Source organism: Photobacterium sp., assembly GCF_057456235.1.
Genome location: NZ_JBVCPH010000020.1, coordinates 1 through 57,671, shown reverse-complemented (window position 1 = coordinate 57,671; position 57,671 = coordinate 1). Strand labels below are relative to the sequence as shown.

At 48.1% G+C, this 57,671-nt stretch carries 55 protein-coding genes and 1 riboswitch (1 of these 56 running past the window's edge); of the genes, 20 read left to right on the top strand and 35 right to left on the bottom strand.

Annotated elements, in window-relative coordinates; genetic code table 11:
• Together AC2204_RS18425 and AC2204_RS18420 are read left to right on the top strand one after the other, a co-directional pair.
• Nucleotides 1-25 carry the end of a serine/threonine protein kinase gene (locus AC2204_RS18425; protein WP_318927237.1) on the top strand. Its footprint begins 962 nt before the window's first position, so the window shows 25 of its 987 coding nt (coding positions 963-987); its start codon lies beyond the left edge, outside the window; the stop codon is at nucleotides 23-25.
• An 85-nt stretch (nucleotides 26-110) separates the two neighbouring features.
• The gene (locus AC2204_RS18420) at nucleotides 111-713 is read left to right on the top strand and encodes a thiol:disulfide interchange protein DsbA/DsbL (protein ID WP_318927235.1); all 603 of its coding nucleotides are present in this window, start codon (nucleotides 111-113) and stop codon (nucleotides 711-713) included.
• A 46-nt stretch (nucleotides 714-759) separates the two neighbouring features.
• On the opposite strand, the gene AC2204_RS18415 is transcribed toward AC2204_RS18420, so the two are convergent.
• Entirely contained in the window at nucleotides 760-2,292 is a 1,533-nt protein-coding gene (locus AC2204_RS18415; RefSeq protein ID WP_318927233.1) for a YifB family Mg chelatase-like AAA ATPase, read from the bottom strand.
• A 414-nt stretch (nucleotides 2,293-2,706) separates the two neighbouring features.
• On the opposite strand from AC2204_RS18415, the gene ilvG reads away from it, so the two are divergent.
• From ilvG to ilvA, 5 genes are read left to right on the top strand one after another with little or no spacing between them, the layout of a single operon-like run.
• Nucleotides 2,707-4,353, top strand: a complete 1,647-nt coding sequence (gene ilvG, locus AC2204_RS18410) for an acetolactate synthase 2 catalytic subunit (protein WP_318927231.1) — start codon at nucleotides 2,707-2,709, stop codon at nucleotides 4,351-4,353.
• Nucleotides 4,353-4,601 (top strand): acetolactate synthase 2 small subunit, encoded by a 249-nt coding sequence (ilvM, locus tag AC2204_RS18405; protein WP_318927229.1) that lies wholly within the window; start codon nucleotides 4,353-4,355, stop codon nucleotides 4,599-4,601. The genes ilvG and ilvM overlap by 1 nt, the downstream gene beginning before the upstream one ends.
• Nucleotides 4,602-4,622: 21 nt before the next feature.
• A complete protein-coding gene (locus tag AC2204_RS18400) occupies nucleotides 4,623-5,570 on the top strand; it encodes a branched-chain amino acid transaminase (protein WP_318927228.1) in 948 nt (315 codons plus the stop codon).
• An 11-nt stretch (nucleotides 5,571-5,581) separates the two neighbouring features.
• Nucleotides 5,582-7,423 carry a dihydroxy-acid dehydratase gene (gene ilvD / locus AC2204_RS18395; protein WP_318927227.1) on the top strand — a complete coding sequence of 614 codons (1,842 nt, stop codon included), beginning with the start codon at nucleotides 5,582-5,584 and terminating at the stop codon, nucleotides 7,421-7,423.
• Between the two features lie 5 nt (nucleotides 7,424-7,428).
• Nucleotides 7,429-8,982 (top strand): threonine ammonia-lyase, biosynthetic, encoded by a 1,554-nt coding sequence (ilvA, locus tag AC2204_RS18390; RefSeq protein ID WP_318927225.1) that lies wholly within the window; start codon nucleotides 7,429-7,431, stop codon nucleotides 8,980-8,982.
• A gap of 49 nt (nucleotides 8,983-9,031) precedes the next feature.
• Here ilvA and AC2204_RS18385 read toward each other — a convergent pair whose 3' ends face one another.
• The 27 genes from AC2204_RS18385 to AC2204_RS18255 form a co-directional block, all read right to left on the bottom strand.
• On the bottom strand, nucleotides 9,032-9,397 hold the full coding sequence (locus AC2204_RS18385) for a helix-turn-helix transcriptional regulator (protein WP_318927223.1): 366 nt from the start codon (nucleotides 9,395-9,397) through the stop codon (nucleotides 9,032-9,034).
• A gap of 249 nt (nucleotides 9,398-9,646) precedes the next feature.
• Nucleotides 9,647-10,024, bottom strand: coding sequence for a helix-turn-helix transcriptional regulator (locus tag AC2204_RS18380; protein WP_318927221.1), 378 nt, complete (start codon nucleotides 10,022-10,024; stop codon nucleotides 9,647-9,649).
• 289 nt (nucleotides 10,025-10,313) lie between these two features.
• Nucleotides 10,314-12,149 carry a glutamine--fructose-6-phosphate transaminase (isomerizing) gene (gene glmS, locus AC2204_RS18375; protein WP_318927220.1) on the bottom strand — a complete coding sequence of 612 codons (1,836 nt, stop codon included), beginning with the start codon at nucleotides 12,147-12,149 and terminating at the stop codon, nucleotides 10,314-10,316.
• Between the two features lie 18 nt (nucleotides 12,150-12,167).
• Nucleotides 12,168-12,938 (bottom strand): DeoR/GlpR family DNA-binding transcription regulator, encoded by a 771-nt coding sequence (locus AC2204_RS18370; protein WP_318927218.1) that lies wholly within the window; start codon nucleotides 12,936-12,938, stop codon nucleotides 12,168-12,170.
• Between the two features lie 210 nt (nucleotides 12,939-13,148).
• A complete protein-coding gene (gene glmU / locus AC2204_RS18365) occupies nucleotides 13,149-14,510 on the bottom strand; it encodes a bifunctional UDP-N-acetylglucosamine diphosphorylase/glucosamine-1-phosphate N-acetyltransferase GlmU (protein ID WP_318927216.1) in 1,362 nt (453 codons plus the stop codon).
• A gap of 192 nt (nucleotides 14,511-14,702) precedes the next feature.
• Nucleotides 14,703-15,125 carry a F0F1 ATP synthase subunit epsilon gene (locus tag AC2204_RS18360; protein WP_318927214.1) on the bottom strand — a complete coding sequence of 141 codons (423 nt, stop codon included), beginning with the start codon at nucleotides 15,123-15,125 and terminating at the stop codon, nucleotides 14,703-14,705.
• A 17-nt stretch (nucleotides 15,126-15,142) separates the two neighbouring features.
• Nucleotides 15,143-16,549, bottom strand: coding sequence for a F0F1 ATP synthase subunit beta (gene atpD, locus AC2204_RS18355; protein ID WP_318927211.1), 1,407 nt, complete (start codon nucleotides 16,547-16,549; stop codon nucleotides 15,143-15,145).
• Nucleotides 16,550-16,581: 32 nt separating this feature from the next.
• The gene (gene atpG, locus AC2204_RS18350) at nucleotides 16,582-17,448 is read right to left on the bottom strand and encodes a F0F1 ATP synthase subunit gamma (RefSeq protein WP_318927209.1); all 867 of its coding nucleotides are present in this window, start codon (nucleotides 17,446-17,448) and stop codon (nucleotides 16,582-16,584) included.
• 44 nt (nucleotides 17,449-17,492) lie between these two features.
• Complete coding sequence (gene atpA / locus AC2204_RS18345) at nucleotides 17,493-19,034, bottom strand: F0F1 ATP synthase subunit alpha (protein ID WP_318927206.1); 1,542 nt, start codon at nucleotides 19,032-19,034, stop codon at nucleotides 17,493-17,495.
• Between the two features lie 16 nt (nucleotides 19,035-19,050).
• Nucleotides 19,051-19,584 (bottom strand): F0F1 ATP synthase subunit delta, encoded by a 534-nt coding sequence (atpH, locus tag AC2204_RS18340; protein ID WP_318927204.1) that lies wholly within the window; start codon nucleotides 19,582-19,584, stop codon nucleotides 19,051-19,053.
• Between the two features lie 16 nt (nucleotides 19,585-19,600).
• The gene (gene atpF / locus AC2204_RS18335; protein ID WP_318927202.1) at nucleotides 19,601-20,071 is read right to left on the bottom strand and encodes a F0F1 ATP synthase subunit B; all 471 of its coding nucleotides are present in this window, start codon (nucleotides 20,069-20,071) and stop codon (nucleotides 19,601-19,603) included.
• Nucleotides 20,072-20,139: 68 nt separating this feature from the next.
• Complete coding sequence (gene atpE / locus AC2204_RS18330) at nucleotides 20,140-20,397, bottom strand: F0F1 ATP synthase subunit C (protein WP_107285083.1); 258 nt, start codon at nucleotides 20,395-20,397, stop codon at nucleotides 20,140-20,142.
• 70 nt (nucleotides 20,398-20,467) lie between these two features.
• A complete protein-coding gene (gene atpB, locus AC2204_RS18325) occupies nucleotides 20,468-21,256 on the bottom strand; it encodes a F0F1 ATP synthase subunit A (RefSeq protein WP_318927198.1) in 789 nt (262 codons plus the stop codon).
• An 8-nt stretch (nucleotides 21,257-21,264) separates the two neighbouring features.
• Nucleotides 21,265-21,654: a F0F1 ATP synthase subunit I gene (locus AC2204_RS18320; RefSeq protein WP_318927197.1), complete on the bottom strand. Its 390-nt coding sequence runs from the start codon at nucleotides 21,652-21,654 to the stop codon at nucleotides 21,265-21,267.
• 178 nt (nucleotides 21,655-21,832) lie between these two features.
• Complete coding sequence (locus AC2204_RS18315; RefSeq protein WP_318927269.1) at nucleotides 21,833-22,720, bottom strand: ParB/RepB/Spo0J family partition protein; 888 nt, start codon at nucleotides 22,718-22,720, stop codon at nucleotides 21,833-21,835.
• A 15-nt stretch (nucleotides 22,721-22,735) separates the two neighbouring features.
• A complete protein-coding gene (locus AC2204_RS18310; protein ID WP_318927196.1) occupies nucleotides 22,736-23,530 on the bottom strand; it encodes a ParA family protein in 795 nt (264 codons plus the stop codon).
• Between the two features lie 16 nt (nucleotides 23,531-23,546).
• A complete protein-coding gene (rsmG, locus tag AC2204_RS18305) occupies nucleotides 23,547-24,167 on the bottom strand; it encodes a 16S rRNA (guanine(527)-N(7))-methyltransferase RsmG (protein ID WP_318927195.1) in 621 nt (206 codons plus the stop codon).
• Nucleotides 24,168-24,176: 9 nt separating this feature from the next.
• Nucleotides 24,177-26,066: a tRNA uridine-5-carboxymethylaminomethyl(34) synthesis enzyme MnmG gene (mnmG, locus tag AC2204_RS18300; RefSeq protein ID WP_318927194.1), complete on the bottom strand. Its 1,890-nt coding sequence runs from the start codon at nucleotides 26,064-26,066 to the stop codon at nucleotides 24,177-24,179.
• A gap of 427 nt (nucleotides 26,067-26,493) precedes the next feature.
• Nucleotides 26,494-26,940, bottom strand: a complete 447-nt coding sequence (mioC, locus tag AC2204_RS18295) for an FMN-binding protein MioC (RefSeq protein WP_318927193.1) — start codon at nucleotides 26,938-26,940, stop codon at nucleotides 26,494-26,496.
• Nucleotides 26,941-27,095: 155 nt separating this feature from the next.
• Nucleotides 27,096-28,463: a tRNA uridine-5-carboxymethylaminomethyl(34) synthesis GTPase MnmE gene (gene mnmE, locus AC2204_RS18290; RefSeq protein WP_318927191.1), complete on the bottom strand. Its 1,368-nt coding sequence runs from the start codon at nucleotides 28,461-28,463 to the stop codon at nucleotides 27,096-27,098.
• 233 nt (nucleotides 28,464-28,696) lie between these two features.
• Nucleotides 28,697-30,313: a membrane protein insertase YidC gene (gene yidC, locus AC2204_RS18285; protein WP_318927189.1), complete on the bottom strand. Its 1,617-nt coding sequence runs from the start codon at nucleotides 30,311-30,313 to the stop codon at nucleotides 28,697-28,699.
• A 2-nt stretch (nucleotides 30,314-30,315) separates the two neighbouring features.
• Nucleotides 30,316-30,573, bottom strand: a complete 258-nt coding sequence (gene yidD / locus AC2204_RS18280; protein ID WP_318927187.1) for a membrane protein insertion efficiency factor YidD — start codon at nucleotides 30,571-30,573, stop codon at nucleotides 30,316-30,318.
• Complete coding sequence (rnpA, locus tag AC2204_RS18275; RefSeq protein ID WP_318927186.1) at nucleotides 30,540-30,896, bottom strand: ribonuclease P protein component; 357 nt, start codon at nucleotides 30,894-30,896, stop codon at nucleotides 30,540-30,542. The genes yidD and rnpA overlap by 34 nt, the downstream gene beginning before the upstream one ends.
• Nucleotides 30,897-30,908: 12 nt before the next feature.
• The gene (rpmH, locus tag AC2204_RS18270) at nucleotides 30,909-31,043 is read right to left on the bottom strand and encodes a 50S ribosomal protein L34 (RefSeq protein ID WP_045037224.1); all 135 of its coding nucleotides are present in this window, start codon (nucleotides 31,041-31,043) and stop codon (nucleotides 30,909-30,911) included.
• A gap of 150 nt (nucleotides 31,044-31,193) precedes the next feature.
• Nucleotides 31,194-31,964, bottom strand: a complete 771-nt coding sequence (locus AC2204_RS18265) for an amino acid ABC transporter ATP-binding protein (RefSeq protein WP_318927184.1) — start codon at nucleotides 31,962-31,964, stop codon at nucleotides 31,194-31,196.
• Nucleotides 31,961-32,632, bottom strand: coding sequence for an amino acid ABC transporter permease (locus AC2204_RS18260; RefSeq protein WP_318927182.1), 672 nt, complete (start codon nucleotides 32,630-32,632; stop codon nucleotides 31,961-31,963). The genes AC2204_RS18265 and AC2204_RS18260 overlap by 4 nt, the downstream gene beginning before the upstream one ends.
• 119 nt (nucleotides 32,633-32,751) lie before the next feature.
• Complete coding sequence (locus tag AC2204_RS18255; RefSeq protein ID WP_318927181.1) at nucleotides 32,752-33,507, bottom strand: amino acid ABC transporter substrate-binding protein; 756 nt, start codon at nucleotides 33,505-33,507, stop codon at nucleotides 32,752-32,754.
• 460 nt (nucleotides 33,508-33,967) lie between these two features.
• Between AC2204_RS18255 and dnaA the strand changes: the two genes are divergently transcribed.
• The 5 genes from dnaA (at nucleotide 33,968) to ibpA (ending at nucleotide 40,679) form a co-directional block, all read left to right on the top strand.
• On the top strand, nucleotides 33,968-35,368 hold the full coding sequence (dnaA, locus tag AC2204_RS18250; RefSeq protein WP_318927180.1) for a chromosomal replication initiator protein DnaA: 1,401 nt from the start codon (nucleotides 33,968-33,970) through the stop codon (nucleotides 35,366-35,368).
• A 1-nt stretch (nucleotide 35,369) separates the two neighbouring features.
• Complete coding sequence (gene dnaN / locus AC2204_RS18245; protein WP_318927179.1) at nucleotides 35,370-36,470, top strand: DNA polymerase III subunit beta; 1,101 nt, start codon at nucleotides 35,370-35,372, stop codon at nucleotides 36,468-36,470.
• 3 nt (nucleotides 36,471-36,473) lie between these two features.
• Nucleotides 36,474-37,553, top strand: coding sequence for a DNA replication/repair protein RecF (gene recF, locus AC2204_RS18240; RefSeq protein WP_318927177.1), 1,080 nt, complete (start codon nucleotides 36,474-36,476; stop codon nucleotides 37,551-37,553).
• Between the two features lie 19 nt (nucleotides 37,554-37,572).
• Nucleotides 37,573-39,990, top strand: coding sequence for a DNA topoisomerase (ATP-hydrolyzing) subunit B (gene gyrB / locus AC2204_RS18235; RefSeq protein ID WP_318927175.1), 2,418 nt, complete (start codon nucleotides 37,573-37,575; stop codon nucleotides 39,988-39,990).
• 248 nt (nucleotides 39,991-40,238) lie between these two features.
• Nucleotides 40,239-40,679 carry a small heat shock chaperone IbpA gene (gene ibpA / locus AC2204_RS18230; protein WP_318927173.1) on the top strand — a complete coding sequence of 147 codons (441 nt, stop codon included), beginning with the start codon at nucleotides 40,239-40,241 and terminating at the stop codon, nucleotides 40,677-40,679.
• 258 nt (nucleotides 40,680-40,937) lie between these two features.
• Here ibpA and AC2204_RS18225 read toward each other — a convergent pair whose 3' ends face one another.
• The 3 genes from AC2204_RS18225 to glyQ all read right to left on the bottom strand — a co-directional run bounded on the left by AC2204_RS18225 (nucleotide 40,938) and on the right by glyQ (nucleotide 45,516).
• Nucleotides 40,938-42,188: a valine--pyruvate transaminase gene (locus AC2204_RS18225; protein ID WP_318927172.1), complete on the bottom strand. Its 1,251-nt coding sequence runs from the start codon at nucleotides 42,186-42,188 to the stop codon at nucleotides 40,938-40,940.
• 334 nt (nucleotides 42,189-42,522) lie between these two features.
• Nucleotides 42,523-44,595, bottom strand: coding sequence for a glycine--tRNA ligase subunit beta (glyS, locus tag AC2204_RS18220; protein WP_318927170.1), 2,073 nt, complete (start codon nucleotides 44,593-44,595; stop codon nucleotides 42,523-42,525).
• A 9-nt stretch (nucleotides 44,596-44,604) separates the two neighbouring features.
• The gene (gene glyQ, locus AC2204_RS18215; protein ID WP_107285061.1) at nucleotides 44,605-45,516 is read right to left on the bottom strand and encodes a glycine--tRNA ligase subunit alpha; all 912 of its coding nucleotides are present in this window, start codon (nucleotides 45,514-45,516) and stop codon (nucleotides 44,605-44,607) included.
• A gap of 297 nt (nucleotides 45,517-45,813) precedes the next feature.
• Here glyQ and AC2204_RS18210 point away from each other — a divergent pair, with 297 nt between their 5' ends.
• The 3 genes from AC2204_RS18210 to AC2204_RS18200 all read left to right on the top strand — a co-directional run bounded on the left by AC2204_RS18210 (nucleotide 45,814) and on the right by AC2204_RS18200 (nucleotide 47,795).
• On the top strand, nucleotides 45,814-46,506 hold the full coding sequence (locus tag AC2204_RS18210) for a YiaD family glycine zipper/OmpA-like lipoprotein (protein ID WP_318927168.1): 693 nt from the start codon (nucleotides 45,814-45,816) through the stop codon (nucleotides 46,504-46,506).
• Nucleotides 46,507-46,605: 99 nt separating this feature from the next.
• Nucleotides 46,606-46,714, top strand: a riboswitch (yybP-ykoY riboswitch).
• A gap of 92 nt (nucleotides 46,715-46,806) precedes the next feature.
• Nucleotides 46,807-47,364: a TMEM165/GDT1 family protein gene (locus tag AC2204_RS18205; protein ID WP_318927166.1), complete on the top strand. Its 558-nt coding sequence runs from the start codon at nucleotides 46,807-46,809 to the stop codon at nucleotides 47,362-47,364.
• 179 nt (nucleotides 47,365-47,543) lie between these two features.
• Nucleotides 47,544-47,795, top strand: a complete 252-nt coding sequence (locus tag AC2204_RS18200) for a hypothetical protein (RefSeq protein ID WP_318927165.1) — start codon at nucleotides 47,544-47,546, stop codon at nucleotides 47,793-47,795.
• A gap of 71 nt (nucleotides 47,796-47,866) precedes the next feature.
• Here AC2204_RS18200 and tusA read toward each other — a convergent pair whose 3' ends face one another.
• The gene (tusA, locus tag AC2204_RS18195; protein ID WP_318927163.1) at nucleotides 47,867-48,118 is read right to left on the bottom strand and encodes a sulfurtransferase TusA; all 252 of its coding nucleotides are present in this window, start codon (nucleotides 48,116-48,118) and stop codon (nucleotides 47,867-47,869) included.
• Nucleotides 48,119-48,258: 140 nt separating this feature from the next.
• Between tusA and AC2204_RS18190 the strand changes: the two genes are divergently transcribed.
• Together AC2204_RS18190 and AC2204_RS18185 are read left to right on the top strand one after the other, a co-directional pair.
• Nucleotides 48,259-48,441 carry a hypothetical protein gene (locus AC2204_RS18190; protein WP_318927161.1) on the top strand — a complete coding sequence of 61 codons (183 nt, stop codon included), beginning with the start codon at nucleotides 48,259-48,261 and terminating at the stop codon, nucleotides 48,439-48,441.
• A 149-nt stretch (nucleotides 48,442-48,590) separates the two neighbouring features.
• Complete coding sequence (locus AC2204_RS18185) at nucleotides 48,591-49,532, top strand: LysR family transcriptional regulator (protein WP_318927267.1); 942 nt, start codon at nucleotides 48,591-48,593, stop codon at nucleotides 49,530-49,532.
• 101 nt (nucleotides 49,533-49,633) lie between these two features.
• On the opposite strand, the gene acuI is transcribed toward AC2204_RS18185, so the two are convergent.
• From acuI to fadB, 3 genes are all read right to left on the bottom strand, one after another.
• Nucleotides 49,634-50,614, bottom strand: a complete 981-nt coding sequence (gene acuI, locus AC2204_RS18180) for an acrylyl-CoA reductase (NADPH) (protein WP_318927159.1) — start codon at nucleotides 50,612-50,614, stop codon at nucleotides 49,634-49,636.
• Nucleotides 50,615-50,793: 179 nt separating this feature from the next.
• Complete coding sequence (gene fadA, locus AC2204_RS18175; RefSeq protein WP_318927157.1) at nucleotides 50,794-51,960, bottom strand: acetyl-CoA C-acyltransferase FadA; 1,167 nt, start codon at nucleotides 51,958-51,960, stop codon at nucleotides 50,794-50,796.
• A 16-nt stretch (nucleotides 51,961-51,976) separates the two neighbouring features.
• Nucleotides 51,977-54,151 (bottom strand): fatty acid oxidation complex subunit alpha FadB, encoded by a 2,175-nt coding sequence (fadB, locus tag AC2204_RS18170; protein WP_318927155.1) that lies wholly within the window; start codon nucleotides 54,149-54,151, stop codon nucleotides 51,977-51,979.
• A 529-nt stretch (nucleotides 54,152-54,680) separates the two neighbouring features.
• On the opposite strand from fadB, the gene AC2204_RS18165 reads away from it, so the two are divergent.
• The 3 genes from AC2204_RS18165 to hemG are packed head-to-tail and all read left to right on the top strand — an operon-like array spanning nucleotide 54,681 to nucleotide 57,339.
• Nucleotides 54,681-55,304, top strand: coding sequence for a YigZ family protein (locus tag AC2204_RS18165; RefSeq protein ID WP_318927266.1), 624 nt, complete (start codon nucleotides 54,681-54,683; stop codon nucleotides 55,302-55,304).
• 43 nt (nucleotides 55,305-55,347) lie between these two features.
• Nucleotides 55,348-56,805: a TrkH family potassium uptake protein gene (locus tag AC2204_RS18160; protein WP_318927153.1), complete on the top strand. Its 1,458-nt coding sequence runs from the start codon at nucleotides 55,348-55,350 to the stop codon at nucleotides 56,803-56,805.
• Nucleotides 56,806-56,814: 9 nt separating this feature from the next.
• Nucleotides 56,815-57,339 carry a menaquinone-dependent protoporphyrinogen IX dehydrogenase gene (gene hemG / locus AC2204_RS18155; RefSeq protein WP_318927151.1) on the top strand — a complete coding sequence of 175 codons (525 nt, stop codon included), beginning with the start codon at nucleotides 56,815-56,817 and terminating at the stop codon, nucleotides 57,337-57,339.
• The last annotated feature ends 332 nt before the right edge of the window (nucleotides 57,340-57,671 follow it).

Sequence of the window (57,671 nt, the reverse complement as noted above, 5' to 3'; positions counted from 1 at the left end):
ACTACAGCTGATGCCGCAGTGGTAAGATCCTCACAATAAACAGTTCCACCCATAACAAAAGAAATAGCCCGGTGCTATTTCTGTTAATACCTCAGGGAGTACACCTAAACATGATGAAGAAACTACTCGCTCTAGCCAGCGTAGCCTTATTGTCTTTTTCCGTTCACGCGGCCAAGTTTACGGAAGGCGATCATTACAAAGTGCTTGAACTGCCCCAATCAAGCAGCCCGATAGTGACAGAGTTCTTCTCTTTCTACTGCCCGCACTGTCATAGCTTTGAACCCATGATTCAGGCACTGAAAAAAACGTTGCCAGACAACGCTAAACTACAAAAAAACCATGTGTCGTTCATGGGCGGTCCAATGGGTAATTCCATGAGTAAAGCCTATTCGACGGCCGTGGTTATGGGGGTGGAGGACAAAATGACCCCAGTACTGTTTAACCGTATTCACACCATGAAAAAGCCCCCTCGCAACGATCAGGAACTTCGTCAAATCTTTATCGATGAAGGCATGAGTGCCGAGGATTTTGATGGTGCCTACAACAGCTTTGCCGTTAACTCTATGGTAAACCGCTCCAATAAAGCCTTCACGGACAGCGGCTTAACTGGTGTCCCTGCGGTGATTGTTAACAACAAGTACCTGGTACAAGCCGGTAAGATTAAATCGACTGAAGAGTATTTTGAACTGGTTAACTTCCTGTTGAAAAAGTAAGTTTCCGTCTTTGTTCAGAAAGGGCCAGAGGCCCTTTTTTTATCGGCTATATCACCTGTGCCGTCAGCCTTTTTAATAACCGATCCATCGAGCGGTAACCAAGCGCTTCCGCTAAATGCCCCCGCTCAATGTGTTCTTTACCCCCCAGATCGGCAATAGTCCTGGCCACCTTGATGATCCGGTGATAGGCACGAACCGACAACCCCAGCTGGTGCAACGCCGCTTCCAAAAATTGGGCATCCGCTTTCGCTAATTCGCAATGCTTATCCAGCTCTCGGATCGATAACAGGGCATTGACTTTCCCACCACGCGCCAACATCACTTGCCGGGCCTGAAGAACCCGCCGCTTTATCACCTCGCTGGGCTCACCACGATCACCGCCTTCGGCCAATGTGCCACGGGGCAGGGCGGGAATTTCAATCGACATATCAAACCTGTCAAGAAGCGGACCGGAAAGGCGGCCTAGATACCGCAATATGGCCTGCGGATTGGTCCGGGTTTGATTACCTTCGTAATAACCTGTCGGACTGGGATTAAGGGCGCCTATTAGTTGAAAGCGGGCCGGAAAACACGTTTTGCTGGTGGCACGCGAAATCACGATCTCCCCCGATTCTAAGGGTTCTCTCAACGAATCAAGGGCTTTTCGATCAAATTCCGGCATCTCATCAAGAAACAAAATACCGTTATGGGCCAGCGAGATCTCACCCGGTTTCGGGACAGATCCGCCACCCACGAGTGCAGCCATTGAACTAGAGTGATGCGGGGTACGAAAAGGGCGTTTTAACCAATTCCCTTCGTGCAGGGCTTGTTGCGTTAGCGAAGCAACCGCCGCGGTTTCCAGCGCCTCCTCGTGATCCATGTCAGGCAACAAATCACACAGCCGTGATGCCAGCATGGTTTTCCCCGTGCCGGGCGGCCCCAGAAACAGCAAATTATGGCTACCGGCAGCAGCAATTTCCAATGCCCGCTTACCTTGTTGCTGACCAATAATATCTTGCATATCACGGGTGAAATCCGGCCTTTCCAGTTCAATTTCAGCTTCACTCCGATAGTGCAACCGCAACTGTTGCTGACCACACAAATGGGCGCAAACCGTTAATAAACCTGCAGCCGACTTATGCTGTTCTTTACCCACCAGGGCAACCTGATCACCATTATCATCAGGCACGACCAAACAGCGCCGGGCTTTCATCGCCGCTAAAGCGGCAGGCAGCGCACCTTTAACCATTCGCAATTCACCAGACAACGCCAATTCACCTAAAAACTCATGATCTTTCAGCTTATTTGCTGGAATTTGACCTGATGCGGCAAGGATACCCAAGGCAATAGGCAGATCAAACCGTCCCCCTTCTTTGGGTAAATCTGCGGGTGCCAAATTCACGGTGATCCGCCGGGACGGGAATTCAAAATTGGTATTAACAATCGCACTTCTGACTCTATCACGGGCTTCTTTGACCGTTGTCTCTGGCAAGCCGACTAAATTAAAAGCTGGCATTCCGTTACTCAGATGCACTTCAACCGTGACGGCTGGCGCATCAACACCAACACAAGCTCTGCTATGAACAATGGCAAGCGGCATTTTTAATCATCCTGATGATATGGCAGACAAATAAGTTAATAAACGTCATCAACTCCGTTTCACAAATAGCCTATTTATGCAGATCATTTGCAAAGAAATCTTAAGTTTTTCCTTGTCATGCGAGCCATGTCTGTGTTACCAATTAAGAAGAGCAACAAATAAACAATAAAAACTGGACAGACAGTAGATGCCATTTAACGCCAAAGCCATTGCACTCATTATTAACGTCATCGTGGTGATTATTTTACCGCGAGAGGGGCTGGCAGGCGTAAGGTAACACCAAACACAACAAACGCAGAAAGCCCCCGCACCAAACCGGTTCGGGGGCTTTTTTTTAAACACTGGACGTAAATAGGCTGAAAGAACTAGCGATACGTCTTTCAGCAACTCGCAAGCAGGGAAAGGGGAGCAGCGATGACAGGGGCAGAGTTAGTTGTTACAGCGCTGCAACAACAGGGGATAGCCACGATATTTGGTTATCCAGGCGGCGCGATCATGCCAATCTATGACGCGCTATATGATGGTGGTGTCGAACACATTCTTTGCCGCCATGAACAAGGGGCAGCAATGGCTGCAATTGGTATGGCTCGAGCCACTCAGGATGTCGCGGTCTGCATGGCAACATCAGGCCCCGGGGCGACCAATCTCGTCACCGGTTTAGCCGATGCGTTTCTTGATTCGGTTCCGCTGGTCGCGATAACCGGACAGGTAGCCAGTTCGCATATCGGTACCGATGCCTTCCAGGAAATGGATGTGATAGGCATGTCATTATCCTGTACCAAACACAGCTATCTCGTCACGGATATCAACGACCTTGCCCCAACGTTAGCGGAGGCATTCATCGTTGCCAAAGCTGGCCGACCGGGTCCGGTTATTGTTGATATCGCCAAAGATGTGCAGCTTGCCCAAGCCCCCGTCGAAGTACTGCCACTTATTGAGCCTCCCGCCATGCCCGTGGCAACAACAGAGTCGATCGCTGCAGCACAGCGTCTTTTGTCTGAAAGTCAGCGCCCGGTGCTTTATGTCGGCGGAGGGGTGCAACTGGCCAAAGCAACCGAGACTGTCCGTTCGTTTCTACGCCTTAACCCAATGCCTTCCGTGAGTACGCTTAAAGGGTTGGGTACCGTGGAACGCCATGACCCGCACTACTTGGGGATGCTCGGTATGCACGGTACCAAGGCTGCTAACTTAGTGGTGCAAGAATCGGACTTATTGATTGTTGTCGGTGCCCGTTTTGATGATCGGGTGACGGGTAAACTGGATACCTTTGCCCCGCATGCCAAAGTGATTCACTTAGATATTGATGCCGCAGAGTTCAGCAAGCTGCGTCATGCCCATGCCCCCCTGCGTGGCGATGTTAATGTGATTTTGCCACAGTTAGAGCTATCACAAGACATCACGCCCTGGGTCCGGCACAGTGAAAGGGTACGGTCTGATTTCAAATGGCGCTATAACCACCCGGGCGATCTTATTTATGCGCCACTGTTGCTGAAGCAACTCTCAGACATGATGCCTGACAGCGCGATGATCTCAACCGACGTCGGCCAGCACCAAATGTGGGCAGCGCAACATACCCAGCCGCGCCAGCCGCAAAACTACATTACTTCTGCCGGCTTGGGTACGATGGGCTTTGGTTTGCCCGCGGCGATGGGGGCCAAAGTCGCCAGGCCAGATGATGAATCGATCCTGATCTCGGGAGATGGCTCATTCATGATGAATGTGCAAGAGCTGGGTACGCTAAAGCGTAAGCAAATTCCAGTGAAGATGGTGCTGATCAATAACCAGCGCCTGGGCATGGTAAGACAGTGGCAATCGCTGTTCTTTGATGGCCGCCACAGCGAAACGATCTTAGATGACAACCCTGATTTTGTCGTACTGGCGAGTGCTTTTGGTATTCCGGGAAAAACCATCACCAAGAAAGAAGACGTTGAACCGGCTTTAAAAGAGATGCTAGCCAGTAAAACGGCATACTTACTTCACGTACTGATCTCTGAAGAAGAAAATGTGTGGCCGTTAGTTCCGCCCGGCGCTGCCAACCAAGATATGCTGGAGAATACCTAATGGAAAGATATTTACTCGACATCAAAGCGGATGATAAACCAGTATTACTAGAACGCGTATTACGCGTTATCCGTCACCGCGGCTTTATTATAAAAAAAGTGGTGGCGACCCAAAATCATGAAAGCAAAATTGCGAGTGTCGAAATTATCGTCGACAGCGATCGCCCCATCAGTACGCTTATCAATCAGATAGAAAAGCTTTGGGATATTCGCACCGTCGATACAACAATATTGGAAAACCGAGATTAGTGTATAAGGAAGGAACACAACATGGCAAAAACAGCAGATTATATTTGGTTTAATGGTGAAATGGTTCCCTGGGCAGAGGCGAACGTTCACGTCCTAACCCATGCTATGCACTACGGCACGTCGGTTTTTGAAGGCATTCGATGCTACAACACGCCAAAAGGCCCGATTGTTTTCCGCCATAAGGAACACATGGATCGCCTCAAAAACTCGGCAAAAATTTACCGCTTTCCGATCCCATACTCCTCTGAAGAGCTAATGGAAATATGCCGCGAGACGATTCGCGCCAACAAACTAGAATCGGCTTACATTCGTCCACTGGGCTATGTCGGCAATGTTGGGCTAGGGGTCTGCCCGCCGGTTGATACCGAAATGGATCTGATTGTTGCAGCTTTCCCATGGGGGTCGTACCTTGGCGAAGAGGCTCTTGAAAATGGTGTCGATGCGATGATTTCCAGCTGGAACCGCGCCGCGCCAAATACCATTCCTACCGCTGCCAAAGCGGGGGGGAACTATCTGTCATCGCTGCTGGTTGGCAGTGAAGCGCGCCGCCACGGTTATGCCGAAGGGATCGCCCTCAGCGTTGACGGTTACCTTTCTGAAGGTGCCGGTGAAAATATTTTTGTGGTACGTAATGGGGTCCTCTCTACCCCCCCGGCCACCAGCGCTATCCTACCGGGCATCACCCGAGACTCAATCATGGTGCTGGCGAAAGAAATGGGCTACACGGTACGGGAAGAAAATATTGCCCGCGAAGCGCTATACCTTGCCGATGAAGTTTTCATGACCGGCACGGCAGCTGAGATCGTTCCAGTTCGCAGTGTAGACCAAATCACCGTGGGTGAAGGCCAGCGCGGTCCAATCACCAAAGACATCCAAGCGGCTTACTTCGGTCTGTTTAACGGCACCACAGAAGATAAGTGGGGCTGGTTAGATTACGTATATTCCGACCATGCACCATCTGCTAAATAAAGGACTTAACAATGCCTCAATATCGAAGTGCAACGACAACTCATGGACGAAATATGGCAGGTGCGCGCGCTTTATGGCGAGCAACCGGGGTTAAAGATGAAGATTTCGGTAAACCCATTATCGCCGTAGTGAACTCATTTACCCAGTTTGTACCCGGCCACGTCCACCTCAAAGACATGGGACAGTTGGTCGCAAGGGAAATCGAGAAAGCCGGCGGTATCGCCAAGGAATTTAATACCATTGCCGTTGATGACGGTATCGCCATGGGTCACGGCGGCATGTTGTATTCACTGCCATCACGCGAACTGATCGCCGATTCTGTCGAGTATATGGTCAATGCCCACTGCGCCGATGCCATGGTGTGCATCTCGAACTGTGACAAGATCACCCCGGGGATGCTGATGGCAGCACTGCGGATCAACATCCCGGTGATTTTTGTCTCGGGTGGCCCGATGGAAGCAGGGAAAACCAAATTATCCGATCAGATCCTCAAGCTGGATCTGGTTGATGCGATGATCCAAGGTGCCGATCCAAACGTCTCTGATGAGCAGAGCGAGCAAATAGAACGGTCTGCTTGCCCGACCTGCGGATCGTGTTCCGGTATGTTCACCGCCAACTCGATGAACTGCCTGACCGAAGCGCTCGGTTTAAGCCAGCCGGGTAACGGTTCAATGCTGGCTACCCATGCCGATCGTGAACAGCTGTTTCTTAATGCCGGCAAACGCATTGTTCAACTGACTAAGCGCTACTACGAGCAGGATGATGAAACCGCACTGCCACGCCATATCGCCAGCAAAAAAGCCTTTGAAAATGCCATGGCGCTGGATATTGCGATGGGCGGCTCAACCAATACCGTATTGCACCTGCTGGCCTCGGCACAAGAAGGCGAGATTGATTTCACCATGGAAGATATCGATCGGATGTCTCGCCGTGTTCCCCACCTGTGTAAAGTCGCACCGTCTACTCAGCAATATCATATGGAAGATGTCCACCGTGCGGGTGGCGTATACGGTATTTTAGGCGAACTCAACCGCGCCGGTTTATTCCATAGCGATTGTCATAACGTGCTGGGACAAACTTTTGCGGAATCTTTAGCGCAGTTTGATATTGCCGTAACGGACTCCCAGGAAGTCAAAGATTTCTTCCGCGCGGGCCCTGCGGGTATTCGTACCACCAAAGCCTTCTCGCAGGATTGTCGCTGGGACAGTGTCGACGATGACCGTGAAAATGGCTGTATTCGCAATAAAGCCCACGCCTTTAGCCAGGATGGCGGCCTTGCGGTGCTATCGGGCAACATGGCCCCGGATGGCTGTATTGTGAAAACCGCCGGGGTTGATGAAAGCTGCTTAACCTTCAGCGGCCCGGCCGTCGTATTTGAAAGCCAGGATTCTGCCGTGGAAGGCATTCTAGGCGGCAAAGTGAAAGCCGGTGATGTGGTTGTTATTCGCTATGAAGGCCCGAAAGGCGGCCCGGGCATGCAGGAAATGCTCTATCCGACCACTTATCTTAAGTCGATGGGTCTGGGCAAAGAGTGCGCCCTGATCACCGATGGCCGCTTCTCTGGCGGTACCAGCGGCCTCTCTATTGGGCATGTTTCACCGGAAGCTGCCAGCGGTGGCACTATTGGTTTGATCCGCAATGGTGATATCGTCGATATTGATATTCCCAATCGCAGTATTGAACTACGCGTCGATGAGGCGGAATTGGCACAACGCCGCGAAGCAACCAATCAAATCGGCTGGAAGCCCGCCGATCGCCAGCGTGACGTGTCGTATGCGCTGCGTGCGTACGCGCTTCTTGCCACCAGCGCCGACAAAGGCGCTATCCGCGATAAATCTAAACTCGAAGGGTAATGATGATGAGCGAAGTAAAACAGGCCGGAAGTACAGAGCTATTAAGCGGAGCCGATTACCTTCGCGATATTCTTCGGGCACCGGTCTACGAGGTGGCGCAAGTCACCCCGCTGCAAAGCATGAGTCGACTATCAGCCAGAATCGGTAATGACGTGCAACTGAAACGAGAAGACCGCCAGCCGGTCCACTCGTTCAAGCTACGTGGTGCCTATAACATGATGTCACAGCTAACTCAGGGTCAGCGACAAGCAGGCGTCATTGCCGCTTCTGCCGGTAACCATGCCCAGGGGTTGGCACTGTCAGGCCATAAGCTAAATGTACAGGCAACCATTGTCATGCCGCTTACTACACCGGATATCAAGGTCGAAGCGGTCAAAAGCTTTGGCGGCAAAGTAATACTGCATGGCAATAACTTTGACGAAGCAAAAAGCCACGCAGAAAACCTGGCTCGACAGCATGGGTATACCTTCATCCCGCCATTCGATCACCCATCGATCATTGCGGGTCAGGGCACCATCGGTATGGAGCTGGTTCAGCAAAATGGTCATCTCGACTATGTTTTTGTTCCGGTTGGCGGCGGTGGCCTTGCCGCAGGGGTATCGGTACTGCTCAAACAGCTGATGCCAGAGATCAAAGTCATTGGCGTCGAAGCAGAAGATTCGGCCTGTTTAAAGGCGGCACTGGATGCCGGAGAGCCTGTCACGCTAGATCAGGTGGGCATGTTTGCCGACGGTGTTGCGGTTAAGCGTATCGGCGAGGAAACGTTCCGTTTATGCCAACAGTACCTTGATGATGTCATTACCGTCAGCAGCGATGAAATATGCTCGGCAGTGAAAGATATCTTTGAAGATACCCGTGCTATCGCAGAGCCGTCAGGGGCGCTGTCTCTGGCAGGTTTAAAAAAATATACCGAAGTCCATGGTGTACAGAATAAGCAGCTGGCTGCCATTTTGTCTGGTGCCAATCTTAATTTCCATGGCTTACGTTATGTTTCGGAACGTTGCGAGTTAGGTGAGAAACGAGAAGGCTTGCTGGCCGTCACCATCCCTGAGCGCCAGGGCGCCTTTCTCGACTTCTGCCATATCTTAGGCGGCCGGGCGGTAACGGAGTTTAACTATCGTTATAACGATGACACGCTGGCGAATGTCTTTGTCGGGATCCGTTTAATGCGGGGGCAAGAAGAGCTTGATGGCATCATTCAGGATCTGCGTAAAGGCGGCTATCCCGTGGTCGACCTATCTGACGATGAAATGGCCAAGGTGCATGTTCGCTATATGATTGGCGGCCGCCCGTCAAAGCCATTACAGGAAAGGCTGTACAGTTTTGAATTCCCTGAATATCCCGGTGCGCTACTGAAATTTCTGACGACCTTGGGATCGCACTGGAATATCAGTCTGTTCAATTATCGTAATCACGGTGCCGATTACGGTCGGGTGCTGTGTGGCTTTGAGCTGGGAGAGCAAGATTTACTGTCTTTTACCAGCCATTTACGTGAGCTTGGCTACCAGTGGAAAGATGAAACCGGGAATCCGGCTTACCAGTTTTTCCTCGCCCAATAAACAATAATAGCCACGTCTTAACAACAAAAGCAGCCATCCGGCTGCTTTTTCACTTCCGCTTGAGATCAGCGACGTAATCCACCCAGCAAGAGACAAAGTTAATATTATGCTCTATCAGACGGGCTCTCATTGAACGGGGAACCTGAGCAAACAGAGCAAGTAATTGCTGGATATATTCTTGCTCATTTTGGGATACCGGCCCTTCACCATCATAAATAAACCAGGATAATGGCCGTCTGGTGATCTCGGCAACCCTGAGCAGGGTTGACACTCTCGGCTCGGTTTTACCTGACTCCAGATCCAAATACGTCTGCCGCGCAATACCTAATTGCTCAGCCATGCCAACTTGAGTGATTTTGTTCCACTCTCTGGCTTCCCGAATTTTCTCAGCGATCCGTGATTTTGAGTATTCCATCCACACACCATCTATTTAATATCACTACCTACAACACAATTAACGCCATTAAAATAGAATGGTTGTTACATAACTTGTCGGTATTAAAGATGAATTATGCCGCCGATAAACATAACATCACGTCACGAAAACTGAAAATGTGAAGCGAAACCTCCGATGTCAGGCCAACTGGGCAAACAAAAACAACCGTGCCCACCTTGGCATACACGCCATGTGCGCCACCGTGAATAGCGGTAGCAAAAAAGGAGATTATTTCTCTTTCAACGTTAATGCTTTGGTGTACTCCACAATAAAGCCAGCCAGGTTAATGCTTTGCTGTAAAATGACATTTCTCGCCGAGTGGGGTAAACAGCTAAAGGATTTTAACAAGCGATCTATCTCATCTTTATATTCGCTTTCTAAAATATCAATGCCTTCATCACCATAAACAAACCAGGTAAGAGGACGTTCGGTAATTTCCGCGATCTCAGATAACAGTCTGACTTTAGGCTCTGTCTTTCCGGTTTCCAAATCAAGATAAGTCTGACGGGCAACACGTAACTGCTGTGCCATGTGCACCTGAGTCAGCCCCTTCCATTCACGTGCTTCTTTAATACGTGCAGCAATTTGGGCTTTTGAATCTGTCATAAATAACCTCCAATACAGATCAAATGAAGACTACCTGGCTTTTGTAACCAGGTACGCACAACATCAGCCAACTCTGAATTAGAATTAATTCAATCAATAACTTAAATGTTATTTTTATTTTTTTAATTGCAAGATAATAAAAGCCATCAGTCTTTTTCTTATTTGCAACAAATTCGTCATTGATGTACTAAAGAATAGACGTTCACTTTTTTTGTTACAGGCTAAAACAAAAAAAAGCGCCACTATTGGCGCCTTTTCTCATTTTTAAGACATTTAACGGCGGATAAATTTATTCAACCGTTACGGCTTTGGCCAGATTTCGCGGTTGATCCACATCGGTCCCTTTGATCAAGGCAACATGATAAGACAGTAACTGCATCGGTACGGTATAGAAGATAGGCGCAATAATATCGTCTACTCGTGGCATCGTGATGATCTTCATTCCTTCACATGCTTCAAAGCCCGCTTCGCTATCGGCAAAGACATACAGCAACCCACCGCGGGCACGGACTTCTTCGATGTTAGACTTCAGCTTCTCTAACAGATCATTGGTTGGTGCCACCACGATAACCGGCATATCGGCATCAATCAGCGCCAATGGACCATGTTTCAGTTCACCCGCCGCATAAGCTTCAGCATGAATATAAGAGATCTCTTTCAGCTTCAGTGACGCTTCCATGGCTATTGGATAAAATTCACCACGACCCAGGAACAGGGCATGGTGCTTGTCGGCAAAGTCTTCAGCTAACTGTTCAATTGGCTTATCAAACGCCAGTGCTTTTTCAATTTGTGTCGGTAGCTGATGTAGAGAATTGACTATTTCTTTCTCTTTTGCGGTATCAATCAGCCCTTTTTCTTTGCCCAGCGCAGTGACAAACATTAGCAGGGTAACCAGCTGGGTCGTAAATGCTTTGGTCGATGCAACACCGATCTCTGTACCGGCACGGGTCATGAAAGCCAGATCTGATTCACGTACCAGAGAAGAGCCCGCAACATTACAGATCGTCATCGCTGACATGTAGCCTTTCTCTTTCGCCAGGCGCAGGGCAGCCAGTGTATCTGCTGTTTCACCTGACTGGGACAAGGTGATCAACAGGCTGTTAGGGCGGGTGACAAACTTACGGTAACGGAACTCCGAGGCAATTTCGACATCACAGCTCACTCCGGCCATCGCTTCAAACCAGTAACGGGCCACCATCCCGGCATTGTAAGAAGTGCCACAGGCAACAATCTGTACATGCTCAACATTTTCCAGAATATCTCTCGCACCATTACCGATGCTGTCAACAATCACCGAGTCGCTATTGATGCGACCTTCCATGGTATTGATCAGTGCGCTAGGCTGCTCGTAAATCTCTTTTTGCATGTAGTGACGGTACTGTCCTTTATCCGCCGCATCTTGCTGCAGGTTGGATTCGTGGATTTCACGTTCAACCGGTTGGCCATCAACATCAAAGATATTGACTTCACGGCGGGTAATTTCAGCCACATCGCCTTCTTCAAGGAACATGAAGCGACGGGTCACATTCAGTAAGGCTAGTTGATCTGAAGCCAGGAAGTTTTCGCCAATACCGAGACCGATCACCAGCGGGCTACCTGAACGCGCCACAACCACACGCTCAGGATCACGGCGATCCATCACCACGGTACCGTAGGCACCTTCCAGCTGCGCTGCTGTTTTCTGTACCGCTTTGAGCAGGGTAGATGCGGTACGCAGTTCCCATTCCACCAAGTGAGCAATCACTTCGGTATCGGTCTGCGAAACAAACGTATAACCACGTTCGGTCAGCAATCCACGCAGCTCTTCATGGTTTTCAATGATGCCGTTGTGTACCAGGGCAATATTATCACCAGACATATGGGGGTGGGCATTAACTTCAGACGGCTCACCGTGGGTCGCCCAACGGGTATGGGCAATACCTGTACCGCCACTCAGCGGCGAACTATCAACAGCGCTGGCCAGTTCCTGGACTTTACCTAAACGACGTACGCGTTTCAGGTTATTTTCACTATCGACAATCGCCACACCTGCTGAGTCGTAACCCCTGTATTCAAGACGACGCAGGCCTTCAACTAAAATTTCTGCCACATCACGCTGGGCAACAGCACCGACAATCCCGCACATCGTATTAACTCCTAATTCTTATTCAACCGATGCGCAGATAACCTGCACACCTTGCTGTTCTATTTGTTCTTTTGCTTCAGCGCTTAAGCCGTCATCTGTGACCAAGGTACTGATGTTATTCCACGGCAACTCCATATTGGGGATCTTGCGGCCTACTTTGTCTGATTCCACCATCACCACCACTTCACGGGATACTTCCGCCATCACCCGGCTTAAACCAATCAATTCATTAAAGGTGGTGGTCCCACGACTGATATCGATACCGTCAGCGCCAATAAACAGCTGATCAAAGTCATACGACCGCAGAACAGATTCCGCAACCTGACCCTGAAACGATTCAGAATGCGGATCCCAGGTACCGCCGGTCATTAATAGGGTGGGTTCGTTTTCCAACTCATTCAGCGCGCTCGCCACATTCAGCGAGTTAGTCATCACCACCAATCCCTGCTTGGCATTGAGTAAACTGATCAGGCTGGCTGTCGTGCTGCCGCTGTCGATAATGATCCGGTTATGATCACGAATGCGCGCCGCCGCCGCCTGCGCAATGGCTAACTTACAAACTGAAATATTATCTTCGGCATCTGTTGCCACGATTTCGGATGGCATCGCAATCGCACCACCATAACGGCGAAGCAGTAAACCATTTTTTTCTAACGCGGCGAGATCTTTCCGGATGGTAACTTCAGAGGTTTTAAAGCAAGTTGCAAGTTGGTCAACGCTCACTTCGCCCTGTTCATTGACCATCCCCACAATTGTATGACGACGTTGCTGAGTATTACGCTTAGACATTATGTTTTGATTCGCTACCAACAAGTTTCGAAGTGAAACTTAATAATAGCAAATCAAAACAAATAAGATCAACAACGATTACTCTATAAACGGATGAAATATTTGAAGAGAGGAATAAATAAGAGAGCCAAAGAAACGAGAAAAGCATATCACAGATGAAAAAAAGGCAGGGAAGCCCTGCCTTTACGCAATAGATCTAATCCGCAGCAACTACTTTTGTTTTACCGGGCGTTTCCAGCCTTTGATAGTACGCGCCGGAGCACGAGTGATCACTAACTCACCTTCGCCGATATCACGGTTAATCGTCGCACCGGCACCTATCGTGGCGCCCTTGGCAATTTTAACCGGCGCGATCAGCTGAGTATCTGACCCGATAAATACGTCATCTGCAATTTCAGTCTTAAACTTATTGGCACCATCATAATTACAGGTGATCGTACCCGCACCGATATTTACCCGCTCGCCGATTTCGGCATCACCAAGATAAGTGAGGTGGTTCGCTTTAGAACCGCGACCTAAGCGGGTTTTCTTCATTTCGACAAAATTACCAACATGCGAATCACCTACCAGCTCGGCTCCCGGACGCAGGCGGGTGAACGGACCCACGGTACAGTCTTCGCCTATTGTTGCGCCTTCAATCACACTGTAAGGGCGAATAAGGGTGTTATCGTCGATCTCACAGTCTTTCAGCACAGAGCCCGCGCCAATGATAACGTTGTTACCCAGCGATACGCTGCCCTCGATGATTACGTTGACATCAATTTCCACATCCGTGCCACACTGCAGCTTACCACGCAGGTCAAAACGCGCCGGATCGCGCAGCATCACCCCTTGCTCCAACAGACGCTCGGCCTGCATCGCCTGGAATGCACGCTCAAGTCTCGCAAGTTGGATACGGTTATTGACCCCTTCCACTTCAATCGGATTAACCGGGTGTACCGCTTCAACCGCACGGCCTTCGTTATGAGCAATGGCGATAATATCTGTCAGGTAATATTCACCCTGAGCGTTTTCATTTTTCAGCTGACCTAACCAGCGTTTCAAATCGCCACCGTTGGCGACCATCACTCCGGTATTGATTTCTTTGATCTGCTTTTGCTCATCGCTCGCATCTTTCTGCTCAACAATCGCGACAACCGGGCCATTACGACGCACAATACGGCCGTATCCCATCGGATCATCAAGCACCACGGTCAGTAAAGCAATACCGCCATCAGGCTGTGCATCAAGTAAGTTGGTCAGGGTATCTGTACTGATCAACGGCACATCACCGTACAGAATTAAGACTTTCTCACTGTCAGCCAACGCGGGCGATACCTGGTTAACCGCATGGCCAGTGCCTAGCTGCTCTGCCTGCAAGACCCAGTTTACCGGCTCGTCAGCCAGCACCTGCTGCATGTGATCGCCACCATGGCCATAAACCAAATGGATGTTGTTCGCGCCCAGGTCACCACAGGTATCAATAACATGCTTAGCCATTGGTCTACCGGCCAGGGTATGCAATACCTTCGGTAAGTTGGAGTACATACGGGTGCCTTTTCCCGCGGCCAGAATCACAGCACTGAAGCTCATGACTAATATCCTTCTTGATGCATAATCGAAAATTTATCTGCCCGCATTGTATCTGCTCATCCCGCCGGGTTTAAGGGCAATCTATTAATTTTTGCCAAGTATTAACTCATATTTGATATAGATTTGTTACAACAGGGCCTTCAAAGATAAAAAAAGCGACCCTAAGGTCGCTTTTTTGCGTCATGCGTATGATTAACGTGATTTTTTCGTCAGCTCAATAACACGTAGCTGAGCGATCGCTTTCGCTAGATCACTGGCCGCTTGAGCAAAGTTGATATCGTCATGCTGATTCTTGATATGCTCCTCAGCCTGACGTTTCGCTTCTGCTGCCTTCGCTGTATCCAAATCTTCACCACGAATTGCGGTATCAGCCAGTACAGTGACTGTACTTGGCTGAACTTCAAGCATACCGCCAGAAAGATAGATAACCTCTTCCCCGCCGTGTTGCTTGGTGATTCGGACCATACCCGGTGTAATAGCGGTCAGCAGCGGTGCGTGTCCTGCGAAAATACCCAGTTCACCTTCGCTCCCGGTCACCTGAATACTTTCGGCTCGGCCAGAGAACAGTTTCTTCTCTGCACTTACTACGTCCAGATGAAAGGTTATCGCTGCCATGTCGCCTCCTACTTAGCTTAAAGCTTCTTCGCGTTTTCCAACACGTCTTCGATCGCGCCGCAGTACATAAATGCCTGCTCCGGGATGTCGTCGTATTCACCAGCAAGGATACCATTGAAGCTACGTAGCGTATCTTTCAGTGATACATAGATGCCCGGAGACCCCGTAAACACTTCTGCAACGTGGTAAGGCTGAGTAAGGAAACGCTCAATCTTACGCGCACGGGATACGGCTTGCTTATCTTCTTCAGACAGCTCGTCCATACCCAGGATTGCAATGATGTCTTTCAGCTCTTTATAACGTTGCAGAAGGCTCTGAACGCCACGAGCGGTGTCATAGTGATCCTGACCAACAACCAATGGATCCAGCATACGTGATGTGGAGTCCAGAGGGTCGATCGCCGGGTACAGACCCAGTGAAGCGATTTGACGAGAAAGTACAACTGTCGCATCCAAGTGCGCAAACGTCGTTGCCGGTGATGGATCCGTCAAGTCATCGGCTGGTACGTATACCGCCTGAACAGAGGTAATAGAACCGCTCTTCGTTGACGTGATACGTTCCTGAAGTACACCCATCTCTTCAGCCAGTGTTGGCTGGTAACCTACCGCTGATGGCATACGGCCCAATAGCGCCGAAACCTCAGTACCCGCAAGGGTATAACGGTAAATGTTATCGATGAACAGCAGTACGTCACGACCTTCGTCACGGAAACGCTCAGCCATTGTCAGGCCAGTCAGGGCAACACGCAGACGGTTTCCTGGTGGCTCATTCATCTGGCCGTAAACCATTGCTACTTTCGATTCTTCAGGTTTTTCGATGTTAACAACACCGGCTTCCTGCATTTCGAAGTAGAAATCGTTACCTTCACGAGTACGTTCACCAACACCGGCGAATACCGACAGACCAGAGTGCTGAAGGGCGATGTTGTTGATAAGTTCCATCATGTTGACGGTTTTACCCACACCCGCACCACCGAACAGACCGATTTTACCACCCTTAGCGAATGGACAAATCAGGTCAATAACTTTTACGCCGGTTTCTAGCAGCTCAGTTACACTCGACTGTTCTTCATAGCTTGGTGCTGCACGGTGAATCGCATAACGCTCTTCTTCACCGATCTCACCACACTCATCAATTGGCTGACCCAGAACGTTCATGATACGTCCTAGTGTTGCAGTACCAACTGGAACTTCAATTGGGCGGCCTGTATTTTCAACAGACAAACCACGACGCAAGCCATCAGAGGTACCCATAGCGATACCACGAACAACACCGCCACCTAGTTGCTGCTGAACTTCCAGTACTAATGTACCGTTCTCTTTCGCATCAACATGTAGGGCATCGTATACTTTTGGCACAGAGTCCTGCGGAAACTCTACGTCGACTACCGCACCGATGATCTGTACGATCTTACCTGTAGCCATCGTTAATCCTCTAAACTTATTAATTCTTCGCCTTAAACAGCAGACGCACCAGAAACGATTTCTGACAATTCTTGGGTAATCGCAGCCTGACGGGCTTTGTTATACACCAGCTGTAGATCGTTTATTAAATCTCCAGCATTATCTGTTGCCGCTTTCATCGCAACCATTCGAGCCGCTTGCTCACTGGCAAGGTTCTCGACCACACCCTGATAAACCTGGGATTCTGCATAGCGAACCAGCAAGGTCTCAAGCAGGGGCTTAGGCTCGGGCTCGTAAATATAGTCCCAAGAGTGGTTACGCTGCATTTCTTCGTCTTGTGATTTAGGCAAAGGTAGTAATTGATCAATCACTGGTTCCTGAACCATGGTATTTACAAACTTGTTGTAAACCAGGTAAAGGCGATCCAACAGGCCTTCATCATATTTCTTCAGCATCACGCCGACGGTACCGATTAGCTCATTAACGGTTGGGCTATCACCCAAGCCTGAAGTCTGAGCGACCACGTTACCGCCGTAGGTGTTAAAGAATGCAGTTGCTTTAGCGCCGATGAGCGCCATATCAACTTCTGCACCTTGTTCTGACCAACCTTGAATGTCTGTCATAGCCCGTTTAAACAAGTTAATGTTCAAACCGCCACACAAACCACGGTCAGAAGAAACAATGATGTAACCTACACGCTTGGCTTCACGCACCTCAAGATAAGGATGCTTATACTCGAGGTTACCAAGGGCGATATGACCGATCACCTTACGCATAGTTTGTGCATATGGACGAGATGATTCCATCGCATCTTGCGTTTTACGCATTTTCGATGCGGCAACCATTTCCATCGCTTTTGTGATCTTCTGCGTGTTTTGCACACTGCCGATCTTGTTACGAATCTCTTTTGCGCTGGCCATCGTTACTCTCCGTTAGTAGGTGATCGCAAGCGATCACCAACCAATTACCAAGTCTGGGTCGCTTTAAAATCGTCAACCAGTTTTACAAACTGAGCTTCAATTTCATCGTTCCACGCACCCGTTTCATCAATCTGAGATACTAGCTCAGCAAATTGACCTTTGGCATATGAAAGCAACGATGCTTCGAAATCAGCAAGCTTCGATAGCTCAACGTCAATCAAATAGCCTCGTTCAGCAGCAAAAATCACCACGGCCTGCTCAAACACAGACATTGGTGCATACTGCTTCTGCTTCATCAGTTCTGTCACTTTCTGGCCATGATCAAGCTGTTTCTTGGTCGCTTCATCAAGGTCAGATGAGAACTGTGCGAAAGCCGCTAGTTCACGGTACTGTGCAAGCGCGGTACGAATACCACCAGACAGTTTCTTGATGATCTTAGTTTGAGCAGCACCACCAACACGCGATACAGAAATACCAGGGTCAACAGCAGGACGAATACCGGCGTTGAATAGCTCTGTCTGCAGGAAGATCTGACCATCGGTGATGGAGATTACGTTAGTCGGTACGAATGCCGATACGTCACCAGCCTGCGTTTCGATAATTGGAAGCGCTGTCAGGGAGCCGGTCTTACCTTTCACTGCACCATTCGTGAATTTTTCTACGTAGTTCTCGCTTACACGAGAAGCACGCTCAAGAAGGCGAGAGTGCAAGTAGAAAACATCACCAGGGAATGCTTCACGACCAGGTGGACGCTTAAGCAGTAGCGAGATCTGGCGGTAAGCCACAGCTTGCTTAGACAGGTCATCGTAAATGATCAGCGCATCTTCACCGCGGTCGCGGAAATATTCACCCATTGCACAGCCAGAGTATGGCGCAAGGTATTGCAGTGCCGCCGCTTCAGACGCGGATGCCACAACAACAATGGTGTTTTCCAGTGCACCGTGTTCTTCCAGCTTACGAACAACGTTGGCAATCGTTGACGCTTTCTGACCGATAGCGACATAAACAGAATAAATACCAGAACTTTTCTGGTTGATGATTGCATCGATAGCCATCGCTGTTTTACCAGTCTGGCGATCACCGATGATCAGCTCACGCTGGCCACGGCCGATTGGAATCATCGCATCAACCGATTTGTAGCCAGTTTGCACAGGCTGATCGACTGATTTACGCTCGATAACGCCCGGCGCAATCACTTCAACCGGAGAGAAGCTCTCGGTTTCGATTGGACCTTTACCATCAATAGGCTCACCTAGCGTGTTCACAACACGGCCAAGTAACGCAGGGCCTACTGGTACCTCAAGAATACGGCCAGTACCCGTAACTTTCATGCCTTCCTGAAGGTTGGCATATGGCCCCATTACAACCGCACCAACCGAGTCACGCTCAAGGTTAAGTGCCAGTGCAAAACAGCCACCAGGTAGTTCAATCATTTCACCTTGCATTACGTCAGCAAGGCCATGGATACGAATAATACCGTCGCTTACAGAAACGATAGTACCTTCATTGCGTGCTTCACTTACAACGTTGAATTTTTCAATACGTTGTTTGATCAGTGCGCTAATTTCCGTGGAATTAAGTTGCATGCTCCAATTCCCCAAATCAAGACTGCAAAGTATCGCTCAGACGGGTTAATTTACCGCGTACTGAGTTATCGATTACCAGGTCTCCAGCTCTAATTACAACCCCAGCAATCAGGGTCTCGTCTACACTGCAATTCAGCTTAACTTTACGTTCAAGACGCAATTCTAGCTTCTCTCTGATCGCGGCAAGTTGACTATCATCTAAAGTCACCGCAGAAATCACGCTGGCTTCGATAGTTTTTTCATGTTCGTTTTTCAGGAACAAGAACTCGTCACTGACATCAGGGAGCGCTGCAAGGCGTCCATTTTCAGCCATCACTTTCAATAAGTTCAGACCGAACTCGTTGAGTTGCTCGCCACACACAGAAACAAATATTTCAGTGAGCTTGTCAGCAGAAAAACCACTGTGCAAAACCTCTTGCATAGTTTCATTTTTTGCTACTTCACTTGCAAAGGTCAGCATTTCCGCCCACTGGGCTAGCTCACCATTCTCAACCGCAAAATCAAATGCTGCTTTAGCATAGGGGCGTGCGATGGTAGTCATATCCGACATGTGCTTGCCCCTTTAATTACAGTTCTGCAGTGACTTTGTTAAGAAGATCTGCATGAGCGTCTTTATCAATCGTACGCTCAAGGATTTTCTCAGCACCAATCACAGCTAGAGTTGCAACTTGTTTTCTTAACTCATCACGAGCACGATTGCGCTCTGATTCAATTTCCGCAAGACCTTGCGCAAGAATTTTCTCACGTTCAGCCTGAGCTTCCGCTTTTGCTTCATCAACGATCTGAGCTTTACGCTTGTTGGCTTGCTCAATGAGCTCGCTCGCAGCGTGTTTTGCTTCTTTCAATTGATCAGAAGCATTAGCTTGAGCCAGGTTCAGGTCTTTGGCAGCGCGATCTGCAGCTGCCAAACCGTCGGCAATTTTAGCCTGACGTTCTTCAATCGCTTCCATCAATGGTGGCCATACATATTTCATGCAGAACATCACGAATAAGAAAAAAGCGATCGCCTGACCCAGCAAAGTTGCATTCATATTCACAACGCATCTCCTTAAAAAGGGTTGCTATGGGTCCATTTGCTATTGTTTATTAAAGCTGCCAGGGGGGATTAACCCGCTAGTTGACCAACAAATGGGTTTGCAAATGTGAATAGTAGTGCGATTACGATACCGATCATTGGAACCGCATCAAGCAGACCAGCAATGATGAACATCTTAACTTGTAGCATTGGTGCCATTTCAGGCTGGCGAGCCGCAGATTCAAGGAATTTACCGCCAAGAAGTGCGAAGCCGATCGCTGTACCAAGGGAAGCAAGACCTACAATGATGCCCACGGCAATTGCAGAAAAGCTTAGTAAAGTTTCCATCACTATCTCCAGTTTATAGTTGTCGGCTAAAGTGCCAGTAAAAATTGAAAAAATATTTTACGAATAATCGTTAATGATTGTCTTCATGTGCCTGAGACAGGTACACAATAGTCAACATCATAAACACAAATGCTTGAATCGTAATGATCAGAATGTGGAAAATTGCCCACGGTACTGAACCTAGCCATTGTGCCCACCACGGCATGAGTGCCGCGATTAGAATAAACACCACCTCACCGGCGAACATATTACCGAACAGACGCATACCCAGTGAAATAGGCTTCGCAAGTAGCGATACCACTTCAAGAAGCAGGTTAAACGGGATCATGATCGGGTGATTGAACGGGTGCAAAGCCAGTTCTTTAGCAAAACCACCAAGGCCTTTCACTTTGATGCTGTAATAGATCATCAAAGCAAATACACCCAGTGCCATTGCCATGGTGATGTTAACATCAGCTGTCGGTACTACCTTAAGATAAGGAATACCCAGACCATGTTCTGCGGCATACGGAATAAAATCAATGGGCACTAAGTCCATGATGTTCATCAGCAAAATCCAACAGAAAATAGTCAGTGCCAACGGAGCTATCAGCGGGTTGCGGCCATGAAAGGTTTCTTTAACGCTGTTATCAACGAATTCAACCATAATTTCCGCAAAGCACTGTAACTTACTTGGAACCCCTGATGTCGCCTTTTTCGCTACGGAATGGAATACCCATAAAAAGGCAAGACCAGTCACTACAGAGAAAAACAAGCTATCGATATGTACCGTCCAGAAGCCACCATCACCCACTGTCAAATTTGTCAGGTGGTGAGTAATGTAGCTTGACGGCGTTAGCGCTTCACCTGGCGCACTCATAACTCATCCTATTTGTTGTTGTTAATGAATAAAACCGGCCCAAAGATATTAATACCGAGAGCCAGCAAATAGGTCAGTTTGAGGGGAACAAGTTCCACCTCTATATACAGGTAAACAATGACAAACAGGATGACTGTTATGAGGATTTTAAGCACCTCTCCACCATAAAATGATGCCATCACCAGTCGCGCCTTGCGGGCACCACTAAAGAGAAAAGCACACATGGCAAAGACGGCATTGGCTATCACAAAGATGCCGCCACCGATTAATGCCGAGATTCCCCAGTCAACACTGACAGCAAACACTGCCATTAATGCCGTTGTTAACACGGCGCCAGATTGAAGTAACAGCAACCGCTTTGCCAATTGGCGTCCCGGTCTTACTAGCGCCGATACCATGTATTCGTTCCTCGAGTCCATTCCACCACACGATTGTTGTGCTGGGAAAACTGCGAAAATTATACGGCTCATTAGATTGAATGCAATCTAATCGCCGCAAATAAATGTGTAAGATTTTACAACACTATAACCTGATCACGTGATTGTAAATTTTGCAACAAAATCCACACGTTTAAGGTCACAATTCCTGGCCGAAAATTGCAAGGATTTGCTGTAACTTGTGCGACTGGTCAAAGTTGATAATAATCTTTCCTTTGCCATTTTTCTGTTGATTAATCGCCACCTGGGTGCCTAACTGCTCACTCAGGGTATTTTCTAGCGCCTCGACCTTAGGATCGACCATTACGCCTTTTGGTTCAGCGGCAGGAGCCAGCATTTTTTTTACCAACTTTTCGGTATCACGAACAGTCAGCAACTTATTAACAACCGTTTGGGCCGTTTCTACCTGAAGGGTGGCGTCCAATGCGAGCAAAGCACGAGCGTGTCCCATTTCCAGCTGATGTTTTTCCACCATTCGCTTAACCGCAGCTTCAAGCTGGTTCAGGCGGAGTAAATTCGACACAGTCGTACGGGATTTACCGACCGCTTCCGCGACTTGCTGGTGCGTTAGCGAAAATTCATTTTGCAGCCGCTCCAAAGCTTGTGCTTCCTCAATCGCATTGAGATCTTCACGCTGAATATTCTCAATTAATGCAATCGCCACCGCAGCACGATCGTCAACAACCTTAATAATACAAGGGACTTTCTGAAGGCCAGCTTGACGAGAAGCGCGCCAGCGGCGCTCGCCGGCAATGATTTCATATTGTTGCTGCGCGACTTCGCGCACCACGATCGGCTGAATCACACCTTGCGCGCGGATCGAATCACTTAATTCCGAAAGCGCTTGATCAGACATATCTTTTCGAGGCTGATACTGACCAGGCTGAAGCAGGTGGATTGGCAAATCCTTAAGCGTGCCATCTGCCGACAGGGATTGTGCTTTTTCGGCATTTTGTTGTTTAGCCTGTGCAACCGAACTGGTTGCCAGCAGCGCATCAAGGCCCTTACCCAGGCCCCGCTTACTTATATTCATGTTCAACCCTTATGCATTCACGGTGTCGGCGTTACGTTCCATCTCTTCACGGCGGATCATTTCACCGGCCAGAGCAAGGTAAGCCTTAGCGCCACTCGAATATTTATCGTAATACATGGCAGGACGGCCATGGCTTGGCGCCTCGGCCAAACGGACATTGCGAGGGATCACGGTGCGATATACTTTTTCACCAAAGTGCTTTTTAAGCTGCTGAGAGACTTCATTCGCCAGTCGGTTACGAGGATCAAACATCGTACGGAGCAGACCTTCAATTTTGAGATCGGCATTCACCACCGCGGTCAGCTTACTGATGGTATCCATCAATGCCGTTAAGCCTTCCAGAGCAAAATATTCACACTGCATAGGGACAAGCACAGAATTTGCTGCTGTCATGGCGTTAATTGTAAGTAGGTTTAATGCCGGAGGACAATCGATAAAGATGAAATCATAGTTATCACGAACCAGCTCTAACGCATTGCGTAAGCGTACCTCGCGGGCAAACACCTCCATCAGCTTAATTTCAGCAGCAGTAACGTCACCATTGGCGGCAATAAGATGGTAGCCGCCAGTGGTGTCTGTGATCACAACGTCGTTAAACGGGGTTTCTTCGACCAGAAGTTCATATGCCGTAGCATCCACCTGATATTTATCGACACCACTGGCCATGGTGGCGTTACCTTGCGGATCTAAGTCTATGACTAAGACTTTTCTCTGCGTCGCCGCCAACGATGCGGCTAAATTGACGCAAGTGGTGGTTTTACCCACGCCTCCTTTCTGATTGGCTACAGCTATGACTTTTCCCACGAAAAAACCTCATCAATTAATCCTTTGCCGTCAAGGTTACTAAATGACGCTCCCCTTCTAACTCAGGGACTTGCAAAGATTGGACTTCAGTCACAGAACACCATTCCGGTAATTCTGCCACTTCCTGTTGACTGAACTGACCCTTTAAGGCCAGAAAATGTCCATCTGCCGCAGGCAGATGGCGGCACCATGACACCATATCGTTCATTGATGCAAATGCCCGGCTGATCACCCCATCAAACTTCAGCTCCGGCTGAAAATCCTCAACCCGGCTTTGTACGGGGGTAACATTGGCAATTTTCAGCTCATGGATCACCTGGCGAATAAATCGGATACGCTTACCTAAGCTATCAAGCAGGGTAAACGTTTTATCCGGACACATAATGGCCAGCGGTATCCCTGGCAACCCCGGACCGGTGCCGACATCAATGAAATTATCGCCCTTAAGGTAAGCACTCACGACGATACTATCCATGATATGTTTCACTAGCATATCGCGAGGATCACGAACGGACGTCAGATTATACGCCTTATTCCATTTATGAAGCAGTTCAACATAACCTACAAGTTGCTGAATTTGTTGTTCTGTGACTTGCAGTTCAGTTTGCGCGATTAGTTGTTCCAAACGTTGTTTCACTGGTGACTCCTATTCGCCTTTTTTCAGCATGCCTTGTTTTTTCAGATAAACCAGCAGTATTGAAATGGCTGCCGGAGTAATACCAGAGATACGGGAAGCCATCCCGATGGTTTCTGGTTTCGCATCATTGAGTTTTGAAATCACTTCATTTGACAGGCCTTTCACCACGCCGTAATCCAGAGCAAAGGGGAGTTTCGTTTTCTCGTGGCGCAGGGATTTCTCAACTTCATCTTTCTGGCGATCGATGTAACCCTGATATTTCACCTGAATTTCAACTTGTTCACTGGCCTGACGGTCTTCATGAGCCGGAGCAAATGTTTCGATGGTGACCAATTGCTCATAAGTCACTTCCGGCCGACGCAGGAGATCCTCACCACTGGCTTCACGCACGATCGGGGTTTTAAGGATCTTATTCAGCGATTCGGCTTGATCGGATGTCGGGTTGATCCAAATTTCTTTCAGGCGCTGACGCTCCTGCTCCATATTTTCCATTTTCTGGTTGAAACGGGCCCAGCGCGCATCATCAACCAGACCAAATTCACGGCCCACTTCGGTGAGGCGTATATCGGCATTATCTTCACGGAGCAACAACCGGTATTCGGCACGGGAAGTAAACATCCGGTACGGTTCTTTGGTTCCCATGGTCGACAGATCATCAATCAATACGCCCATATATGCCTGATCGCGTCGAGGACTCCAGCCCTCTTTTTCTTGGACCTGCAGCGCAGCGTTCATCCCCGCCAGTAAACCTTGAGCCGCCGCTTCTTCATAGCCGGTAGTACCGTTGATCTGACCAGCAAAGAACAAGCCTTGAATAAATTTGGTTTCAAACGTCTGTTTCAGATCGCGCGGATCAAAGAAATCATATTCAATTGCATAACCCGGACGCACGATATGGGCATTTTCAAAACCTTGCATCGAGCGGACAATCTGCATTTGGACATCGAACGGTAAGCTGGTGGAAATACCATTCGGATACAGTTCATGCGTTGTCAGGCCTTCTGGCTCGATGAAAATCTGATGGCTGTTTTTATCTGCAAAGCGCATCACCTTGTCTTCTATCGACGGACAGTAACGCGGACCGATCCCCTCAATCACGCCGGAATACATCGGACTGCGGTCGAGGTTATTACGGATCACTTCATGGGTTTTTTCATTGGTGTGGGTGATAAAACACGGGATCTGACGTGGATGATCCGAGGATTTACCCATGAATGAGAATGTCGGGGTTGGATTATCCCCATGCTGAGTCTGCAGCTGACTGAAATCGACCGTACGGGCGTCAATACGCGGTGGTGTACCGGTCTTCAGCCGATCAATCCGGAACGGTAATTCGCGCAGACGGTTTGCCAGTGCGATCGACGGTGGATCTCCAGCACGACCACCGTTGTAATTCTCCAGCCCGATGTGGATCTTGCCACCCAGGAAGGTACCGACCGTCAGCACGACTGCTTTAGCACGAAATTTCAGTCCCATTTCCGTTACGACGCCAACGACACGATCATGTTCAACGATCAAGTCGATAACCGCTTGCTGAAACAGCATTAAATTGGGCTGATTTTCTAACACATCACGAACGGCAGCTTTGTACAGCGCCCGATCTGCCTGGGCACGGGTGGCACGAACAGCAGGGCCTTTTGATGAGTTCAGGGTTCTGAACTGGATCCCGCCTTTGTCGATTGCTTTAGCCATCAAACCGCCGAGGGCGTCGACTTCTTTAACCAGGTGTCCTTTCCCGATCCCACCAATCGCAGGGTTACACGACATTTGACCCAACGTATCGATGTTATGTGTCAAAAGTAAGGTTTTTTGTCCCATCCGTGCGGCGGCTAATGCGGCTTCAGTACCGGCATGACCACCACCGACTACGATGACATCAAAGTTTTCCTGGTAAAACATGAAACTACCTCAGGTATTCAAACAGCCAGTGAATTATCTACGAGCAAAGGCCGATCATTCTATCCTTTTTCTGATCAAGAGAGAATCTTTAGTGACGATCATTTGATCAACCAGAAGAGGGTCTTTAAATATATATAAGATCTTTTAGAGAGATCTTCTGTTAGATCTATTATTAGGATCGCACGATCGTGTGGATAAGCCATAAATGATCCTTATGATCATGGTGTTAATGAGGATCATTTGTTGTGGAGCAGCTTGGATCATCGTGAGGATTAGCTGGGATCAAAAAAGCCACTTATCAACAGTCGCTTGGCGCTTAATAACTTGTTCAATGGATAACTACCCTTTGATCACCGTTTAGATCTATAGTTATCCACAGAGAAAAGTTTAAATTTGGCCTTAAAATGGGGTAATTAAGGGATTAAAGTTATCCACAAATGTGGTTTTTCCAGCTTAATAACCAATTTTCAGCCGGGTCTTCCGGTACCGCATGCTGTGAAACATCGATATCTAAACGCTCTCCTAGCCGGGTTGCACCGAGTGATTGAAGCTGTTTGTCGATGGTTTTACCTGCCGCGCAGAACGTATCGTAGCTGCTGTCACCTAAGCCAATAATCCCGTACTGCAGCGATGATAAATCGGGTTTTTGCTCGCTTAGTTGCTTGATAAAAGGCTGGATATTATCAGGCAAATCGCCGGCACCATGGGTTGAGCAGACAATGAGCCAGATAGTGTCAGTGGTTAGAGCCGCTAAATCGGCCCTATAGATGACTTCTGTGGCGTGGCCATCCTGCTCCAGCAGTTCTGCCAAGTGATCGGCAACGTATTCGGCACCGCCTAAAGTGCTGCCTGTGATTAAGGTAATGTTGCTCATACTGTCCTCTGTATCAGAAATAATGACCTTGATTGTACTGCTTCATGACGGAGATAAAAGTAACTAAATATAGGGGGCACAGAGAATAAAAAGGAGGATGGGAATAATCCACAGGACAAGAAATGCCCTGTGGGTGCGATCGCATTCGGATCGTTTTATTTGCCGATACAGAACGAAGTAAAGATCCTGCCAAGAAGATCATCCGATGAAAATTCACCGGTGATCTCACTTAAGTGTTGCTGAGCCAGGCGAAGTTCTTCGGCCAGGATCTCACCGGCCATAAAGCCTTCCAGCTGGTTTTTACCTATCTCAAGGTGCTGAGCGGCCTGTTCCAGCGCTTCAAGGTGACGGCGACGGGCCATAAAGCCACCTTCAGTGGTGCCTGCGAAGCCCATGCACTCTTTCAAGTGTTCGCGCAACTCATCGATCCCCTCTCCGGTAAGGGCTGACAGGCGAACCAGGGTGGGATTATTGACATGGCAAATTCCAGCGTTTTCACCGGTAAGTTCCACTTTATTGCGGATCACGGTTAGTCCCATGCTGTCTGGCAGGCGTTCAATAAAGTCAGGCCAGATTTCTTTAGGATCGGTTGCATCAGTGGTGGTACCGTCAACCATAAACAGGACCCGGTCCGCTTGCTGGATCTCTTCCCAGGCCCGTTCAATCCCGATCCGTTCCACTTCATCCGACGCTTCACGCAGACCCGCGGTATCAATGATGTGGAGTGGCATACCATCGATATGAATATGTTCGCGCAGCACGTCGCGGGTGGTGCCGGCGATATCGGTCACAATGGCGGATTCTTTGCCTGACAGCGCATTCAGCAGGCTGGATTTACCGGCATTCGGGCGGCCGGCGATGACGACTTTCATTCCTTCTCGAATGATTGACCCCTGATTAGCTTCGCGGCGTACGGCTTCCAGAGTGGCCATAATGCCATTCAAGTCATTACTGACCTTACCGTCTGATAAGAAGTCTATTTCTTCTTCGGGAAAATCAATCGCGGCTTCAACGAAAATACGCAGGTGGATCAGTGCTTCCACCAGCTCGTTGACTCTGCTCGAGAACGCGCCCTGAAGCGATTTAAAGGCGCTTTTGGCCGCCTCCTCTGAACTGGCATCAATCAGATCGGCAATCGCCTCTGCTTGAGCGAGGTCAAGCTTATCGTTCATGAATGCCCGCTCAGAGAATTCTCCCGGCCGAGCCGGACGAATACCGTCCAGCTTGAGGATACGACGGATCATCATATCCATCAGTACCGGTCCACCATGTCCTTGCAGTTCCAGAACATCTTCACCGGTAAAGGAGTTTGGCCCTTGAAAGAATAAAGCAATGCCCTGATCCAGTGCGCTGCCGTCTTCATTTTTAAAAGGGAGGTATTCTGCATAACGGGTTTTGAGTTCACGGCCGGCCACCGCGAGTGCGACGTCTCTCGCTTTCGGGCCCGAGACGCGAATAATGCCTACACCACCACGGCCTGGCGGTGTGGCTTGAGCAACAATGGTATCAGTCTGTTCGATCATAACTTTGGCTTAGCTTTAAAAATTCGCTGCAATTGTATACCCAAACCAGCCCAATATGCAGAGTTCAGCGAGATTTTAGTCAAGGCTGCCATCGGAGTGAATAGGGGGGCGTGAGATAATGTCTATAGAGCGTAGAAGGAAAAGCGGTGCAATAGCAATTTTTGACTATCACGGGCATTAAAAAGGCGGCCAGAAGGCCGCCTTTGGGTCACAGAGTGGAGTCACAGGGCTAACTATGACTTACTGTGCAGACCTTTCTTTTCCAGTGAACGATAAATCAGCGTTTGCTGGATCAGGGTAACCACGTTCGATACCAGCCAGTAAAGAACCAGACCTGACGGGAAGAACAGGAAGAAGAACGTAAACATGACAGGCATGAACGTCATGATCTTCTGTTGCATTGGATCGGTGACTGTCGACGGGCTCATCTTCTGGATCATGAACATCGACGCACCCATCAGGATCGGCAAGATATAGTACGGGTCTTGTGCTGATAGATCATGGATCCAACCGAAGAACGGTGAATGACGCAGTTCAACCGATTCCATTAGTGACCAGTACAAGGCGATGAAAATAGGCATCTGCAGAACAATCGGCAGACAGCCACCCAGAGGGTTGACTTTCTCTTTCTTGTACAGCTCCATCATCTCCTGGCTCATACGCTGGCGGTCGTCGCCTAAACGCTCACGCATTGCTGCCAGCTTAGGCTGAAGCATGCGCATTTTTGCCATTGAGGTGTACTGTGCTTTGGTCAGCGGGTACATCGCACCACGAACGATAAACGTAAGGGTCATGATCGCGATACCCCAGTTACCGACAATACCCTGAATGAAGGACAACAGTTTATGGAGCGGGCTTGCGATAAACCATAACCAGCCATAATCCACGGTCAGGTTAAGATTAGCCGCCGTTGCTTCCATTTCTTTTTGCAGTTTCGGACCAACCCAGAGTGTGGATTTCAGGGTTTGCTCACTACCGGCAGCAATCGTCGTTGTTGGCAGACGGACACCGATATAGCCCTGGCCATTGCTGGTGCGGGTGAACAGGTTCGATGCTTCTTCTGAACGTGGGATCCACGCCGATACAAAGTAGTGTTGCAGCATGGCTGCCCAGCCATTCGCCGTTGTCATGTTCAGGTTTTTATCCTGCATGTCATCGAAGCTGTATTTTTTGTAGTTGGTATCGTCTGTTGAATAGGCGCCACCGCGGTAGGTCGGCATGGTCAGGCTGCCACCGTCATCCATCAGGTTTTGCTTCAGCTGAGCGTACATCTGGACACTTGCTGTGGCATCTGACTGGTTATTGATGGTGTATTCAACGTCGACAGCGTAGTTGTTACGCGTTAGCACGAATGTCTTGGTGTAGGTAATGCCATTTTTAACATAGGTCATTGGTACACGAAGTTCGTCCTGGCCATCAGCCAGATTGAATTCTTTTGCCTCGACCGCCAGCTGAGCACGACCCGCTGTGGTATCAATACCATTGGCCCCGATCAGGCCTGATTGGGCAATATAGCTGTGACCCGGCTCGTTTTGCAGCAGTACGAAAGGCTGGTCGGAATCAAGTTCGTCAGCGTAAGCCAGTAGTTTTGCTTCGATGACATCACCACCAAGCGTATCGACAGTAAGAGCCAGTACATCTGTATTGATAGTGATTAGGTCGTTGGAGCTGTTTTGCTCCGGAATTGGCTGGCCATCACCTGAGTGTGAAGGGACATCACCACTATTGTTAACTTGTTGCTCTACACCCTGGCCTTGTGGCTGCGGGCTATTGTCCATATTCCACTGCTGGAACAGCAGGAATGAGACAAACAGTAGGGCAATTAACAGAATATTGCGTTGGGAATCCATCGTTAATGATCTCTGTCGTTATGCTTGGTTGGCGGAACGGGGTCGTAACCACCGTTGTTTAAAGGATGACATCTTAATAGACGTTTCGCCGCGAACCAACCACCTTTTATCGCTCCATGCGCTTTTATTGCTTCAATTGCGTACTGAGAACATGTAGGGGTAAATCGACAGCGTGGTCCAATGAGTGGACTTATTGTCAGTTGGTAAAGGCGGACCAGTCGTATGACTAGCCACGCGAAGGGCGAGACAGGCGATGCCATAATTTATCTAACAACTTAAATAGCTCTTCGTTGCTCAGCTCACTGGCACTTTTCTTGGCTATCACCACAAAATCTTTGGCTGGCAGATCATGTTGCCTAAGACGGAAACTTTCGCGCACGATGCGTTTGAATTGGTTTCTGCCGACAGCAGTTTTGATCTGTTTCTTGGGAACAGCCAGACCGAGACGAGGGTGATTGAGATCGTTTGGACGAGCAAGAATAGTTAAATGAGGAGAGCCAGCACGGTGAGCTTGCTGGAAGACGTTTTTATAATGTTCGGGAGTTAACAAACGTAACTCCCGAGAGAAGGCTAGCTTATTCAAAATAATCAGAGATTACTTAGAAAGACGCTTACGGCCTTTTGCACGACGTGCATTGATTGTTGCGCGACCGTTCTTAGTTGCCATGCGTGCACGGAAGCCGTGGTTACGCTTGCGCTTTAGAACTGAAGGTTGAAAAGTGCGTTTCATGGTTTTACCTTAAATTAACTGATCAGTTTTTAAGTTTGTTACTTAGTGTCGGATGTAAAACACCCTCTACCTCAAACAAAGAGGCGGAATTGTAATCACTGACCGTTAAAGAGTCAATAATTATGCCCATATCGTGACATGGGCGGTGAATTATACTTTTTGTGAGCCAGAGCGCAAGGATCCTTCGCTGATCCCGACTTGATTCAGGAATTTTTTTAATCGAGGATCGTGTGGCTGGGTGAAGATCTGCTCCGGTTTACCCTGCTCGACAAACTCGCCATCGGCCATAAAGATCACCCGATCGGCGACTTCGCGGGCAAATTGCATCTCATGAGTGACCACCAGCATGGTCTGATGACGGGTTGCGAGCTTCTGCATCAGAGTCAATACTTCTCCGACCCATTCCGGGTCTAAAGCCGATGTCGGTTCATCAAATAACAACAGTTCGGCTTCTAAGGCCATAGCCCGGCCAATACCGATCCGCTGCTGTTGACCGCCCGAGAGGGCCGACGGGTAGGCATCGCCTCTGTCGCCTAAGCCGATGTCGTCGAGAATTTGCTGGGATCGCGCATAAGCCTCCTCTTTTTTCCAGCCTTTAACCGTGATTAGCCCTTCTGCGATATTTTGCCTGGCGGTTAAATGGGCAAACAGCGCGTAATTCTGGAATACAAAGCCGGTTTTACGGCGCAGTGCTAAAATGTCCGCTTTTGTTGCCTGCGGGCTATTGACGGCGACATCATCGATCTTGATGTGACCTAATTCGGCGGTTTCAAGGAAATTAATACAGCGAAGCAAAGTGGACTTTCCGGTGCCTGACGGGCCGATCACCACTACAATCTCACCTTTATTAATCTCTAAATTCAGATTGGAAAAAATGGTGGTTTCACCAAAGCGTTTGGTGAGGTTGCTTATTTTGATCATCGCACATATGCCTTGTTGAGTTTGGCTTCTGCCCAGTACTGTACCCGAGTCAATATCACGACCATTACCCAGTAAATCAGGGCAACAGCCAGGAAAGCCTCAAAGAATTTAAAGCTGGAAGAGGCTTCCATTTGTGCCCTGGCCATAATTTCGGTTACGCCCAGGGTGAAAGCCAGCGAGGTCGATTTAATCATGTCGATGAAATAGTTCATCAGTGACGGTAAGGCGATCCGGGTTGCCTGAGGCAAAATTATCCGTCGCATCGTCTGCATTTCCGTCATGCCTATCGATAGGCTGGCTTCCATTTGACTGCGATCGACACCAGTAATGGCTGCGCGAATACTTTCTGCTTTATATGCGGCAAAATGGAGGCTCAGGCCGATCACCGCAGCACTGAAGGCATCAAGGCCAACAAAGACCGGAAAGACCTGTGGCAGGCCGTAATACAGCAAAAAAAGCTGAACCAGCAAGGGGGTTCCGCGAAAGAAACTGATGTAAAGCTGACTGAGCTGATCGAGTACCGGGACTTTATAAACCCGGATCAGAGCCAGGCCGACGGCGATTACCAGTGCAAAGACTAATCCCCATGCCGCCATGGCGAGCGTGGTACCTAGATATTTCAGTAAGATCGGCACCAGGGATAGCATATAGTTAAAATCGAAACCCATAATGGATGCTTATTCCGTTTGTTATCGTTGCAGAGACACAAAAACTCACCAAGTGGTGAGTCTTTGTCAATATTGGTAAATGCTTACTAACGTGTGAGCATTTACTTAGAGTATATCCGTTACTTGGTGATATCCGCATCAAACCATTTGATTGATATCTCTGTCAACGTTCCGTCTTCCCGCATTGCGGTCAGAGCGTTGTTCACTTCGTTACGGAGTGTTTCACCTTTTTCACCTTTGACAAAAGGCCAGGCGTTTTCGATCGTCTCAAACGGCGTACCGGCAAGTTGAAGTGGTAGGTTTGCTTTTTTGATCAATTCGACTGAAGAGAGGCGATCCATGACAAAGGCATCGGTACGTCCCAGCGCAACATCATGCTCAATACCCGTGTCGTAGGTTTTGATGTTGATTGTTCCGTCTTTATCCAGCTCACGCAGCAACTGTTCATAGTTTGAACCTAAGTTCACGCCGACCGTTTTGCCTGCCAGATCGGCAATGCTGCTGATGTCGGTATTATCTTTGCGTACCACCAGCTGGGCACCGTCAATAACATAAGGCTGTGCAAATAAGTATTTAGCCTGACGCTCAGGGGTGATTGTAATTTGGTTTGAAATAGTATCGATACGACCGGTTTCTAGTAGTCCAAACAAACCAGAGAAGCTGGCTGTTACAAATTCAACGTTATAGTCGTTACGTTTGCTGATTTCATTCCACAGATCGACTTCAAAACCTTGCAGCTTATCTTTTTCTACAAAGGTGAAAGGAAAATAGCGCCCGGACATCCCGACTTTCACGTCTGTCGCTGCCATGGCCGTTTGGCTGGCTGCTATCGTTAATGCTATAACGGTGAATGTTATTTTTATCCAGCTTTTCATTCGGTCTACTCCGTGGCTGACTGTGATGATTCTCTATTAGCGTAATCGTACTTGGTTATATATGTTTTTTTTAAATAACTTGGAGTTATTTGACATAACTAATAGTTTTATCAGTGTTCGCCTTCCTGCTCCTTCATGCCATTTTTTCTCCGTTTTGGTTGTTTAATATAGATCACATCTATCAGTTCATTAACGGTACCATTGTGAATGAAGCCGTTATGGATAGGGGGGCGGTCGTTTCGAATAATTTTCTGGCTACAAAGGAGGGATCCGAGCGATTGTTAACAGAATTGTGGGTAAGGGCGGGTAAAATTGTGCTGATCTCGGGGTTGCTTGTGCGATCATTGTGAATAAGTCTGATCTTATTCACTGGATCTACGATCTCTTTGCTGGTGATCCTGAGCCAGCGGGTATAAAATTAGCCCTCTTTTGTCTTTTGTTATTCAGTGTGGAGTCGAATTTGTCATCTTCGCTTTGGTTGCAGTGCCTTCAACGCCTTCAGGAAGAACTCCCTGCAACAGAATTCAGCATGTGGATTCGACCCCTACAGGCAGAGTTGCACGATAATTCGTTGACTCTGTTTGCGCCTAACCGTTTTGTGCTTGACTGGGTACGGGATAAGTACCTCAATAATATCAACCGTCTGCTCAATGAGTTTTGTGGCAATGATATGCCGATTTTGCGGTTTGAGGTAGGCAGTCGTCGGGTTGTCGCGCCACCGCCTCAGCCTGTTGCTGCCCCTGTTGCAGTATCACCAGCACCGACAGTGTATGATGAGCCGCCTTCTCGTTCATGGGAGCCAGCCCCTTCACCGGTACAGCCGGAATCGAAGTCGGGTTACCGTTCGAATGTTAATCCAAAACATAATTTTAATAATTTTGTCGAGGGTAAATCGAATCAGCTGGGTCTGGCTGCTTGTCGACAGGTTTCCGGTAACCCGGGCGCAGCCTATAACCCTTTATTCCTCTATGGCGGCACCGGTTTGGGCAAAACGCATTTACTGCATGCCGTTGGTAATGCGATTGCCGATCGCAAGCCGAATGCTCGCGTGGTTTATATGCACTCTGAACGCTTTGTGCAAGATATGGTTAAAGCGCTGCAAAACAATGCCATTGAAGAATTTAAGCGTTATTACCGCAGTGTTGATGCGTTGCTCATTGATGACATCCAGTTCTTTGCCAATAAAGAGCGTTCGCAAGAAGAGTTTTTCCATACCTTTAATGCGCTGCTTGAAGGCAATCAGCAGATCATTCTGACGTCTGACCGCTACCCGCGCGAGATCAACGGGGTCGAAGATCGCTTGAAATCACGTTTCGGTTGGGGGCTAACCGTCGCGATTGAACCGCCGGAGCTTGAAACCCGAGTCGCGATTCTGATGAAGAAGGCGGAAGATCATAATATCCGCCTGCCTGATGAAGTGGCATTCTTTATTGCCAAGCGTCTGCGCTCTAATGTCCGCGAGCTTGAAGGGGCATTAAATCGCGTTATCGCCAATGCGAACTTTACCGGTCGGGCTATTACGATCGATTTCGTGCGAGAGGCATTGCGTGATTTGTTAGCACTGCAGGAAAAACTGGTAACGATTGATAATATTCAGAAGACCGTTGCCGAATACTATAAAATAAAGATGGCTGATATGCTGTCGAAGCGTCGTTCCCGTTCTGTGGCGCGCCCGCGTCAGATGGCGATGGCCCTGGCAAAAGAACTAACCAACCACAGTCTTCCGGAAATCGGTGATGCTTTTGGTGGTCGAGACCATACCACGGTCTTACATGCCTGTCGTAAAATCGTACAGTTGCGTGAAGAAAGCCACGATATAAAAGAAGATTATTCAAACCTAATAAGAACATTGTCGTCTTGATATGAAATTTACCGTTGAACGCGAACATCTATTAAAACCCCTGCAGCAGGTGTCTGGTGCACTGGGCGGTCGGCCTTCTCTGCCGATCCTGGGAAATATTTTGCTTCAGGTCGAATCCGGTTGCCTGTCGATGACGGGAACCGATCTGGAAGTGGAGCTGATTGCGAAGCTGGCTCTTGAAGCTGACTTCGAGCCGGGGGCGGTGACAGTCCCGTCGCGTAAATTTCTTGATATCTGTCGTGGCCTGCCTGACGGCGCCAACATTGCGGTGTCGTTGGAAGGAGATCGCGTCCTTATCCGCTCTGGTCGTAGCCGTTATTCGCTATCGACGTTACCGGCGGCAGATTTTCCAAATATTGACGATTGGCAAAGCGAGGTCGAATTTACCTTGCCTCAAGGCCGTATGCGTCAGCTGATTGACAGCACGCAGTTTTCAATGGCGCATCAGGATGTACGTTACTACCTGAACGGTATGCTATTTGAAACGGAAGGGACCCGCTTACGCTCAGTGGCTACCGATGGCCACCGTATGGCGGTCTGTGCCATCGATTTGGCGCAAGAGCTGAGCTCTAAGCAAATTATCGTACCGCGCAAAGGGGTGCTGGAGCTGGTTCGCTTATTAGATAATGCCGACGCGATGGTTGATATTCAGGTTGGCAACTCGAACATTCGTGCTACCGTGAATAATTTTGTCTTCACTTCTAAACTGGTCGATGGTCGTTTTCCTGATTATCGCCGGGTATTGCCGCAGAACAGTAATAAATTTGTTGAAGCAAGCTGCGATGAACTGCGTAAAGCCTTTTCCCGTGCGGCTATTTTGTCGAATGAGAAATTCCGCGGTGTGCGGGTTAATATCTCTAACGGTGAAATGCGTATTACCGCCAATAATCCCGAACAGGAAGAAGCGGAAGAGTTTGTTGATGTAAATTATCAGGGGGATGATTTGGAGATTGGCTTTAATGTCAGTTATGTACTTGATGTGCTTAATACGTTGAAGTGTGAGCAGGTTCGTCTCTCGTTAACGGATGCGAATGCCAGTGCCCTGGTTGAAGACTGTGCTCACGATGAAGCCATGTATGTTGTAATGCCAATCAGATTATAAGGCATGTCACTTACCCGTTTAGTCGTCAAAGATTTTCGAAATATTGAAGCGTGTGACTTAACCTTGTCGGCGAGCTTTAATTTTCTGGTTGGGGCGAATGGCAGCGGAAAAACCAGTGTATTGGAAGCGATTCATTACCTGGGCCACGGGCGTTCGTTTCGCAGCCACCTCACAAGCCGTGTGATCCGTCATGAACAACATGAATTGTTTATCCATGGCCGGGTTCAGAGCGATAATGATTTAGAGCTTCCACTTGGCATTAATAAAAAGCGAGACGGTACCACGGAAGTGAAAGTTGCCGGTGAAAGCGGTCAGAAACTGGCACAACTCGCACAGGTTTTACCACTGCAACTGATCACCCCTGAAGGGTTTGAATTGCTGATCGGCGGACCGAAATATCGCCGTGCATTTATTGACTGGGGGGTTTTTCATATTGAGCCTCAGTTTTATAATGCCTGGAGCCGGATAAAACGGTTGACTAAGCAGCGCAATGCGCTGCTAAAAACGGCCCGTAGTTATCGTGAAATCAGTTACTGGGATCAGGAACTGGCAACGCTGGCCGAAGAGATAAGCATATGGCGTTACCGCTATTTAGACGCGGTAAAACAAAAAGCGGCTGAAATATGCCAGGGCTTTTTGCCCGAATATGATATCCAGCTGACTTATTATCGTGGCTGGGAAAAAGAAACACCCTATGCTGAGCTGTTAAAGCGTAATTTTGAACGTGATTGTCAGCTCGGCTATACCGCAAGCGGTCCTCATAAAGCTGATTTGCGGATGAAGGTTGCTGGTACGCCTGTGGAAGATGTGCTGTCCCGAGGGCAGCTGAAACTTATGGTGTGCGCGCTGCGTCTGGCGCAGGGTGGCCATCTAACAGAAGCGACCGGCAAACAGTGTATGTACCTTATTGATGATTTTGCTTCCGAGCTGGATAGCCATCGGCGTGCGCTGTTAGCGCAAAGGTTAAAAGAAACCAACGCCCAGGTTTTCATCAGTGCGATCAGTGATGAACAAATCGCGGAAATGCATGATGAAAATGGCAAGATGTTTCATGTGGAACACGGTAAAATAACCGCAGGATAATTAAAGCGAGAGTAACTCAATGTCCAACAATTACGATTCATCAAGCATCAAGGTGCTTAAAGGCCTTGATGCTGTACGTAAGCGCCCAGGGATGTATATTGGCGATACAGATGACGGTACTGGCTTGCACCACATGGTGTTTGAGGTCGTCGATAACTCTATCGATGAAGCTCTTGCTGGTCACTGTGAAGACATTATTATCACGATTCATGAAGATAATTCTGTTTCTGTGAGCGATGATGGCCGTGGTATTCCTACCGACATTCATGAAGAAGAAGGTGTATCTGCCGTTGAAGTTATCATGACGGTATTGCACGCCGGCGGTAAGTTTGATGATAACTCATACAAAGTCTCGGGTGGTCTTCACGGGGTCGGGGTCTCGGTTGTTAATGCCCTGTCTGAAAAAGTCGATCTGACAGTTCATCGTAACGGTTTCACATACCATCAAATTTATCATCACGGTGTGCCTGATGCGCCTCTTGCTGTTATTGGTGAAACGGAAAAGACAGGTACACGAATTCGTTTCTGGCCAAGCGAAGAGACGTTTACCAACGTCGTCTTTCAGTATGAGATTTTAGCCAAGCGTCTACGCGAATTATCGTTCCTGAACTCTGGCGTATCCATCAAATTGATTGATGAGCGTGAGGAAGGTAAACAAGACCATTTCATGTATGAAGGTGGTATCAGAGCGTTCGTTGAACACCTGAACCGCAACAAGACGCCGATTCATCCAAAAGTATTCCACTTCGATTTCCAACGTGAAGACGGGATTTCGGTTGAAGTGGCAATGCAGTGGAACGATGGCTTCCAGGAAAACATTTACTGTTTTACCAACAATATTCCACAGCGTGACGGTGGTAGTCACTTAGCCGGTTTTCGTGGCGCACTGACGCGAACTTTGAATACCTTTATGGATAAAGAAGGTTATTCGAAGAAGGCGAAAACCGCAACTTCGGGAGATGATGCGCGAGAAGGTCTGACCGCGGTTGTATCGGTAAAAGTACCGGATCCAAAATTCTCAAGCCAGACTAAAGATAAGCTGGTTTCGAGCGAAGTGAAACCAGCGGTTGAATCTGCCATGGGTGAGAAACTCAGCGAGTTCTTACTTGAAAATCCGGCAGATGCCAAAATCGTTTGTTCAAAAATTATCGATGCATCACGTGCACGTGAAGCTGCGCGTAAAGCGCGTGAAATGACCCGCCGTAAAGGCGCGCTAGATCTCGCTGGCCTACCAGGCAAACTTGCCGATTGCCAGGAAAAAGATCCGGCTCTTTCTGAACTATACATAGTGGAAGGGGACTCTGCTGGCGGTTCAGCCAAGCAGGGGCGAAATCGTAAAAACCAGGCTATTTTGCCGCTGAAAGGTAAAATCCTTAACGTAGAGAAAGCACGTTTCGACAAGATGCTTTCATCGCAAGAAGTCGCAACCTTAATCACCGCCATGGGCTGTGGTATTGGCCGTGACGAATATAATCCGGACAAGCTCCGTTACCACAGCATCATTATTATGACCGATGCCGATGTCGATGGTTCGCACATCCGTACGCTACTGTTGACCTTCTTCTATCGTCAGATGCCGGAGTTGATCGAACGTGGTCATATCTTTATTGCCCAGCCACCGCTTTTCAAAGTGAAGAAGGGTAAGCAAGAGCAGTACATCAAAGATGATGATGATATGAACCAGTATCAGGTTTCTCTTGCTTTGGATAATGCTTCTCTGTATACCACCGAAAGCGCTCCCGCTCTTGCTGGACTTGCCTTGGAAGAATTAGTCAAACAATACAATGCAGGAATGAAGCTGGTTGAGCGTATGAGCCGCCGCTATCCAATTATGATGCTGAATGAGTTTGTTTATCAACCGCGTCTTGCTGTCGATATGTTGGCAGATGAAGCGGCGGTTGAAGCATGGTCGAAGCCGTTAGTGGCGGCATTGAATGACAAGCAATCGGGTGAAAGCCAGTTTAGCTTCGCCATTATTCGCGATGAAGAGAATAATGTCTTCTTACCGAAAGTGATTGTTCGTACCCATGGGGTGGAATATGACTATGCGTTGAGCTATGACTTATTGAACTCGAAAGAGTACGGTAGACTTGCGGATCTTTCTGAAGCGCTGCATGGGCTGCTTGAAGAAAGTGCTTATGTTCAACGCGGTGAGCGTAAACAACCGATCACGAGCTTCAAAGAAGGCTTGGATTGGTTGATTAAAGAATCGCGCCGTGGTCTGTCACTTCAGCGCTATAAAGGTCTGGGTGAGATGAACCCTGAGCAGCTTTGGGAAACGACAATGGATCCGGAATCTCGCCGCATGCTGCAAGTTACGATTCATGATGCCGTGGCTGCTGATGAACTGTTCACGACTTTGATGGGCGATCACGTTGAACCTCGCCGTAACTTTATTGAACAGAATGCACTGAAAGTGGCGAATCTAGACGTATAGATTATTACTTTGAGTTGGGTTGTGATTAAAACGCCGCTGTTTAGCGGCGTTTTTATTGGGATGAATACCTGCAACAGAAATAAATTTTTTGTATTTACGCTTGGAAAAGATGAAGACCATCCCTATATCTAGTTATGAAGAGCAAGACGCCTGATTCAGGGTCAAGCGACAGGTTTGTCCAATAGCGGAAAACCACTTCATTACATAACCGTATTGTTTTTTATTGCTTCATTAGAAGGATAGCTATTATGCGCAACCTAGATTTCACTCCTCTTTACCGTTCTGCAATTGGTTTTGATCGTCTGTTCAATCAAATGGAACAAAATGTCAGTAATGCGAATACCGGTTACCCACCATATAACATTGAGCAGCAAGATGAGAATCACTACCGTATTACGATGGCAGTTGCCGGGTTTGCTGATGAACAGTTAGATATTACCCAGCAGCAAAATAAGCTGATTGTGCGTGGTGTTCGCGAAACTGAGAGCAAAGAAGAGCGCCATTATCTCTACCAAGGTATTGCTGAACGCGATTTTGAGCGTAAATTTCAATTAGCGGATTACGTAAAAGTAATCGGTGCTCAGATGGTGAATGGTTTACTTCACATTGATCTCGAACGAGAAATTCCTGAAGAGCAGAAGCCAAGAAAAATTGCTATTAATGGCGGAAACCTGATCGAAGGCGAATAGCCGTTCAGTGTGAGTTATTTCGTTGTAGAGTCGTGGAAGGTCAGCTTATGCAGGCCTTTCTGATCGTTACCGTACTGATGACTATTCTGTCTTACTTTATCGGCTAGTTTGATGCTGAGTATGACAAGCGGGGAGCAAGATCAGTTGTTTCACGTGGAACGCTGACTGCCAGTATTAGCCTTCAGACCGGTTAAAATACAATCAGGCAGTGGTCATTATCGTGAACAGGCGGTGTTGTCATACCGCCTGCCACAAAAATTAAGCTTCAGCGTAGGCTTTCGCGACTTCTTCAGCAATGATCGCAATGCCTTTTTTCATGTCATCATCATTCTGGACATAGTTCATCCTCAGGCATTCATGGCCATGTTGCCAATCAGCGTCTAATCCAATAAAGAAATACTCTCCCGGAACAATTAGCACGCCGCGGGCTTTAAGCCGGCGATAGAGATCCATTGTCGTGATGGGCAATTCCTTAAACCATAACCATAGAAACATGGCTCCTTCCGGCTTATGAATACGAAAGCGCTCATCAATAATGGCGGTTTGTAATAACTCGACCGCATGCTGTGATTTACGTTGGTAAAAAGGTTTGATTACCTGTGCGCTGAGTGCCAATAAGTCTTGCTTTTCAATCATCTTATTGATGATTGCAGGACCAACCCCACCCGGGGCCAGGCTGAGCACGCCGTTCATGTTTGTAATCGCTGTGGTGATCTCTTCACTCGCAATGACAATGCCGCAGCGAACACCGGGTAAACCGAGCTTAGATAAACTCATACAAAGAATGGTGTTGTCATTCCAGAAAGGGGTGACATCGGCAAAGATAATATCTGGGAACGGTATGCCATAAGCATTATCAATGATCAGCGGAATATTATGCAGCCGGGCCAGTTCATCCAAATGATGGATCTCTTCGTCGGTAAGTACATTACCGGTCGGGTTGGTTGGCCGAGAAGCACAAATCGCCCCGATGCTGTTATCAATGATGAGTTCGTTAAAATTGATGTGGTACTTGAACAGGCCATTGCTGAGTAAGGCGATCTCCGGGCGGTAAGAGATAAACATGTCATCACTCAGGCCAGAGTCGCCATAGCCAATATACTCCGGGGCTAGAGGCAATAAGATCTTCTTCCGGCTGCCGTCTGGAAAATCACCGGCAAGCAGATTGAATAAGTTAAAGAAAGCACTTTGGCTGCCATTCGTCAGCGCAATATTTTTTGCGGTGATATCCCAATCATATGTTTCTCTGAGCAAATCGGCGAGGGCATTCAGAAAAGTATTTTTCCCTTGTGGCCCATCGTAATTAGTCATTGCCGCGGTAAGCTCACCGGTGTCGAGCATTTCTTTGGCAATACCATTAAAATATTCCACCATGGCAGGTATCTGGGCAGGATTGCCACCACCAAGCATGATAGCGTCAGGATTTCTTAAGCCGTCATTGAGATCATCCATTAGCTGGGTAATGCCTGAATAACGAGCGAACTTGTCTCCGAATGTAGAAAACTCCATGTGTACTTCCGACCTCAGTATCTTGTTCTTATCATAAACTTGTTAAATAGCTGTATAGATTGCCTTCAGTTGTCAACATACATGATTGTACTGCAGAGGGAAAGGATAAGAACCCAGCATGATTTTTGCTGGTTGTTTCACGTGAAACAGTAAAAGAGTCTAGGTGAGAAGGCGACATTTTGAGTGTAGTCGATTGCAACTCTAGTCTGAGATGACGAGGTGGTGGTGTTTCACGTGGAACCATATAAGTATAGTGAGCAGTGGCATGTGTGCGAAAATGTAACCGAAAAAAAACCCCACACCGGAGTATGGGGTTCGGGTTTGTCATCAGTGTTTATTTCTGCAGGAGTGAAATGTCAGCGACTTTCAGGAACTCATTGCGAAGCTGGTTTAGCATTGTCAGACGGTTAACTTTGAGTTTCTCGTCATCTGCCATAACCATGACATTATCGAAGAAGGCATCTACCGATTCCCGTAGGGTTGCCAGCTCCGAGAGTGCATGCTGATAATCACCTTCGGCAAAGATTGGTGCGAGGGTTGCGATGACTGCTTCCACTTTTTCAGCTAGTGCCTTTTCGGCATCTTCGATAAGCAGTGTGCTATCGATAGATGCAGGTAATTCACCATCGAATTTTGCCAAGATGTTACCGACACGCTTATTCGCAGCCGCTAATGATTCTGCTGCATCCAAAGAACGGAAGTGAGTCACCGCTTTTACACGCTGATCAAAATCAGCAGGTTGAGTTGGTCGACGAGCCAGTACGGACTGAATTACATCAACGCTATGGCCTTCGTCTTGATACCACGCGCGGAAGCGGCCCAGCATGAAGTCGATAACATCAGCTTCAACGTTGTGGTTTGTTAGCTTGTCTCCGAATAGGGCTTTGGCTTTAGTGATCAGGTCAACTAAATCCAGTTTGTAGCCTTTCTCAACAATGATCCGAAGCGCCCCCAGCGCTGCTCGACGCAGTGCAAATGGGTCGTTTGCACCTTTAGGGTGCAGGCCGATACCGAAGATCCCTACTAGCGTGTCAATCTTATCCGCGAGTGCGACCGTAGCGGCCACGTCTGATTTCGGTAGGTCATCCCCCGCGAAACGAGGCATGTACTGCTCGTTCAGCGCCACCGCAACGTCTTCGTGCTCACCATCAAGGCGAGCATAGTGCATGCCCATGACACCTTGAGTATCTGTAAACTCAAATACCATTGAAGTCATCAGGTCGCATTTAGATAACAGGCCGGCACGCTCGGCGTGCTCTGCATTTGCACCGATCAGATGAGCGATAAATCCTGACATAGCCGTGATACGGTCAGTTTTATCACGCAGGGTACCCAGTTGCTTCTGGAACAGAACGGTTTCCAACTCAGGAAGCCGTTCAACCAGCGCACGCTTGCGATCTGTCTTGAAGAAGAACTCAGCATCAGCAAGGCGAGGGCGAACGACTTTCTCGTTACCTTCGATGATTTGACGAGGATCTTTCGACACGATGTTAGAGACGAAAATAAACTTAGGTATAAGGTTGCCTTCAGCATCGTATACCGGGAAGTATTTCTGATCCCCTTTCATGGTGTAAACCAACGCTTCTGAAGGCACGTTTAAGAAGTCTTCTTCAAATGAAGCTGTTAAGACAACAGGCCATTCAACCAGAGAGGTGACTTCTTCAACCAACTCATCTTCCAGATCGGCAATACCACCGACTTCAAGAGCTGCTTTCTTCGCACCTTCGAGGATGATTGCTTTACGCCTATCGTAATCAGCGATGACTTTGCCGCGCTCTTCAAGAAGCGCCGGATATTGATCTGCATTATCAATAGTGAACTCAGGCTCACCCATAAAGCGGTGACCACGAATAGTACGCGCTGAATCAACACCAAGAATGTTCCCGGCGATCAGTTCGCCACCTAACAACATCGTTAGGGTTTTAACCGGGCGGATAAATTGTGTTTCTTTGTCACCCCAACGCATTGGTTTAGGGATCGGGAGTTTAGCAAGTGCCGCGGCAGCGAGGTCTGAAAGCAGCTCTTGTGTCGGCTTACCTTTGACTTCCTGCTTGTACAGTAGCCATTCACCTTTGTCTGTTTTCAGACGCTCAGCCTGGTCGACGGAAATACCATTACCGCGAGCCCAGCCCTGAGCTGCTTTAGTCGGATTGCCTTCTGCATCAAAGGCTGCAGCAATAGCCGGACCTCGTTTTTCAACGACCTTGTCCGCCTGGCCGGCTGCCAGTGCGGTGACTTTTAGCGCTAAACGGCGAGGGGCGGCAAACCATTTCACGCCTTGATGGGCAAGATCAGCGGCTTTCAGTTCAGCCTCAAAGTTTGCTGCAAATGCTTCGGCAAGGGTACGCAGGGCTTTGGGAGGCAGTTCTTCAGTACCTAATTCGATAAGGAAATTATTTTCAGTCATGCTACGTCCTTACTTCTCTTTTTTACACATAGGGAAGCCAAGGGCTTCGCGAGATGCGTAGTAAGCTTCAGCAACTTGTTTTGTCAGGTTGCGGATACGCAGGATGTAACGCTGACGCTCGGTAACCGAGATCGCTTTACGTGCATCAAGAAGGTTGAACGCGTGACCTGCTTTTAGAATACGCTCGTAGGCTGGAAGTGAAAGTGGGTTTTCAAGTTCCAATAGTTCCTTGCACTCTTTTTCGCACTGGTCGAAGAAAGAGAACAGGAAGTCCACGTCTGCATGCTCAAAGTTATATGTGGATTGCTCGACTTCATTCTGGTGAAAGATATCGCCATAGGTGACCTTACCTAATGGGCCATCGGTCCATACCAGATCGTAGACTGAGTCAACGTTCTGAATGTACATCGCCAGACGTTCAATACCGTAAGTGATCTCACCGGTTACAGGTTTACACTCAAGACCACCAACCTGCTGGAAGTAAGTAAACTGTGTTACCTCCATGCCGTTAAGCCAAACTTCCCAGCCAAGACCCCAGGCACCCAAGGTCGGGTTTTCCCAGTTGTCTTCTACAAAACGAATGTCGTGCACTTGAGTGTCAATACCTAATACTTCGAGTGAGCCTAGGTAGAGTTCCTGAATGTTGTCCGGAGATGGTTTCAACATTACCTGGAACTGGTAGTAGTGCTGCAGGCGGTTAGGGTTTTCACCGTAACGACCGTCGGTTGGGCGGCGAGATGGTTGAACATACGCTGCTGCAATAGGTTCCGGCCCCAGAGCTCGCAGACATGTCATCGGGTGAGAGGTACCTGCACCAACTTCCATGTCCAGAGGTTGTACAATGGTACAACCTTGCTGGCCCCAGTAATCCTGCAGCGCGAGGATCATGCCCTGAAAGGTTTTAATATCGTATTTCTGCATTGTCAGCTTCGCGAGGTTAGTGGATTAAAAGTAATTTGAATAACAATCCAGTATACATTGCATGGCTTTTTCCGAGTAGGGGCAGTGCACGTTTTTTATCCATCTTTAGCGGTTTTGCGTAATTATTTTGGCGTATTAACGGACTTTACCATCAGGACGGTGAACAATTGACATTGTTCTGATGCGTCGAATTGTTCCATTCTTTAGAATACTGGTTTCTGAACGGAGCTATATGCCGTACAGTATTAATGTTCGTAACAATCACATCGATTGTAAATCGAGAACAGGGACAAGAGAATGACTATGAATTTTTCTGTGGCATCTAATAAATGGGTGCGATCTGCTATTTTTGCAGTGGCAACATCTGTTGTTGCAACGGGTTGTACCACTGTTAACCCTTACACCCGTGAAGATCAAACAGCCAAATCAACCAGTGGCGCATTAATCGGTGCTGTTGCCGGGGCGGCGATTGGTGTAGCGTCTTCCAGTAAGAGCGATCGCGGTAAAGGTGCATTGATTGGAGCAGCCTCCGGTGCGGCATTAGGCGGTGGTATTGGTTATTACATGGATGTCCAGGAGACCAAATTACGTCAGCAGTTAGAATCTACGGGCATCAGTGTTACCCGTGACGGCGATAACATCGTACTGAACATGCCAAATGAGATTACCTTTGGAGTTGATAAGTCAGACTTAAGCTCTCGTGCAATGAATGCGTTGCATAATGTGGCATTGGTGGCAAAAGAATACGATAAGACCATGCTCAATGTGTATGGGTTTACGGATAGTACCGGTTCTGAATCTTACAACTTGCGCCTGTCTCAAGTACGAGCAGGTGAAGTGAGCAATTACCTGATCCTCAATGGCGTAACGGCAAATAGGGTTGCATCAAAAGGGATGGGTGAAGCACGTCCTATCGCCTCTAACAATACGACGCAGGGACGTGCAGAAAACCGTCGCGTTGAAATTGTATTAAGCCCGACGGCTGGCTAATTTACTCTTTATGTTGCCGGCCCATAATGTTGGCTGGCAATATCTCCTTACAACGGTTGGCTTCTCAGTCTTGACCATTAATTCCTAACTCGTTATTATCCTGCCTCCTTTGGGGAGTAGCCTCTCGATCTATCGAGATAATCGTCAACATACTTGAAGCAAAATCTTCATGGCGATTATGACTCACATTCATCCTACTGGTGAGTTTGGCGAGACCATTGGTAAATCTGCATGAACCGGGGTGGGGCGTGTGTGTTTACCTGTGGTTCTAATAAATATCCTCGCCCCAAAGAGCATGTCGTGAGTGTGTTAGCTGTATCTATTACTAGTGTTGCATTAGCTGAAATTGGTGATAAAACCCAACTGTTATCTCTGCTGTTAGCTAGTCGCTATCGTAAACCTGTACCGATTATCTTAGCCATTTTTCTCGCTACGATTGCGAACCATGCGTTGGCTGCCTGGTTGGGCGTTGTGGTGGCGGATTACCTGATTCCAGAGGTGTTAAAATGGGTACTTGTGGTCAGTTTTGTCGTGATGGCCGGTTGGGTCCTGATCCCCGATAAGCTAGATGACGATGAAAGCATATCGAATCGGGGTCCATTTGTGGCGAGTTTTATTGCGTTTTTTATTGCCGAGATAGGGGATAAAACCCAGGTTGCCACAACAATGTTAGGGGCCAAATATAGTGATGCGCTACTGCTTGTTGTTCTCGGGACGACAATCGGGATGTTGCTGGCAAATGTTCCCGTCGTCTTGATTGGCAAGTTGTCTGCAGAACGTATGCCTCTGGGGTTGATCCGTAAGGTAACGGCGACACTGTTTGCTGGTCTTGCCGTTACTGCGGTATTTGGCCTGTAACCATACTTTCCCATGATGGGTTATGATATTGGAATAAAGCGAGGTGTTTCACATGAAACAATCGTCGATTATCTCGTTATTATGAAGAGCAACGGAACTGTGATGTTTGCCATAGTGCACCTAATATCGCCATGATATTGTGGTGGTGATCGTTACGGTATTCAATCCTAGGAGGGGATATGACCCGATTTCTCGCTATTTCACCGCAAAGCCAATGCTGGTTATTTAATATTGCCTTAGCACTTAACATATTGGGTATGATGTTGACTGATATGTGGTTGCCGATGGTGGTCGGAGCGATTATAACAACCTATTTATCCGTCGATGCCTGGGTGCGATTACGTTACGTTATTCCGATGAAAAAAGAAATTCGCGAGTTACGCCACGAGTTAGAACAGGCGCGTAAAGAGGTTCGTGATAGTTGCGGGTAGAGAAGGGATACCGAGCGGTTATTGCATGGGAAAAGTTAGATAGCAAAAGGGCAGCTCGGTGAGCTGCCCTTTTAATTTCCCGTCCCTTTACGGATCAGAAAACGATAAGGGATATTATCTGTGTCTGCCGCTATCAGGGTGTGATCCATAAAGCGACAAAAACTAGGGATATCCCGGGTGGTTGAGGGATCATCAGCCAGTACCAGCAAGGTGTCGCCTTCTGCCATTTTTCTTACGGTCTTGCGTACCATCATCACGGGCTCTGGACAACGCAACCCTTGCGCTTCCAGGTTATGAGTCGGGTTTTTAAAAATTGCTGTCATAACATATACATTCTGTTTTAGAGCCTCTGATCATACTTATGGATAAGAATTAATCAATAAGGGTTGGCAAATCAATGCGAACTGTGTAACGTATTTAACAGGTCATTAACGTTCATCTTCTGAAGGATTAGGAGGTTATTATGTTGACTCAAGTTGATCGCCTGACAATTTATAGTGTGCTGTGCTTTATCACTTTTTGTTCTCTTGTTTTACGCAGCCCAAATAATCTGAGTGTTTTTGCACTTGGAGGGTTGATTGCTGCCGCGCTGGGACTCTGGTTTGAATTAATAAATTCACCGGATCTCGAAGAGGAAGAAAATTAACTTTTCGACCACTCAATACCTTACATCGACTACACTCTCCCCAATTTCTTGGGCTTACCCGCTTTTTAGCGGGATTTTTTTATCGGCAGCTTCATAATGACTGGGTTTCTCATCATTATGTGGCTATTACTAAGCGAGTGAAGTTTGATATGGAGCTGGAAGAAGTCTACCGCCGTGATTTAAATTTACTGGTGGCGTTAAAAGTCTTGCTTGAAGAGTGCAGTGTCAGTCGGGCTGCAGTCAGACTCAGTCTCAGCCAGTCAGCGATGAGTCGGGTATTGGGGCGGTTACGGGATTTACTGGGTGACCCGCTTTTTACCCGACAAGGGCAGCATCTTATCCCTACCCAAAGGGCGCTGGAGCTCAATGAATCACTGAATGATCCGCTGGAAGCATTACGTATTCTTCTTACCCCCAGCGATTTCCGCCCGGAATTGTGCGATCAGCGTTTTGTTATTGCCACTACCGATTACGCTATGCAAACAATCCTGCCCTTTGCTCTGCCTCGAGTTTATGAGGAAGCGCCTAATATATCGTTGAAATTCGAACCGTTGCAGCATGAACATTTACTGAGCCAGTTAACCACTGATGGCTGTGATATGGCCATTTGCCGTCCTACCGGCCCTGTTGATCCCTTGTGCCGTGACAGTCTTGGTCTGGTGAGTGTATTTTGCCTGTTGTCAAAAAATCATCCGATGGCAGATCAGAATCTGACCCTGGATGATTATCTAACGTTCCCCCATGCGATGATTGCGATCAGTGACGGGGTTAAATCTCTGATTGATGAATCCCTGCGAGGATATCGCCAACGCAAGCTGGTACTGTGGGCTTATCATTTGGAAGCGGCCTTGGCTATTGTGGATAAAATGCCGCTCATTATTACGGTGCCGGCGGATTTGGCCTATTTAGTCGCGGAAAAACATAACTTAGTGATTAAGTCGTTGCCGTTTGAATTCAAGCCGTTTGACTATTCGCTAATTTGGCACCCCCGCTGTGAACATTCAGCCTCACAGATTTGGTTGCGTAACCTGATTAAAGAGGAATGTGGACGTCTGATTGATAAGCGGATCCATGATATGGGGCTGGCCTAAACTCACTGGATCACAAGTCGTTATTGGTGGGCGTTGGGATATTGGCACGGGGTGGGAACAAAAAGGCCAGCAATAGCTGGCCAAGGTCGTTATTGTCTTTTTTATAGCTTGATCACGACACGGCCAGTGATCTGGCCATTGGTAATGGCTTCGGCACATTCTGCAACTTGTTCTAATGCAATTTCTCGGCACGCTTGCTGGTAGTAACTGGCTGGTAGTAGCTCTGTTAAGCGTTGCCATGCCTGCAGACGTTTTTCGAACGGGCACGAGACCGAATCGATACCCTGTAGTCTTACATTTCGAAGAATGAAAGGCATGACTGTGGTGGGTAAATCAAACCCACCCGCCAGACCGCAAGCGGCAACGGCGCCGTTGTAGTCCATCTGCGCCAGCGTTTTTGCCAGTACTTTACTCCCGACGGTATCAACAGCTCCGGCCCAAAGTTGTTTCTCCAAGGGGCGTGCCGGTTCTTCAAATTCACTGCGTTCGATGATACGGGCTGCACCCAGCGCCTTGAGCAACGGGCCGTTTTCAGTCGAACGGCCAGTGACGGCTGCAACCTGATAGCCGAGTTGAGCCAGAATAGTGACGGCAACCGATCCCACACCACCACTTGCGCCAGTAACCAGTACTTCACCGGCATCGGGTGTAACACCCGCATCGACTAATGCCTGCACACAAAGCATGGCGGTTAGGCCTGCGGTCCCAATCATCATGGCTTGCTTGCCATCTAAATTCGCGGGTAAGGGTACCAGCCAGTCGGCTTTCAGACGCGCTTTCTCTGCCATCCCGCCCCAGTGACCTTCGCCAACACCCCAGCCAGTCAATACAACCTGATCGCCTGCCTGATAGCGGTCATCACTTGATTCCACAACGCGACCGGTTAAGTCGATACCTGGCACCATCGGGAACTGGCGCACAATGCGGCCTTTACCTGTGATGGCTAAGCCATCTTTGTAGTTAAGAGAAGAGTAATCCACACTGACTAATACCTCACCGTCAGGCAGCAGAGATTCGTCAATTTGACGGATCTCTGCAATGGTTTTTTTTTCTTCCTGATCAAGAACGAGTGCCTTAAACATAGATGTACTCCGGGTATAAAGGAAAGGGCTGCGAATATGGGTAGAGTGTAGTCGTGATAAGGTTATGAATAAAATGAAACTTTATCATTTAATCTATGCACCAGGCACATGTGTAGTGCGAGTGAACGGGGGGCTCATAAAACAAGCCCGCAAAATGCGGGCTAAGTCTTTGTTATCGGCTATTCAATACGTTCGAAGATAGTGGCGATCCCCTGACCTAGGCCAATACACATGGTCGCAAGGCCAAACTGAACATCGTGATGCTCCATCTGGTTGATTAAGGTTGTTGAAATACGAGAGCCCGAGCAACCGAGCGGGTGACCCAGTGCAATCGCGCCGCCATTCAGGTTCACTTTCTCATCGACTTTATCAAGCAAGCCTAGATCTTTGGCGCACGGTAAAGACTGGGCTGCAAAGGCTTCATTTAATTCCACCATACCAATATCGTCCATGGTCAGACCGGCTCGTCTCAGTGCTTTGTGGGTGGCGGGTACCGGACCATACCCCATAATCGAAGGGTCACAACCTGCAATAGCCATTGATTTCACGCGGGCACGAATAGTGAGACCAAGCTCCTTAGCACGGCTTTCATTCATTACTAGCATGGCTGAAGCGCCATCTGACAACGCAGATGACGAGCCGGCTGTTACTGTGCCGTTCACCGGATCAAATACCGGGCGCAGAGCAGATAAACCTTCTAGTGTGGTTTCCGGCCGGATGACTTCATCGTAGTCATACAGTTTTAGCACTCCGTTTTCGTCGTGACCCTCAATGGGAAGGATTTCATTGTTAAACCGTCCTTCAATCGTTGCTGCGTGGGCGCGCTGGTGAGAACGTGCGGCGAATTGGTCTTGCATTTCACGACTGATCCCATGCATGCGGCCGAGCATTTCAGCTGTTAAGCCCATCATGCCAGCAGCTTTTGCGACAGACTTTGACATGCCCGGATGGAAATCGACACCGTGGCTCATAGGAACATGGCCCATGTGCTCAACACCGCCAATGATGCAAGTCTCTGCATCGCCAACCATAATGGCACGCGTTGCATCATGCAGAGCCTGCATGGAAGAGCCACACAGGCGGTTTACCGTGGTAGCACCCACAGTATGTGGAATGCCGGCTAAAAGCGATGCATTGCGTGCTACGTTAAAGCCTTGTTCTAGCGTCTGCTGTACACAGCCCCAGTAGATATCTTCAATGGAATTCGGATCTAGTTGGGGGTTACGGCTGATTAATCCTTTCATCAGGTGCGCAGACAGATCTTCAGCACGAACATTTCGAAAAGCACCAGCTTTAGAGCGCCCCATCGGGGTGCGGATGCAATCAACAATTACTACGTTATTCATTTTTTATCCCTCATCCTTAAGCGTTTGCTTGTGCTGTATGTTGCGTTGAATAGTAGCTTTCGCCTTTGGCCGCTTTATCACGCAGGCCTGCCGGTACTTCATAAACGGCACCGAGATGAGCAAACTTATCTGCCATGGCGATATATTCAGCCAGACCCAGAGTATCAATGTAACGGAATACACCGCCGCGGAAAGGAGGGAAGCCGATACCATATACCAGCGCCATATCGGCTTCGGCCGGGGATGCAATAATACCTTCTTCCAGACAACGAACGACTTCGTTAATCATGGGGATCATCATGCGGGCAATAATATCGTCACTGGTGAACGCTGTTGCTGAGCCTGAAACAGGTGCGAGCAGGTCTGCCACGGCTGGATCAATGCTCTTCTTCGGCTTGCCTCGGCGATCGACAGAGTAAGCGAAGAAACCTTTACCATTCTTCTGTCCAAAGCGTTGTGCTTCGAACATCACATCAACAGCATCTCTGTACTCTTTGCTCATGCGGGTCGGGAAACCTTCCGCCATAACCGCCTGGGCATGATGAGCGGTATCAATACCAACCACATCTAGCAGGTAAGCAGGGCCCATTGGCCAGCCAAATTGTTTCTCCATAATTTTGTCGACAACCGTGAAGTCAGCACCGTCACGCAGCAGCAGACTAAAGCCGGCAAAGTAAGGAAACAGTACTCGGTTGACGAAGAACCCCGGGCAGTCATTTACGACGATAGGAGATTTACCCATCCTTGCCGCATAGGCGACAACACGCGAGATGGTTTGGTCTGATGTGCGTTCACCTCGAATGATTTCCACTAGTGGCATCCGATGAACGGGGTTGAAGAAGTGCATCCCGCAGAAGTTTTCAGGACGCTTGAGAGACTTCGCCAGTAAGTTTATTGGAATCGTCGAGGTATTAGAGGTGATCACCGCATTGTCTGATACCTTACCTTCGACTTCCGCTAAGACTGCGGCTTTAACTTTCGGGTTCTCGACGACGGCTTCAACCACGATATCCGCATCTTCTGCGTCTGCATAGTGCAGGCTTGGAGTAATTCCTGACAGTACTTTGGCCATCTTGATACCATCAATCCGGCCCCGTTCCAGTTGTTTGTTCAGCAATTTTGCGGCTTCGTTCATACCCAGCTCAAGAGAAGAAACGGCAATATCTTTCATCAGTACCGGTACGCCTTTAAGCGCAGATTGATAGGCGATACCGCCTCCCATAATCCCTGCACCAATAACGACCCCTTTGGATGTCGGCTGGCCTTCTTTGGCGGCTTTCTTCGCTTTGCTTTTGATGTATTGATCATTGAGGAAAATCCCAACCAGAGCCTGGGCGACCTCCGTTTTCGCGAGTTTTACGAAGTGCTTGTTTTCAACAGCCAATGCTTCGTCACGATGCATTCTGGCTGCTTCTTCAATGGTAATAACGGCCGCCATCGGAGCCGGATAGTGCGGACCTGCAACTTGTGCCACCATACCTTTGGCGATGGTAAAGCACATTGTTGCTTCCATTTTGTTGAGCGTCAGCGGTGCCTTCTTCTGCTCTCGACGGGCTTGCCAGTCCAGTTTTCCGGCGATGGCGTCTTTCATCATTGTCACTGCTGCTTCTTTTAGCACCTGTGGCGCGACAACGGCATCGACTAGACCAAGCTTCAGGGCATCTTGAGCTTTTTTATCTTTACCGGCGGTAATGATTTCCATCGCAGGATCTGCCCCGATCAGGCGTGGCAGACGAACTGTGCCGCCGAAGCCAGGCATGATGCCGAGTCGAGTTTCTGGCAAACCAATACGCGCCGTGGTATCAGCCAGGCGGAAATCCGTGGCAAGAACACATTCACAACCGCCGCCAAGTGCGTGGCCGTTTATGGCTGAAAGCGTCGGTACGGGTAGATCTTCTAATTTATTAAAGATGTCATTGGCTCGGGTCAGCCATTGGGACAGCTCATCTGCAGGTTTGGCAAACAAGCCAAGAAACTCTGTGATATCAGCTCCTACAACAAATGCATCTTTATCTGAGGTAAGAAGCAGGCCTTTAAGGTCTGTTTGTTGATAAAGGGCATTTAAGGCTTCGTTAAAGCATTCCAGGGTTTTTAGATCAAATTTATTAATCGAGCCTGGAGCGTTGAGGTTAAGTTCCGCAATACCATCTTCCAGATAGCTGACGGATAGGGTTTCACCTTTGTAAATCATGTTCTATCTCCGCGATTTCCGGTTCTGTGCCAGATTGGTTTTACTGGTTTGACCTGTAACCAGGTTAGAGATAAGTCTGAACCCGTTATGCAACTATTTCAACACTTATTTAAAACAATTGTTTAACTTTTATTGTTAATAATAATAGGTGGGATATGTTGGTTTATTTTTGCTATTGAAAGTAAAGACTTTTTTATTGTCACGTTTAATGGCAGCGCGAGCCGGTTGTTGGGGTATTGTTAACTTTCTTGTCTGTTCTGACGCGGGAGTTATCAGGCACGAGTTGTTCGTTGACCGCATTTGTTTTGCGACAGTGAATGTAAATAAAGTCGACAGGTCGGAAATATCGATTTCAGCTCAAAGAAAAGAAAGGGCTGTCGTGTGGGGGAGCGAGCCGGTTAATGGTTGTATCTGGCTGATTATTTCTCTTTATGTGTTTCTTATTACAGCTATATTGAATTTGTTGTGCTTATGTTGTGGTATCCTGCGCGATTATTTTCATCTGGATTTTATTGGTAGTCACCCAATGATGGAGTCTGACCCTTATTTAGTGCCAGCGGCTGAGGCATGCTTTGAAGAAGAGATAAAGAAAAGTCGCTTTATCACTTATTTGGCGCACACTCCAACAGTCGATGCTGCGAAAGCTTTTGTTAGACATATCAAAGCTAAGCACAGCGATGCTCGCCATCATTGCTGGGCTTTTGTCGCTGGACGTCCGACGGATTCGATGAAATGGGGGTTCAGTGATGATGGTGAGCCATCAGGAACCGCGGGTAAACCCATTCTCGGCCAGTTAACGGGGGCCGGCATTGGTGAGATCACGGCAGTGGTTACCCGTTACTCCGGCGGGATAAAGTTAGGAACGGGTGGGCTTGTCAAGGCTTACGGTGGTGGCGTCCAGCAAGCCTTAACTGTGCTGCAAACCAAAGAAAAGGTAATAACTTCGGAACTCAGCTTGAGCTGTGAGTATAATCAGGTTTCACTGGTCGAGTCGCTGCTGGCAGAATATGCAGGGATTCAGCTCTGTGCTAATTATGGCAATCAGGTCGATATGACCCTCGAGCTTGATAGCCGTTTGGTGAAAGAATTTTCAGCCAAACTCACTAATCGCAGTGGTGGTCGAATCATACCAACCACCGGTTCCGATAATTAATCGCACTCTATAATCGTTTTTAAGGATGAGAGCCGACTAGGCTATGCAGTTTCGATCTATCATCAGAATCGTGGGGCTATTGCTCGCGTTATTTAGTGTCACCATGCTTGCACCGGCTTTGATCGCCTTGATCTACCGGGATGGTGCCGGTTTTCCATTTGTCGTCACGTTCTTCCTACTGTTTGCTGGTGGGGCTTTGTTGTGGTTTCCCAACCGGCGCCATCGTCATGAACTGAAAGCGCGGGATGGTTTCTTAATCGTTGTTTTATTCTGGACTGTAATAGGTAGTGCTGGTGCTGTCCCTTTTATCTTGGCTAAAACCCCCGATTTGTCCCTCACCGATTCTTTTTTTGAATCCTTCTCGGCTCTAACGACGACAGGGGCTACGGTTATTGTAGGCCTGGATCATTTACCTAAGGCCGTTCTGTTTTATCGTCAGCTACTGCAATGGTTCGGCGGGATGGGGATCATTGTATTAGCGGTTGCTATTTTGCCGGTGCTGGGGATCGGTGGGATGCAGTTATATCGGGCAGAAATTCCGGGACCGGTCAAAGACAGTAAAATGACACCGCGTATCGCGGAAACAGCAAAAGCTCTTTGGTATATCTATTTAGCGCTGACTGTCAGTTGTGCCGGTGCATTTTGGATGGCAGGTATGACAGTGTTTGATGCTATCTCCCATAGTTTTTCAACAGTTGCCATTGGTGGCTTCTCAACTCACGATGCCAGCATGGGTTACTTTAATAGTCCCACTATTAATCTTATTACTGTGGTCTTCTTACTGATATCCGGCTGTAACTTTTCACTGCACTTTGCCGCATTTGCTAATGGTGGGATCCATCTTCGCACCTACTGGCGAGATCCTGAATTCAAAGCCTTCCTGGCTGCCCAATTGATACTGTTCCTAATATGCTTTGGTATGTTATTACAGCACCATTCATACAATTCTTATTATGATGCGTTTGATCAGGCGTTATTCCAGACTGTTTCGATATCGACGACCGCGGGTTTTACGACCACTGGATTCTCCGATTGGCCGTTGTTCTTGCCTGTACTTTTATTGTTTTCATCTTTTGTTGGTGGCTGTGCAGGTTCAACCGGTGGCGGTATGAAAGTGATTCGGATGCTGCTGCTGTTATTGCAAGGGGTTCGAGAACTTAAGCGTCTGGTGCATCCGCGTGCGGTGTATACCATCAAGCTCGGCAGTAAAGCCTTACCGCAGCGGGTGGTGGATGCGGTTTGGGGGTTCTTCTCTGCTTATGCCCTCGTATTTGTTATCTGTATGCTGGCTTTAATTGCGACAGGGCTGGACGAACTTACTGCGTTCTCAGCTGTTGCCGCGACTTTAAATAACCTCGGGCCAGGCTTGGGGGAAGTGGCCGTGCATTTTGGTGAGATAAACGAGTCAGCGAAGTGGGTACTCATTATCTCAATGCTATTTGGCCGATTAGAAGTGTTTACTTTACTTGTTTTGTTTACGCCGACGTTTTGGCGAAATTAAGGAGAGGTTGTGGAAAAGGTTTTACTGCTTCACTCAAGTACTGAAGGGCAAACGATTAAAATTCTTCATTATATAGAAGAGGAATTACGTGATAGCTGTGAGTGTGAATTGCAGGACCTTCACTCATTGTCTGCTGTTGATTTTTCTCAATATGATCGTGTGCTGATTGGTGCCTCTATTCGTTATGGTCATTTGAACAAAAAACTGTATCAGTTTATTGCTCAAAATCAGCAGCAATTAGAGCAGTGTAAAGTCGGTTTCTTCTGTGTGAACCTGACCGCTCGTAAAGAAGGGAAGAATACGCCTGAAACGAGTGTATATATGCAGAAGTTTTTACAGAAGTCATTATGGCAACCCAAACTACTGGCTGTGTTTGCTGGCGCACTACGTTATCCACGTTATAACTGGTTCGATCGTACAATGATTAAATTCATCATGAAGATGACGGGGGGAGAAACAGATACAACAAAAGAGGTGGAATATACAGACTGGGATAAAGTTTCACACTTTGCAGCCCAGTTTAAGCGGTTTTAAGTCTATAATATGACGACTTAGTCTATTTTTTGTCCGAACTGTTGGTTTTGACAAGTTTATTTTAAAACACCTCTTGCCAATGTGATCGAACCCTCTATAATGCGACCTCACTGACACGGAGCACGGCGCTTAGCCAGCAACCTAGTCAGTATGTTCTTTAATAATTTGACCATGCAATCTGTGTGGGCACTCGTGAAAAAGTTAAGTCGAAAGATTTATCAATGAACTGAGTGACCGAACAGTATGATTCCTGCAGAGGAATGATATTGGCACAGTCAATTTATGCTTCAACTTCGGTTGAAACAAGAAAATCAGTAAAAATCATTGAGCCG

What these genes read in the sequence shown, in the direction of transcription:
- AC2204_RS18420 (WP_318927235.1), top strand. Translation starts at nt 111, where the DNA reads ATGATGAAGAAACTACTCGCTCTAGCCAGCGTAGCCTTATTGTCTTTT.
- AC2204_RS18415 (WP_318927233.1), bottom strand. Translation starts at nt 2,292, where the DNA reads ATGCCGCTTGCCATTGTTCATAGCAGAGCTTGTGTTGGTGTTGATGCG.
- ilvG (WP_318927231.1), top strand. Translation starts at nt 2,707, where the DNA reads ATGACAGGGGCAGAGTTAGTTGTTACAGCGCTGCAACAACAGGGGATA.
- ilvM (WP_318927229.1), top strand. Translation starts at nt 4,353, where the DNA reads ATGGAAAGATATTTACTCGACATCAAAGCGGATGATAAACCAGTATTA.
- AC2204_RS18400 (WP_318927228.1), top strand. Translation starts at nt 4,623, where the DNA reads ATGGCAAAAACAGCAGATTATATTTGGTTTAATGGTGAAATGGTTCCC.
- ilvD (WP_318927227.1), top strand. Translation starts at nt 5,582, where the DNA reads ATGCCTCAATATCGAAGTGCAACGACAACTCATGGACGAAATATGGCA.
- ilvA (WP_318927225.1), top strand. Translation starts at nt 7,429, where the DNA reads ATGAGCGAAGTAAAACAGGCCGGAAGTACAGAGCTATTAAGCGGAGCC.
- AC2204_RS18385 (WP_318927223.1), bottom strand. Translation starts at nt 9,397, where the DNA reads ATGGAATACTCAAAATCACGGATCGCTGAGAAAATTCGGGAAGCCAGA.
- AC2204_RS18380 (WP_318927221.1), bottom strand. Translation starts at nt 10,024, where the DNA reads ATGACAGATTCAAAAGCCCAAATTGCTGCACGTATTAAAGAAGCACGT.
- glmS (WP_318927220.1), bottom strand. Translation starts at nt 12,149, where the DNA reads ATGTGCGGGATTGTCGGTGCTGTTGCCCAGCGTGATGTGGCAGAAATT.
- AC2204_RS18370 (WP_318927218.1), bottom strand. Translation starts at nt 12,938, where the DNA reads ATGTCTAAGCGTAATACTCAGCAACGTCGTCATACAATTGTGGGGATG.
- glmU (WP_318927216.1), bottom strand. Translation starts at nt 14,510, where the DNA reads ATGAGCTTCAGTGCTGTGATTCTGGCCGCGGGAAAAGGCACCCGTATG.
- AC2204_RS18360 (WP_318927214.1), bottom strand. Translation starts at nt 15,125, where the DNA reads ATGGCAGCGATAACCTTTCATCTGGACGTAGTAAGTGCAGAGAAGAAA.
- atpD (WP_318927211.1), bottom strand. Translation starts at nt 16,549, where the DNA reads ATGGCTACAGGTAAGATCGTACAGATCATCGGTGCGGTAGTCGACGTA.
- atpG (WP_318927209.1), bottom strand. Translation starts at nt 17,448, where the DNA reads ATGGCCAGCGCAAAAGAGATTCGTAACAAGATCGGCAGTGTGCAAAAC.
- atpA (WP_318927206.1), bottom strand. Translation starts at nt 19,034, where the DNA reads ATGCAACTTAATTCCACGGAAATTAGCGCACTGATCAAACAACGTATT.
- atpH (WP_318927204.1), bottom strand. Translation starts at nt 19,584, where the DNA reads ATGTCGGATATGACTACCATCGCACGCCCCTATGCTAAAGCAGCATTT.
- atpE (WP_107285083.1), bottom strand. Translation starts at nt 20,397, where the DNA reads ATGGAAACTTTACTAAGCTTTTCTGCAATTGCCGTGGGCATCATTGTA.
- atpB (WP_318927198.1), bottom strand. Translation starts at nt 21,256, where the DNA reads ATGAGTGCGCCAGGTGAAGCGCTAACGCCGTCAAGCTACATTACTCAC.
- AC2204_RS18320 (WP_318927197.1), bottom strand. Translation starts at nt 21,654, where the DNA reads ATGGTATCGGCGCTAGTAAGACCGGGACGCCAATTGGCAAAGCGGTTG.
- mnmG (WP_318927194.1), bottom strand. Translation starts at nt 26,066, where the DNA reads ATGTTTTACCAGGAAAACTTTGATGTCATCGTAGTCGGTGGTGGTCAT.
- mioC (WP_318927193.1), bottom strand. Translation starts at nt 26,940, where the DNA reads ATGAGCAACATTACCTTAATCACAGGCAGCACTTTAGGCGGTGCCGAA.
- mnmE (WP_318927191.1), bottom strand. Translation starts at nt 28,463, where the DNA reads ATGATCGAACAGACTGATACCATTGTTGCTCAAGCCACACCGCCAGGC.
- yidC (WP_318927189.1), bottom strand. Translation starts at nt 30,313, where the DNA reads ATGGATTCCCAACGCAATATTCTGTTAATTGCCCTACTGTTTGTCTCA.
- yidD (WP_318927187.1), bottom strand. Translation starts at nt 30,573, where the DNA reads ATGGCATCGCCTGTCTCGCCCTTCGCGTGGCTAGTCATACGACTGGTC.
- rpmH (WP_045037224.1), bottom strand. Translation starts at nt 31,043, where the DNA reads ATGAAACGCACTTTTCAACCTTCAGTTCTAAAGCGCAAGCGTAACCAC.
- AC2204_RS18265 (WP_318927184.1), bottom strand. Translation starts at nt 31,964, where the DNA reads ATGATCAAAATAAGCAACCTCACCAAACGCTTTGGTGAAACCACCATT.
- AC2204_RS18260 (WP_318927182.1), bottom strand. Translation starts at nt 32,632, where the DNA reads ATGGGTTTCGATTTTAACTATATGCTATCCCTGGTGCCGATCTTACTG.
- AC2204_RS18255 (WP_318927181.1), bottom strand. Translation starts at nt 33,507, where the DNA reads ATGAAAAGCTGGATAAAAATAACATTCACCGTTATAGCATTAACGATA.
- dnaN (WP_318927179.1), top strand. Translation starts at nt 35,370, where the DNA reads ATGAAATTTACCGTTGAACGCGAACATCTATTAAAACCCCTGCAGCAG.
- recF (WP_318927177.1), top strand. Translation starts at nt 36,474, where the DNA reads ATGTCACTTACCCGTTTAGTCGTCAAAGATTTTCGAAATATTGAAGCG.
- gyrB (WP_318927175.1), top strand. Translation starts at nt 37,573, where the DNA reads ATGTCCAACAATTACGATTCATCAAGCATCAAGGTGCTTAAAGGCCTT.
- ibpA (WP_318927173.1), top strand. Translation starts at nt 40,239, where the DNA reads ATGCGCAACCTAGATTTCACTCCTCTTTACCGTTCTGCAATTGGTTTT.
- AC2204_RS18225 (WP_318927172.1), bottom strand. Translation starts at nt 42,188, where the DNA reads ATGGAGTTTTCTACATTCGGAGACAAGTTCGCTCGTTATTCAGGCATT.
- glyS (WP_318927170.1), bottom strand. Translation starts at nt 44,595, where the DNA reads ATGACTGAAAATAATTTCCTTATCGAATTAGGTACTGAAGAACTGCCT.
- glyQ (WP_107285061.1), bottom strand. Translation starts at nt 45,516, where the DNA reads ATGCAGAAATACGATATTAAAACCTTTCAGGGCATGATCCTCGCGCTG.
- AC2204_RS18210 (WP_318927168.1), top strand. Translation starts at nt 45,814, where the DNA reads ATGACTATGAATTTTTCTGTGGCATCTAATAAATGGGTGCGATCTGCT.
- AC2204_RS18200 (WP_318927165.1), top strand. Translation starts at nt 47,544, where the DNA reads ATGACCCGATTTCTCGCTATTTCACCGCAAAGCCAATGCTGGTTATTT.
- tusA (WP_318927163.1), bottom strand. Translation starts at nt 48,118, where the DNA reads ATGACAGCAATTTTTAAAAACCCGACTCATAACCTGGAAGCGCAAGGG.
- AC2204_RS18190 (WP_318927161.1), top strand. Translation starts at nt 48,259, where the DNA reads ATGTTGACTCAAGTTGATCGCCTGACAATTTATAGTGTGCTGTGCTTT.
- AC2204_RS18185 (WP_318927267.1), top strand. Translation starts at nt 48,591, where the DNA reads ATGGAGCTGGAAGAAGTCTACCGCCGTGATTTAAATTTACTGGTGGCG.
- acuI (WP_318927159.1), bottom strand. Translation starts at nt 50,614, where the DNA reads ATGTTTAAGGCACTCGTTCTTGATCAGGAAGAAAAAAAAACCATTGCA.
- fadA (WP_318927157.1), bottom strand. Translation starts at nt 51,960, where the DNA reads ATGAATAACGTAGTAATTGTTGATTGCATCCGCACCCCGATGGGGCGC.
- fadB (WP_318927155.1), bottom strand. Translation starts at nt 54,151, where the DNA reads ATGATTTACAAAGGTGAAACCCTATCCGTCAGCTATCTGGAAGATGGT.
- AC2204_RS18165 (WP_318927266.1), top strand. Translation starts at nt 54,681, where the DNA reads ATGGAGTCTGACCCTTATTTAGTGCCAGCGGCTGAGGCATGCTTTGAA.
- AC2204_RS18160 (WP_318927153.1), top strand. Translation starts at nt 55,348, where the DNA reads ATGCAGTTTCGATCTATCATCAGAATCGTGGGGCTATTGCTCGCGTTA.